Source organism: Streptomyces sp. NPDC053426, from assembly GCF_055585405.1.
This window is the reverse complement of record NZ_JBVJKE010000003.1, coordinates 114,344-170,562: the sequence shown is the minus strand read 5'-3', so window position 1 is coordinate 170,562 and position 56,219 is coordinate 114,344. Positions and strand designations below refer to the sequence as shown.

The window sequence follows — 56,219 nt, the reverse complement described above, 5'->3', positions numbered from 1 at the left end:
CCAGAGCGGTCAGGTACGGACTGAGGTCGTCCGGCGACTCGCGCCGCGCGCCCAGGGGGTCGTCCGCGAGCATGCCGACGATCGCGGGGACGTCGTCGGCGACCGCGGCCCGTATCTCCAGATCATCCATGCCGGCACCCTACGCGGGCACCGGCGCCTTCAGCGTCTCCACGGCCCGGACCAGGGGAGCGAGGTCGGGGTTCTCCGCCGCCGTGTCGAGGGCCTCGCGCAGGGCCGTGTCGTTGGTCGGCCGCGCCTCGTCCAGCAGCTTGAGGCCGGCCTCGGTGACGTTGGTGTAGATGCCCCGGCGGTCGGTGGGGCACAGATAGCGCTCCAGCAGTCCGCGGTCCTCGAGTCGGGTGACCAGGCGCGTGGTGGCGCTCTGGCTGAGCACGACCGCGTCGGCGACCTGCTTCATCTGCAGATGGCCCCCGTCGCCGTCGTGCTGCCGGCTCAGTACGTCGAGCAGGGAGTACTCCCGCACGCTCAGATCGTGCCGGGCCTGAAGGGCGCGCTCGATGTGGGCCTCGATCCTCCCGTGCAGCAGGGAGAGTGCGCACCAGCCCTGAGCGAGGGCGGTGAGCGCGGGGTCCGTGGCTGTCATGGGCGTTTCCTCCGTCCAGGAGCTGCTGACACCAGGGTAGAGCAAGCCCGCAATATACGGCGCTTGCAAATAGTCGGCGTCTGCAACTATTGTCTGAGCAAGCAAAGCGCTCCTGCAATCGTCTGGGAAGGTCTGTCCCCCTCATGCCTCTCGCGCTTCTGGCCCTCGCGATCGGGGCCTTCGGAATCGGCACCACGGAGTTCGTGATCATGGGCTTGCTGCCCGAGGTCGCGGGTGACTTCGGTGTCTCCATCCCCACCGCCGGCTATCTGGTGACCGGCTACGCGCTGGGCGTCATGCTCGGCGCCCCGCTGATGACCGTGCTCGGCACCCGGATCTCCCGCAAGCGGATGCTGATGCTGCTGATGGGACTGTTCATCGCGGGGAACCTGCTGTCCGCGCTGGCCCCGTCCTTCGGCCTCATGCTGACCGGGCGGGTGGTCGCCTCACTGGCCCACGGCGCCTTCTTCGGTATCGGCTCGGTGGTCGCGGCCGACCTGGTCGCCCCGGACAAGAAGGCCGGAGCCATCGCCCTGATGTTCACCGGACTGACCGTCGCCAATGTCGTCGGCGTTCCGCTGGGCACGCTCGTCGGCCAGTCCATCGGCTGGCGGGTCACCTTCGGCATCGTCGCCGCCCTCGGCGTCGTCGGCCTGGCCGGCATCGCCAGGCTCGTCCCGGACATGCCCAAGGCCGAAGGCGTGCGGCTGCGTCACGAACTGGCCGCACTGAAGAATGTCCAGATCCTGCTCGCCATGGCGATGACCGTCCTCGGGTTCGGTGGCGTCTTCGCGGCCATCACCTACATCGCGCCGATGATGACACACGTCACCGGCTTCGCCGACGGCTCCGTGACCTGGCTGCTGGTCCTCTTCGGCCTCGGCATGGTCGGCGGCAACCTCATCGGCGGCAGGTACGCGGACCGCGCCCTGATGCCCATGCTGTACCTCTCCCTGGGCGCCCTCGCCGTCGTCCTCGCGCTCTTCACCCTGACCGCGCACAACAAGATCGCCGCCGCCGTCACCATCGCCCTCATCGGCGCCCTGGGATTCGCCACGGTGCCGCCCCTGCAGAAGCGGGTCCTCGACCAGGCGCACGGCGCCCCCACCCTGGCCTCGGCCCTGAACATCGGCGCCTTCAACCTCGGCAACGCGCTGTCCGCCTGGCTCGGCGGCCTCGTGATCGGGGCCGGCCTCGGCTACACCGCACCCAACTGGGTCGGCGCCGTTCTCGCCGCGAGTGCCCTGGTGCTGGCGTTCGTCTCGGCCGCTCTCGAGCGCCGCGACACCCGACCCGGCACCGTACTCGCCGGTCCGGTGCCCACCGAGCGGCGGACCGCCGTCCCCCACTGACCCACAGGACCGGCAGGCGCGGGGCCAGGGCCGTCCCCGCGTCCGCCGACTCCTCACTCCGGCACTGCCGACATCACCGCACCACAAGGAGAACCACCTCATGAGCACCACCACCGCCGTCGCCCCGCTCACCACCGCGGAAGCCGAATCCCTGGTCGTCGCCGCACGCCAGGCCGCCGAGGCGGCCGGTGTCACGGTCAGCGTCACCGTCCTCGACGCGGGCGGGCACCTGCTCGCCTTCCGCCGGGACGACCGCGCCGTGCTGATCTCCGGGGAGACCAGCACCCGCAAGGCGTACACCGCGCTCCAGCTGAACGCGCCGACCGCCGACCTCGTGGACGCCGTGCAGCCCGGGGGCCTCTTCCACACCCTGCCCACCGCACTCGACCGGCCGCTGCTGTTCATCGCCGGGGGCGTGCCCGTCCGGCGCGACGGCCGGCTGATCGGCGCGATCGGTGTCGGCGGTGGCGCACCGGAGCAGGACCATGCCTTCGCCACGGCCGCCGTGGAGGCCCTCGTCTGACGACGACGCCCACCGCATGTGACGACGCCGGCCCCGAAATTCGGGGCCGGCGTCGTCACATGCGGTGGATGTCAGGCCGCAGCGACCGTCACCGGGGCGAACCGTCGGCTCCAGTCCCCGGGCAGCTCCGTGATCCCGTACGTCATGACGGCGTTCGACGCGACGGACGCCAGCCCGTGCGCCTTCGCCCAGTTCAGCAGTTCTTCGTGCCGCACATCGATGTCGGTGCGCAGCGGCCGGTCGGTGCGGGCGGCGAGCGAAGCGAGCAGTGCCTCGGCCGTCGTCGTGTCACGGGCGATGAGCGGCCCCACGACATGGGTGTCCATGTTGGGCCAGGCGGCCGCGTAACCGATGATCCGCCCGCCCTCCTCGGCGACGCGCAGCTGATCGGCGAAGGCGGGCAGGCGGGTGACGATGTGCGTCCGGTCGGCACCGAACACCTCCTCGTCGAGCCGGACGACCGAGGGGAGGTCCTCCGCGGTCGCGGCCCGGGTGGCGATCTCCGCCCGGTCACCGGTGGGGACGAAACGGCCGCGCAGCATCTCGGCACGGCCGGTGACCTTGAAACCGAGTTCCTCGTAGAGCGGCCGGCCATAGGGAGTCGCGTGCAGGGTGAGGGGCGTGGTGCCCATCGTGGAGACGATGTGACGCATGAGCCGGCGTCCCACGCCCCGGCGGGCATGCCGTTCGGCGACCAGGACCATGCCGACGGCCGCGAGAGCGGGCTGTTCCCGTGCTCCGTACTCGGTGACGACACAGGCGGCCACCAGGCCGCCGTCGGGATCGTCGATGCCGTAGCCCTTCCCGGCCGCGAGGAGGAGGCCCCACTTGTGCTCCTCCCGTGGCCACCCCCGGTCCTCGGACAAGTCGGCGCAGGCGGTGAGGTCGCGGAGCGTCAGACGGCGGATGGGCAGAGAGGCAAGGGAAGGTGTCGGCACGCAGGTCAGGCTGTCCGACAGGGGGCTTCGGCGTCCACCCGTTTCGGAAGACTCGTGCGAGCTTTTGGCCATGCCGTGATCACGGGCGGAGCGCGGACACGGGCACGGCATGTTTCACGTGAAACGTATGAGAACGGCACGTGGCCGGTTCCTCCTCCCGGAGACGAAGGGGGCAGGAGCCGTTAACCTCGTCGCTCATGGCGAGGCTGCATCTCTTCGATCTCGACGGCACCCTGCTCCACGGCACCTCGGCTCCCGTGGAGATCTCGCGGCAACTGGGGCTGGAGGCCGAAGCGGTGGCCCTCGACCGGGCGATCTCGTCCGGCCTGATCGGGCCACCGGAGTACGCCACACAGGTGCACACGCTCTGGGCCGGCCTCACCGAGGCGCATGTGACGGCGGCGTTCGAAGCGGCCCCGTGGCTGGCCCGTATCCGCGAGGTCTGGGCGGAACTCACACGCAACGGTGACTACTGCGCCGTTGTCTCGCTGTCCCCGTCCTTCTTCGTGGAGCGGCTCACCGGCTGGGGTGCGCACGCGGCGTACGGCTCTCGCTTCCCCGCCGTGCCGTTCATGGAGCCCGTGGACCCGGCCGGCGTCCTCAACGCGGCGGCCAAGGTCCGGATCGCCGACCGTCTGTGCGCGGAGTTCGGGGTGACCCGCGCGGACTGCGTCGCCTATGGCGACTCGATGTCGGACAAGGACCTGTTCGGCGCGGTGCCGGTCTCCGTCGCGGTCAACGCGGACCGGCATCTGACCGGCCTCGCGACCCACTCCTACACGGGGCGGGACCTCTGGGAAGCCTACGAACTGGTGCGGGCCGCGTAAGGGACGGGCGTCACCCCAGGTCGGGGGCGTGCATGGCGCGTACGCCCTCGATGTTGCCGTCCAGGTAGTGCCGCAGCGACAGCGGTACCAGGTGGACGGAGGCGATCCCGACGCGGGTGAACGGCACGCGGACGATCTCGTACTCGCCGACGGGTTCGTCGACCTCCGGGCCGTGGCGCAGGGACGGGTCCATGGATTCCAGGCGGCATACGAAGAAGTGCTGCACCTTCACGCCGGTGGCGCCGCCGTCCTCGCCGATGTGCTCCACGGTGTCGACGAAACAGGGCACCACATCGGTGATCTTCGCGCCGAGCTCCTCGTACACCTCCCGGTGCAGGGCGTCCACGACGGTGGAGTCCTCCGGCTCCACTCCGCCGCCCGGGGTGAGCCAGTAGGGATCCATGCCGGGTTTGGTGCGCTTGATCAGAATCAGGTTCTCGCCGTCCAGCAGAACGGCTCGGGCGGTGCGCTTGACCACGGGTCGGACGGTCATGGAGGGAATGTGGCCCGGTTGGTTCCACGTGAAACATCGCGGGAGGGCAGCGGCCGGCTTCCCGGGGTGGGACACCGGACCGGCGGGTCAGCACCAGCCGGTGGCCGCCCGCTCCAGCCACTCGTGGGCCCGCGCGATGTGCGGCATCGCCAGTGTGCCGGTGCGGACCACCAGGAAGTACGTGCGCAGCGGGGGCACCGTCGGTTCGTGCAGGGCCACCACGTCACCCCGCCCGAGCGCGCCCGCGCACAGGTAGCGGGGCAGCACCGCCAGCCCGGCTCCCGCGGCGGCGCAGGCCAGCACCGCGCGTAGATCCGGGACGATGACGGTGCCCGGGGCGACGGGGCGGGAGTCGAAGACGGAGGCCCAGTAGCGGGCGACGAAGGGCAGCGACTCGTGCACCTCGACCACCGGGACGTGCTCCAGGACCGACGGACCCGTGCGGTGGAGCGTGCCGGAGCCGATCCGCTCGGCCCAGTGCGGGGCGGCGACCAGGACGTGCTCCTCGTCGCAGAGCGCGGTCGCCGAGAGCAGGGCGCCGCGTGGCCGGACCGTGCTGATGGCCAGATCATGATGTCCGGCGGCCAGCCCTTCGAGGACCTCCTCGGCGGTGCCGAAGGAGGCGCGCAGGGCGAAGCTCTGGCCGTCCTCGCCGGTCAGCTCCGTGAGCGCGGGCAGTGCCCGTTCGGCGGTGAACTCCAAAGGGCCGGCCAGATGCAGCGTCCGTAAGGAGGAGTCCTCCTCCAGGCCGGACTCGGCTATCTCCACCAGGGCGTCGAGATGCGGCGCCGCCTTGTGGGCGAGCTCGTCCCCGATGGTCGTCGGTGTCACACCGCGCGCCTGCCGAAGGAACAGGGGCCGCCCCAACTGCCGTTCCAGCGTCCGTATCTGCGAGGTGACGGCCGGCTGGGAGAGGCCGAGCAGGGCGGCGGCGCGGGTGAAGGAACCGGCCCGGTGCACGGTCACGAAGGTCCGCAGCAAGGCCAGATCCACGCCACACCCTCCCTCGCCGGACCGGCTCCGGGCCCGGACGTCCAACTATAAATAAGTCGATAGGTCGCTGTCGCTACTGTGATTGGACACTGACACTGAGTCAACTAGCCTTGGTCGCGCGGTTCTTCGCGCGCGGAACCGAGGACGGTCCGAGCCACGAGGGGGGAGGCTCGGACCGTCCGCCGCAGTGTGCCGGGCTCCTGCCGGCCCGGCAGGTCAGCCGGCTGACGCGTCCAGGGCGCGCAGTACGTCCGCGACCAGGTCCTCCGGGTCCTCGGCGCCCACGGAGAAGCGGATGAAGCCCTCCGGCACCGCGTCCCCGCCCCAGCGCCCGCGCCGCTCCGCCGTGGACCGTACGCCGCCGAAGCTCGTCGCGTCGTCCACGAGCCGCAGCGCGTCGAGGAAACGGTCCGCCCGCGCGCGCGTGGGCAGGGTGAAGGACACCACGCACCCGTAGCGCCGCATCTGCTGCGAGGCGATCTTGTGCGAGGGGTCGTCGGACAGCCCCGGATAACGCAGCCCCGTGACCTCGGGCCGCTCCCGCAGCGCCCGGGCGAGCGTCAGCGCGGTGGCGTTCTGCCGGTCGACGCGCAGCTGGAGCGTGGCGATCGAGCGGTGCGCGAGCCAGGCCTCCATGGGCCCCGGAATGGCGCCGACGATCTTGCGCCAGCGGCGCACGGCGGTCATGGCCTCGGCGTTCCGGCCGGTGACGTACCCCAGGAGCACGTCGCCGTGCCCGGTGAGCTGCTTGGTGCCGCTGGCCACCGCGAAGTCCGCGCCGAGCTCCAGCGGGCGCTGGCCGAGCGGCGTCGCGAGGGTGTTGTCCACGGCGACCAGGGCACCGCGCGCGTGCGCCGCCTCGGCCAGCCGTCGTACGTCGCACACGTCGAGCCCCGGATTCGAGGGCGTCTCGATCCACAGCAGCTTCGCGCCGTCGAGGACCTCGAGCTGGGCGTCGCCGCCCGTCGGCGCGGTCCGCACCTCGATGCCGTACGTCTCCAGCTGCTCCCGCACCAGGGGCAGGGCCTGGTAGCCGTCGTTCGGCAGGACGACCGCGTCCCCGGCGCGCAGCTGGGAGAAGAGCACCGAGGAGATCGCGGCCATGCCCGAGGCGAACACCAGGGCCTCGACGTCGTCCCGGCCGGGCGCCTCCAGCTCGCCGATGGCCCGCTCCAGCAGCGTCCAGGTCGGGTTCTCGTCCCGGCCGTAGGTGTACGGGCCGGTGGGGTCGCCCGGCAGATGGAAGTGGGCGGCGAACACCGGCCCGGGCAGGGTCGGCTCGTGCTTGACCGGCTCGGGCAGCCCGGCCCGCACCGCGCGGGTGCCGTCGCCCGCCCCGTCCGGCAGCGCCTGCCCGTGGCCCGCGCCCGTCGTCGAATCGTTCATGCCGCTCGTCCTTCCACCTGCTCACGTACCGCGGCGAGCAGTCCGGTGCTCGCCGCCTCCACCATCTCAAGACACGCGTCGAATCCGTCCGCGCCCCCGTAGTAGGGGTCCGGCACGTCGAGGTCGTCGCCGGCGTCGGGATCGTAGGAGCGCAGCAGACACACCTTGTCCGCGTCCCGTTGCGTGGGCGCGAGGCGGCGCAGTGCCCCGAGGTGGCCGGAGTCGAGCGCGATGACGGCATCGAGGCGGGCGAACCAGGACGGGTCGAACCGCCGGGCCGTGTGGCCGGCGTCGTAGCCGTTCTCCCGCAGCACGGTCACCGTGCGGGGATCGGCGCCCTCGCCCTCGTGCCAGCCGTCCGTACCGGCGCTGTCCACCTCGACCAGACCGTCGAGTCCGGCCTCCGCCACCCGCGCGCGGAAGACGGACTCGGCCATCGGGGAGCGGCAGATGTTGCCGGTGCAGACGAAGCAGACGCGGTAGGTCATCGGCTTCAGTCCCCGTCGGGCAGGACGACGTGGAGCGCCCAGGAGACGACGGAGATGATCAGACCGCCCAGGACGGCCGTCCAGAAGCCCTCCACGTGGAAACTCAGGTCGAGCTGGTCGGCGAGCCAGGAGGTGAGCATCAGCATCAGCGCGTTCACCACCAGGGTGAACAGCCCGAGCGTCAGGATGAGCAGGGGGAGACTCAGCAGCTTCACCACCGGCTTGACCAGGAAGTTCACCAGTCCGAAGATCAGCGCGACCAGGAGCAGCGTGCCGATCTCCTTGCCCGTGCTGTCACCGGTCAGGGTGATGTCGTCGAGCAGCCACACCGCGACCGCCAGGGCGCCCGCGTTGGCGATCGTCTTGACTAGGAAATTCATCATGTGTCTGATCGTGGCAGACACGATCGGACCAGGGCAGTGAGGCAGGGGCGGGACAGGCGATGAAGGCATTCCGGCTGGACGAACTGGAGGCGGAGCGCGCCGCCAACGACGGGGCATACCTGCAGTTTCTGCGCGAGCGGAACATGTCGGTCGGCCTCTACGCCCTGGACGCGGGCGCCCAAGACCCGCAGCAGCCGCACGGCCAGGACGAGGTGTACTTCGTCGTCAGCGGCCGCGCGGCGATCACCGTCGGCATGGAGACCACTCAGGTGGCACGCGGCAGCGTCGTGTACGTACCGGCCGGAGTGGCCCACAAGTTCCACCACATCAGCGAGGACCTGAGGGTTCTGGTGGTGTTCTCTCCCCCGGAGAGCTGAGGAGCGCCGTCGGGGTTCCCTAGGGGGACGGTCAGGGGCGGACAAGGGATCCGAGGCCCCCGCCGGAGCACCCGCCGCCCTAGCATCGAGTGCAGGACATCATCGACACGACCCGGCACCCGGCGGGCGGAGAGGTAAGGACGAGGGCGATGCGAGAGATCTTCGCGGGACTGCCGTGGTGGGTGAAGTGGGTCGCGGTGCCGGTCATCGCCCTGGTCGTGTTCGGCGGGCTGATAGCGAGCGTGGTCGGCTTCGTGGTCAATCTGCTCTTCAAGGCGCTGGTCTTCGTGGCGCTGGTCGGCGGACTGATCTACGTCGTACGGAAGTTCACCTCGAGTTCCTCGTCGCGCAGCGACTGGTGAACCGAGGGGTACCGGTGAAGCGGTAACAGGAATCACCGGTTCCCTCGGGCGGGGGAAGTTTCTCCGGCGGGCCGTCCGCACGCGGTGACAGCCCGTTAGAGTCCGGAACTCGACGCGGGGACGATCCCCGCGAGCGGCGACCCCCACCCGTGTTCCCCGCACGGGCTGCCCCCTCGCGTTTCGGGAGTGACCCTTGGCCACGACTGGCACCGGCTCCGCGCAGCTGACCGCGGTCCCCCCGCAGCCCCGCTCGCCGGCGCCCCCCGCACCGCCGCCCACCACCCTCATCGGCTCCGTCCAGCGAGCCATGCGCCTGCTGGAGACCGTCGCAGGGCACGGCTACGGGGCTCCCGCCAAACAACTGGCCCGTGAGACCGGGCTGGCGCTCCCCACCACGTACCACCTGCTGCGCACCCTGGTGCACGAGGGCTATTTGCGCCGTGACAAGGGGCTGTTCTTCCTGGGGGAGGCGGCGGAACGGCTGAGCAGCAGCGGGGCGGAGCAGAAACGTCGCAGCACGGTGGCCGACACCCTCGCCCGCTGGCGGGACGCGATCGGCGCACCCGTGTACTACGCCGTGTACCGCGAGGGCGAGATCGACGTCGTCTGCGTCTCCGACACCCCCGCCCATCCCGCGGTCGAGGAGTGGGCCGACTTCCGGGAGACCGGGCACGCCCACGCGATCGGCCAGTGCCTGCTCTCCCAGCTCGACGAGGAGGCGCGCCGCGACCACCTCGACCGCCATCCCGTGCGGCCCCTCACGCCGTACACCGTGCGCGACGACCACAGCCTGCTGAGGCGCCTGGAGCGGACGCGGCGGATGGATCCGGTGATGGAGCGTCAGGGGTACGTGCTGGGCACGGTGTGCGCGGCGGTCCCCCTCACCGTCGGCAGCACGGCCGCGTCGGTGGCCATCTCGCTGCCCGCACACCAGGCCGACCGGCTCGTCCCCGCGGCGCAGCGACTGCAGGCCGAGATGGGGCGTCTCGTCGGGTCGCTCACGCTGTCTATCAGTATCTGAAAACTCACTCCTTGTGATCTGCTGTGTACGTTCAGCAAGATTCCCTCTGGTGTCAGGGTCCATGCCCGGCCAGTCCGTGGCGAATGACGGGGTAGGCGATGCGCGAATCCGTACAGGCAGAGGTCATGATGAGCTTTCTCGTGTCGGAGGAGCTGTCCTTCCGCATCCCGGTGGAGCTCCGCTACGACACCTGTGATCCCTACGCCGTACGGCTGACCTTCCATTTGCCGGGGGACGCCCCCGTGACCTGGGCGTTCGGCCGGGAACTGCTGATCGACGGCGTCGGCCGGCCGTGCGGGGAGGGCGACGTACGCGTCTCGCCGGTGGACCCCGACGCGCTGGGCGAGGTGCTGATCCGGCTTCAGGTCGGCAGCGACCAGGCGCTGTTCCGTTCGTCGACGGCGCCGCTCGTGGCCTTCCTGGACCGCACCGACAAGCTGGTGCCACTGGGCCAGGAGGGGGCGCTCGCCGACTTCGACGCCCACCTCGACGACGCGCTGGACCGGATCCTGGCGGAGCAGAGCGCCGGCTGAAGCGTTACGCCAGTCGGGTGGACCGGTGGCGGAACGCTTCAGCGCGCTCCGCCCGCCACACGGGGCGTCAGCGCTTACGGCGCCTGCCCCGCCCGCCGCGCCCCGTGGCCGGCCGCGCGTCCGGCGCCTGCCCGGCCCTCTGCGTCCGCGCCGGTCCGTGTCCCTGCGCCCCCGCCTGAGCCGCCGGGCGGTCGGCCGAGACCACCAGTGCGGCCAGCGCCGTGGTCACCGGCACCGAGGCGACCAGGCCGATCGAGCCGATCAGGGTGCGCACGATCTCCTCCGCGACCAGCTCGCTGTTGGCGATCGTCCCCATGCTGCTCTGCGCGATGGAGAACAGCAGCAGCAGCGGCAGCGCGGCACCCGCGTAGGCGAGGACCAGCGTGTTGACCACGGACGCGATGTGATCGCGGCCGATGCGGATGCCCGCGCGGTACAGCCCGCGCCAGCCCGTCGACGGGTTGGCCTCGTGCAGCTCCCAGACCGCGGACGTCTGGGTGACCGTCACGTCGTCGAGGACACCGAGTGAACCGATGATGACGCCGGCCAGCAGCAGACCGCTCATGTCGATCTCGGGATACAGCCCGTGGATCAGACCGGTGTTGTCGTCGGTGTCGCCGGTCAGCGCGGCCCACCCGATGAACACCGAGCCCAGGACGCCGATCAGCAGCAGCGAGATCAGTGTGCCGAGCACCGCCACCGACGTACGCGCCGACAGCCCGTGACACAGGTACAGCGCGATCAGCATGATCACGCTCGCCCCCACCACGGCCACGACCAGCGGGTTCGACCCCTGCAGGATCGCGGGCAGGATGAAGAAGTTGAGCACCAGGAAGCTGATCGCCAGCGCGACCAGCGCCATGACGCCGCGCAGCCGCCCCACGGCCACGACGGCGAGCGCGAAGATGCCCGCGAGCAGCGCCAACGGGAAGCGCCGGTTCACATCGGTGACCGAGTACTGGAGGTCCTCGGGAGCGGAGGGCTCGTAGGCCACCACGACCTTCTGGCCCTCGCTGAGCTGCCGGGACTGGTCCGGCTGCACGATCTCGTCGAACGTACGGCCCTTGTCGTCACCGGTGTCGACCCGGATCGTCGCCCTCTTGCAGGTGCCGTCCGCCTGCTGCTGGGCGGAGGAGCCCTCGGCGGTGGAGGTGTCGCCGGTCGGGACGCCTCCGGAGGCGTTGACGGACTGGCAGCTCAGCTCGACCACCTTGGTGACCGTGGCGTGCTGAGTCTGCCGGTCGAAGCCGACACCGGTGCGCTCGTGCGCCGGGGCACCGCCCGGCCACAGCACGGTGAGTCCGATCAGCACCGCCGCCGCGAACGGGATGAGGATCGCCGCGATGACCTTGCGCAGGTGCTGGGAGACGGGCGCCGCCGGGCCGTGACCGTGGCTGTGTCCGTGCCCGTGTGCGTGGCCGCCGCCGTCTCCGGCGCCGGGCGCGCGCGACGGTTCGGGCGGTGGAAACGGAGGAGGTTGAGTGGGGGTCACCGCCCGATCATCGCAAGAACGGGAGGGGGCCCTCTGTTCACCGCGCCAGAAATGACGCTAGCGTGGAGTCGCTTTTGTACACGCGGGAGCTCGGAGCACCGGGCTGAGAGGGCGCTGACCTCCGTCACAGCGACGTTTCACATGAAACATCACCGCAGGTGAGTGATGTTTCACACGGAACGTCGGCAGACGGAAACCGCTGCGTCGACCGCCGAACCTGTTACCGGGTAATGCCGGCGTAGGGAGTAGGTCTCATGACCAACAAGGACGCACGCACGCCTGCCTCCACGCAGAACCCGACGGAGACGTCGGCGAACGGGGAGGCCGGGAAGTCCATCGGCTGGCACAAGGCGTACGTCGAGGGCACACGCCCCGACCTGCGGGTGCCGGTCCGTCAGGTGCACCTCACCAACGGGCAGTCGGTCACGCTGTACGACACATCGGGCCCGTACACCGATCCGCTCGTCGACACCGACGTCCGCCGGGGCCTGGCTCCGCTGCGGGAGAACTGGATCATCTCCCGCGGTGACACGGAGGAGTACGCGGGCCGTCCCGTCCGTCCCGAGGACGACGGGATCAAGCACACCTCTCCGCGCGGGGGCCTGCGGAACCTGGACGCGGTCTTCCCCGGCAGGCCGCGCCTGCCGCGCCGGGGCCGGGAAGGCCAGGCGGTCACGCAGCTGGCGTACGCGCGCCGCGGCGAGATCACGCCCGAGATGGAGTACGTGGCGATCCGGGAGAACGTCGCGCCCGAGGTGGTCCGCGAGGAGATCGCGGCGGGCCGGGCGGTGCTGCCGGCCAACGTCAACCACCCGGAGATCGAGCCGATGATCATCGGCAAGCGGTTCCTGGTGAAGGTCAACGCCAACATCGGCAACTCGGCGGTGACGTCCTCCATCGAGGAGGAGGTCGAGAAGATGACCTGGGCGACCCGCTGGGGCGCCGACACGGTCATGGACCTCTCCACCGGCCGGAACATCCACACCACCCGCGAGTGGGTGCTGCGCAACTCCCCCGTCCCCATCGGCACCGTGCCGCTCTACCAGGCCCTGGAGAAGGTCGACGGCCGCGCCGAGGAACTGACCTGGGAGATCTACAAGGACACGGTCGTCGAACAGGCCGAGCAGGGCGTGGACTACATGACGGTCCACGCGGGCGTGCGCCTGGCGTACGTGCCGCTCACCGCGAACCGCAAGACGGGCATCGTCTCGCGCGGCGGCTCGATCATGGCCGCGTGGTGCCTGGCGCACCACAAGGAGTCGTTCCTGTACGAGAACTTCGAGGAGCTCTGCGAGATCCTCGCCGCGTACGACGTCACGTACTCGCTCGGCGACGGCCTGCGGCCCGGGTCCATCGCGGACGCCAACGACGAGGCGCAGTTCGCGGAGTTGCGCACGCTCGGGGAACTCAACACGGTCGCCAAGCGTTTCAACGTTCAGACCATGATCGAGGGCCCGGGACATGTCCCGATGCACAAGATCAAGGAGAACATCGACCTCCAGCAGGAGATCTGCGATGAAGCCCCGTTCTATACGCTCGGCCCGCTGACCACGGACGTCGCGCCCGCGTACGACCACATCACGTCCGGCATCGGCGCCGCGATGATCGCCTGGTGGGGCACGGCCATGCTCTGCTACGTCACGCCCAAGGAGCACCTGGGCCTGCCCAACCGTGACGACGTCAAGACCGGCGTCATCACCTACAAGATCGCCGCCCACGCCGCCGACCTCGCCAAGGGCCACCCGGGCGCCCAGGAATGGGACGACGCGCTGTCCGACGCCCGCTTCGAGTTCCGGTGGGAGGACCAGTTCAACCTCGCCCTCGACCCGGACACGGCACGCGAGTTCCACGACGAGACCCTGCCGGCGGAACCCGCCAAGACGGCCCACTTCTGCTCGATGTGCGGCCCGAAATTCTGTTCGATGAAGATCTCCCAGGACATCCGTCGTGAGCACGGCGGAAGCCGGGACGAGATCGAGGAGGGGATGGCCCAGAAGTCGAAGGAGTTCGCGGAGGCGGGCAACCGCGTGTATCTGCCGATCGCGGACTGAGCGTTCACCGCGGACGGCGCGGGGGCGGTGCCCGTCGTGGCCACCGCTCCCGCGGGGCGGCGGGTGCGGTGGCCCCTCCCCTTCGCCGGGGCGGGTGGGCAGACTGGCCCCATGACAGCGAGTCCGATGAGCAAGGGGTCCAATCTTCCCGTCGATGCCCGCGTGGTGCGCGTTGAGCTCGCTTGGGCGGCCGGGGCCGGTGTGCCCGACATCGACGCCTCGGCGCTGCTCCTCACGGAGGCCGGGCGGGTGCGGGACGACGGGGACTTCGTCTTCTACAACCAGCCTCGTCACACGTCCGGCGCCGTGACGCATCTCGGGAAACAGCGCGGCGCGCGGGACACGACCGACACTGTGGAGGTGGACCTGGGGGCCGTGGAAGGGGTGGTCGAGCGGATCGTGCTGTGCGCGTCGGCGGACGGCGGGACGTTCGGGCAGGTGCCGGGACTGGTGCTCAGGCTGCTCGACGCCGGGGCGGGCACCGAGCTGGCCCGGTTCGACATGGCGGCGGGGACGGAGACCGCGTTCATCGGCGGCGAGTTGTACCGGCGGCAGGGGAAGTGGAAGTTCCGGGCGGTGGGGCAGGGGTACGCCTCCGGGCTCGCGGGCCTGGCCACGGACTTCGGCATCACCGTGGACGACGCGCCCCCGGCCTCGTCGGCCTCCCCCGTGGCCGCCACGCCTCCGGCCTCGTCGGCCTCCCCCGTGGCCGCCACGCCTCCGGCCCCGTCGGCCTCCCCCGCGGCCGCCACGCCTCCGGCCCCGTCCGCCTCTCCCGCGACCACCGCGGCCCCGGTTCCGTCGCCCCCGCCCGTTCCTCCCGCCGTGCCGGTCGCGCCCGCCCAGCAGCCCTCCGCGTCCCGTCCCCACCCCGGTGCCCCGCGGCTCACCAAGGGCGAGGAGAGGCTGCCCGTCGACATGCGCAAGCGGTTGTCGCTGCGCAAGGAGCAGGTGGCGGTCAGTCTGCGCAAGCACGGGGCCGCCGAGGTCACCGCGCGCGTCATCCTCGTACTCGACGCCTCCGGGTCCATGTCCTTCCTGTACTCCAAGGGGGTCGTGGCCGACGTCGTCGAGCGGATGGCGGCGGTCGCCGCGCAGCTGGACGACGACGGTGAGATGCAGGCCTGGACGTTCGCCTCGAACCCGGCCCGGCTGCCGGATCTGCGGCTGGGGGAGCTTCCCGAGTGGCTGCGGCTGCATGTGCGGGTGGGGGAGGTGGGCCTGTTCCGGCGCGGCCGGAAGAAGGGGCTGGAGCCCAGCCAGGTCGACATGCGGGACGTGGGCATCCAGAACGAGGAGCAGAAGGTCATCGCCGAGGTGCGGGCGTTCGTCCGGGACAATCCCGCGTCCGCTCCGACCCTCGTCCTGTTCTTCTCCGACGGTGGCGTCTACCGCAACAAGGAGATCGAGCGCGAGCTCCGTGAGGCGGTGGAGGAACCGGTCTTCTGGCAGTTCGTGGGGCTGGGCAAGTCCAACTACGGCGTGCTGGAGCGGTTCGACACGCTGCCGGGCCGCCGCGTCGACAACGTCGGGTTCTTCGCCGTCGACGACATCAGCACCGTGCCGGACGCGGAGCTGTACGACCGTCTGCTCTCCGAGTTCCCGCAGTGGATCACGGCCGCGGGACGGGCGGGGATCCTCTGAGCCCCGGCCCGGCCACCGGACCCGTCACCGGCCCCGCCCGCCCACTCGGCTCGCGCCTCCGTCACGGAGAGCGCAAGCCGGCGGACGGGCCGCCCGGCTACTCCGGCTGGTGCTCCGGTCCCCCGAAGTCCGGGCTCGAGTAGTCCGGACTGGAGTAGCTCGGCCGTGTGCCACGGGCCGCCCCCTCCTCCGGGCTGGAGAAACCCGGCCGGTCGTACCCCAGGTGCGGGATGCGGCCGGCCGGCGGAGGCGGCGCCGTGTGCTGCAGCGCGGTGGCCGTCGCCGGGTCGGTGAGCGCGTCCCGCAGGAACGGCAGGATCCCCCGCTCCAGCAGGGCCTCGCGCCAGGCGTCCCTGGCCAGGGCCACCTCCCCGTCGAGTTCGCCGTACGGCACGCCGGGCGCCGAGGGCTTGTTGCGCAGCGCGGTGAGCAGCAGGCCCACGGCGGCGACGAGGATGGCGACCGCCGTCACCGCGCCGAACACCCACCCCGTGGTGAGCATGGTCCGGGCGAACGCGGCGTCGGGGTCGAGCATCCGCAGGACGTAGCCGACGAGCAGGAAGATCGCGGCCGCGGTTCCGGCCAGGACGGGTGCCAGGACGGCGACGACGGCGGCGGCGCCGGCCCCGGTGGTCTCGGCGACCTCTCCCATGGTGGCGGCGAGCCCCATCGCGTTCGTGCCCGGCTCGGCGGAGCCGGACTCGCGGACGGACGGGGTGGACGACTCCGGTGGCCGGCGCCGTTCCTCGCGGACCTTCACGTAGTGCTGGTACTCGGTCGCCGCGGCCGTCGTGATGATCGCTGTGGCGTTGAGTGCCATCGTGCGCAGTTGTTCCGAGTTGAGCCGCTGTCCGATCGCGGCCAGTTCCGGGTGGTGTGGTGCGGAGCGCAGCGCCTCATCGAGAATCCGCTGGTATTCCTGGCGGTCCTCGCTCAGCAGGTGCTGCGGAACGCTGTTCATGTGCATCCCCCGATGCTCCGTAGGGCTTGGGGCTCGGCATGCTGACGAGCCGTCGGGCAGAAACGGAGGGGAGCCTGCTACGGATAAGCCGATGGTAGAGCGGTGACGGCGCGCGGTGACAGGGGGTTTACCGAAATTGGCACGTGCACCGGGCGGTTGCGGGACGCACGGTCACGCCCCGCCGAACCGTCAGACGCCCAGCGGCAGTTGCTGGACCAGCAGTTTTCCGGCCATGGTGACCCCGCCGTCCATCGCGATGGCGAGTCCGTCGGCGTAGACATGAGGTCCGGTGACCACGGGGCCGCTGTCGTCCTCGCCGTCCTCGGAACCGACCTGGCCCGTCAGATACGGGATCGGACTGTGGCCGTGAACGACCCGGGTGCCGCCGTACGTATCCAGCAGGGAGCGCACCGCGTCGGCGCCGCCCTCGTCGCGGAAGGAGAACCGCTTGGTGAACTTGCGGAACAGGTCCCAGACCTCGTCGGCGTCGTTGCGGGTGAGCGCCTCGCGGACGGTGTCGTTGACCTCTTCGATGGAGCGGCCGTAGTCGAGGTAGGCGGTGGTGTCGGAGTGCAGCAGCAGATGGCCGTCGACCTCCTCGACGGCGTCGAGGCGGGACATCCACTGCAGGTGGTGGTCCTGGAGGCGGTCCATGTCGGTCTTCTGCCCGCCGTTGAGCAGCCAGGCCGCCTGGAAGGTGGCGGTGCCCGCGCCGGAGTTGACGGGGGTGTCGCCGAACCGCTTGGCGCCGAGCAGCAGCAGTTCGTGGTTGCCCATGAGGGCCTTGCAGTAGCCGCCGGCGGCGGCGGCCTCGGCGGACAGCCGCATCACGAGGTCGATGACGCCGATGCCGTCCGGGCCGCGGTCGGTGAAGTCGCCGAGGAACCACAGCCGCGCGGTGCCGGCGCACCACTGGCCCGCCGAGTCGAGCAGGCCCTGCTCCTGGAGGGCGGCCACCAGCTCGTCGAGGTAGCCGTGGACGTCACCGACCACGTACAGCGGTCCCTGGCCGGTGACGGGCTGCGGGGCGGGGACGGACGCGGGGTCGACGGTCACCTGAACAGTGTCACCCCGATTGATGACGGGGAGGTCCCGCTGGGTGGGCGTGTATCCCTCCGGGTAGGTCTCCTCGGAGGGCGGGACGACGTCGCCGGGGTGCGTGCTCTGGGCGTACGGACCGGTCTCGTGGACGTACGCGGGTACCCGGAAGTCGCGCAACGTCGCCGTCCGCTCCACCTCGGGTCCCTGACCGGCCCCCTGAGTCATCGACCCCTCCACCATCGCGCCGCTTCTGCACCGCGTCGGACTGCCTGGTCGCAGCGGCCCGCGGTGTCGTGGGCCCATCATAGGAATGCGGATCGCGCCGTGTGATGACCCAGGGGTGGTGAATCAGAGCAAGACTCCGGTTCACCGCGGCTTTCGCCCCGTTTGAGCGGTTCTTCGTCCGTCCTGGACCCGCCCCTGCCACGCGCCTTCCGCCAGCGACCGGCCACCACCGTGTTCCGTGGGCCCGCCCATTTCGCCCGGAGGGCCCTTTCGTCCCACTCCTCCGGGGGGTGCCGCGAAACCGCCGCTTCCCCCCTCCGGAAGCGGAAGCTCCACGCTCCGACCGCGACACACCCCACCGGCGCCCCTGCCCCCCGACCACGCCTCTCGACCACCAGGCTCCCGCAGACGCCGATCCACGGGAGCGGGGTGTGGTGGTGCGGCGGAGGCCGCCGCTCACCCGGTCCCCACCCCGGTTCACCGCAGCAGCGCGGTACGGGCCCGACTGCGGCGGCCTCGCCGCACCACCACACCCCCGACCCCACGACGCACCCCACGCGGCCCCCCATGCGGCCCCACGACGCACCCCACGCGGCCCCCCATGCGGCCCCACGACGCACCCCACGCGGCCCCCCACGCGACCCCCACGCGGGCCCCCGCCTCACGACCCCTTCGGCGACCTAGGTGGACTGACCGTCGTACGGGGCGGACGCCGCTGCGAGGAGGTCCGCACGATCAGCTCGGTCGGTATGACCTGCTCCACCGGCTGGTCCGAGTCGACCCCCTCGATGGCGTCGATGAGCAGCTGGATCACCGCCGTGCCGATGCGGCGCGGTTTGAGGGAGAGCGTGGTGACGGGCGGCTCGGTGTTGGCGTAGACCGTGGACTCGCTGCAGCAGACGAGCAGCAGGTCGTCCGGGACGCGCAGGCCGTAGCGGCGGGCGGCGGCGAGCAGATCGGTGCCGTTCGGATCGAACAGGCCGTAGACGGCGTCGGGCCGGTCGGGGCGGGCGAGCAGCCGGTCGGCGGCGACGGCGCCCGCGCACGGATCGTGCGCCGGGTAGGCCTCGTAGACCGGGTCCTGGCCCACGCGCTCGCACCAGCGCAGGTACGCGGTGGTCGACAGGTGGGTGTACGTGTCGGTGGTGGTGCCGGTGAGCAGTCCGATGCGGCGGGCGCCGGCGTCGGCGAGATGGTCGAGGATGCCCGTCACGGCGGCCTCGTGGTCGTTGTCGACCCAGGCGGTGACCGGCAGCGAGCCGGCCGGGCGGCCGTCGGAGACGACCGGTAAGCCCTGGCGGACCAGTTCGCTGACGACCGGGTCCTGGTCGGAGGGGTCGATGACGACGGTGCCGTCCAGGGCGACGTTGGACCACACGTCGTGGCGTGAGGTCGCGGGCAGGATGACGAGGGCGTAGCCGCGGGCGAGCGCGGCGGAGGTGGCGGCGCGCGCCATCTCGGCGAAGTACGCGAACTCGGTGAAGGTGAAAGGTTCATCCCCGTACGTCGTCACGGTCAGGCCGATGAGTCCGGACTTCCCGGTGCGGAGCGTACGGGCGGCGGCCGAGGGGCGGTACCCCAGTCTGTCGGCCACCTCGCGGACGTGGCGCCGGGTGGCGTCCGGGAGCCTGCCCTTGCCGTTGAGGGCGTCGGAGACGGTCGTGATGGAGACTCCGGCGGCGGCGGCCACGTCCCTGATGCCCGCTCGTTCCGGCCGGCTGCTTCGGCGTGAGGTATCCGCGCGGCTCACCTGGTGCTTCCCTGCTGCTGTCATGGCGAGCCGATAGTAGGGCTCATGCGGTGGGGTAGGGCGGACGCATATGCACGCGTTGACAGGCACGTTTCTGCATGATCATTTAGAATCAATTGCCTTGGAAACAAAGGATGTTGAACGTTCCCATGCCAGGAGCTGACGTGTCGGCGCATGCGAGCCTGCCGTGGGTGCGATGTTGCGAAGAGGTCTCAACTCACCTGCACGGGGGACGCGCGCCACGGCGCAAGCCACCGGCGCATAGATATATGTACAGCGCGCCCCTGGCCCGCACGCCATTCGTACACCTTCGGGTTACGTTGCCCTTGTTGCCGCTGTGACGTACGAGGCAGGCGTGAGCATCAGCCGCTCCTCTACGCAGCGACGCCGAATCCTCTTAAGGTGAGCAGTATTGGATGTCGGCGGACACGGGTGCCGCCGGTCTTCGCGAGGAGGACTGCGGTGAGCGAGACGAGCCCCAAACTGCGCGCCGAGCTGGAGGGGATCCCCACGTACAAGCCGGGCAAGCCGGCGGCGGCCGACGGACCGGTGGCGTACAAGCTGTCCTCCAACGAGAACCCCTATCCGCCGCTGCCGGGCGTGATGGAAACCGTGGCGGCCGCGGCCTCCTCCTTCAACCGCTACCCGGACATGGCCTGTACGGCCCTGATGGCCGAGCTGTCCGAGCGCTTCGGCGTCCCGGCGTCCCACGTGGCCACGGGCACCGGCTCGGTCGGTGTCGCCCAGCAGCTGCTGCAGGCCACCTCGGGCCCCGGCGACGAGGTGATCTACGCCTGGCGGTCCTTCGAGGCGTACCCGATCATCACGCAGATCAGCGGTGCCACCTCGGTCAAGGTGCCGCTGACCCCGGGCGATGTGCACGACCTGGACGCGATGGCCGAGGCGATCACCGACCGGACCCGGCTGATCTTCGTCTGCAACCCCAACAACCCGACCGGAACGGTCGTACGGCGGGCCGAGCTGGAGCGCTTCCTCGACCGGGTGCCGAGCGATGTCCTGGTGGTGCTCGACGAGGCCTACCGCGAGTTCATCCGGGACACCGAGGTGCCGGACGGCGTCGAGATCTACCGTGAGCGGCCCAACGTCTGCGTCCTGCGGACCTTCTCCAAGGCGTACGGCCTGGCGGGGCTGCGCGTCGGCTTCGCCATCGCCCACGAGCCGGTGGCGGCGGCGCTGCGCAAGACGGCGGTGCCGTTCGGGGTGAGCCAGATCGCGCAGGACGCGGCGATCGCCTCGCTGCGCGCCGAGGACGAGCTGATCGGCCGGGTCGGCTCGCTGGTCTGTGAGCGCAACCGCGTGATGGACGCGCTGCGGGACCAGGGCTGGACGGTGCCCGAGACGCAGGCCAACTTCGTCTGGCTGCGGCTGGGGGAGCGCACGGTGCCGTTCGCGCAGGCGTGCGAGCAGGCGGGTGTGGTCGTCCGGCCGTTCCCCGGGGAGGGCGTGCGGGTCACGGTCGGCGAGACCGAGGCGAACGACATCTTCCTGAAGGTGACGGAAGGCTTCCGCAGGCAGCTCTGACCAGCGCGTACGCCCAGGCGGTCGGTGGCTTGCCCACCGGCCGCCTTCGTGTGTGCCGGAAGTGCGCGCAGAGGGGTTGACGTCACAGGGGACCCCCCTTCCCGGTCAGAAAAGCAGTAGGTCATAATTGCTTGTGAATGTGAACGCGTTCACAAGCGCATCCCGTTTTCTTCCGAGATGTCGGGGACGAACGGGATCAAGCTGGCCGCCGCGACCACGGCGAAGTAAGGAGCGACGACGTGGATCTGGCTCTGGCGCCGGAGACCCTGGCGCGATGGCAGTTCGGTATCACCACCGTCTACCACTTCCTCTTCGTTCCCCTGACGATCTCGCTCGCCGCCCTCACCGCGGGGCTGCAGACCGCCTGGGTGCGCACGGAGAAGGAGAAGTACCTCAAGGCGACGAAGTTCTGGGGCAAGCTCTTCCTGATCAACATCGCGATGGGTGTGGTCACCGGCATCGTGCAGGAGTTCCAGTTCGGCATGAACTGGTCCGACTACTCGCGGTTCGTCGGTGACGTCTTCGGTGCCCCGCTCGCCTTCGAGGCCCTGATCGCCTTCTTCTTCGAGTCCACCTTCATCGGCCTGTGGATCTTCGGCTGGGACAAGCTGCCGAAGAGGATCCACCTGGCCTGCATCTGGATGGTCTCGATCGGCACCCTGCTGTCGGCGTACTTCATCCTCGCCGCCAACTCCTGGATGCAGCACCCGGTCGGCTACCGGATCAACGAGGAGAAGGGCCGCGCCGAACTCACCGACTTCTGGCTGGTGCTCACCCAGAACACCACCCTCAACCAGGTCTTCCACAGCTTCTCGGCGGCCTTCCTGACCGGCGGCGCCTTCATGGTGGGCATCGCCGCCTTCCACCTGATGCGGGGGAAGCACATCCCCGTGATGCGGACCTCGCTCCGGCTCGGCCTGGTCACCCTGGCCGTCGGCGGCCTGTTCACCGCGATCAGCGGCGACACCCTCGGCAAGGTCATGTACGAGCAGCAGCCGATGAAGATGGCCGCCGCCGAGGCCCTGTGGGACGGCGAGGAACCGGCACCGTTCTCCGTGTTCGCCTACGGCGACGTCGACAAGGGCCACAACAAGGTCGCCCTGGAGATCCCCGGCCTGCTGTCCTTCCTCGCCCACAGCGACTTCGAGTCGTACGTGCCCGGCATCAACGACACCAACGAGGCCCTCCAGGAGAAGTTCGGCCCCGGCGACTACAAGCCCATCGTCCCGGTCGCCTACTGGGGCTTCCGCTGGATGATCGGCTTCGGCATGGCCTCCTTCTCGCTCGGCCTCCTCGGCCTGTGGCTCACCCGCAAGAAGTTCCTGCTGCCGGCCGCCCACCGCACCGGGGAGGACGAGGTCCCGCGCCTGGTGCTGCTGAAGCAGCCGCTCGGCTCCCGGCTCACCCGGCTGTACTGGCTCCTGGCGCTGTGGACCATGGCGTTCCCGCTGATCGCCAACGCCTGGGGCTGGATCTTCACCGAGATGGGCCGGCAGCCCTGGGTGGTCTACGGAGTGATGCGGACCGAGGACGCGGTCTCCCCCGGTGTGTCCACGGCCGAGGTCATCACCTCGATGTCCGTCTTCACCCTGCTCTACGCCGTCCTGGCCGTCATCGAGGTCAGGCTGCTCGCCAAGTACGTCAAGGCGGGCCCGCCCGAGCTCGGCGAGTCCGACCTCAACCCGCCCACGAAGCTCGGCGGCGACCACCGTGACGCCGACCGGCCGATGGCCTTCTCGTACTAGGCAGAGGGAGCCGCACCGTCATGGAACTGCACGACGTCTGGTTCGTCCTGATCGCCGTCCTGTGGACCGGCTACTTCTTCCTGGAGGGCTTCGACTTCGGGGTCGGCATCCTCACCCGGCTGCTCGCCCGCGACCGCGCCGAGAAGCGAGTGCTGATCAACACCATCGGCCCCGTCTGGGACGGCAACGAGGTGTGGCTGCTCACGGCCGGCGGCGCGACCTTCGCCGCCTTCCCCGAGTGGTACGCCACCCTCTTCTCCGGCTTCTACCTGCCCCTGCTGCTCATCCTGGTCTGCCTGATCGTCCGCGGTGTCGCCTTCGAGTACCGGGCGAAGCGGCCGGAGGAGAACTGGCAGCGCAACTGGGAGACGGCGATCTTCTGGACCTCGCTGCTCCCGGCCTTCCTGTGGGGCGTGGCCTTCGGGAACATCGTGCACGGCGTGAAGATCGACGCCGAGTTCGAGTACGTGGGGAACGTCTGGGACCTGCTCAACCCGTACGCGCTGCTGGGCGGCCTGGTCACCCTGACGCTGTTCACCTTCCACGGGACGGTGTTCACGGCGCTGAAGACGGTCGGTGAGATCCGGGAGCGGGCACGGAGGCTGGCCCTGCGCGTCGGTCTCGTCACGGCCGTACTGGCGTCGGCCTTCCTGCTGTGGACACAGGCCGACCGCGGTGACGGCACCAGCCTGGCCGCGCTGGTCGTGGCGGTCGCCGCGCTGGTCGCCGCCCTGCTGGCGAACCAGGCGGGCCGCGAAGGATGGTCGTTCACCCTGTCCGGTGTCACCATCGTGGCGGCCGTGGCGATGCTCTTCCTGACGCTGTTCCCGAACGTCATGCCGTCCACGCTGGACGCCGACTGGAGCCTGACCGTCACCAACGCCTCCTCCAGCCCCTACACCCTGAAGATCATGACCTGGCTCGCGGTGATCGCCACGCCGGTGGTGCTGCTCTACCAGGGCTGGACGTACTGGGTGTTCCGCAAGCGGATCGGCACCCAGCACATCGCCGATCCCGTGCACTGAGGTGTGTTTCACGTGAAACCGATCGACCCGCGCCTGCTCCGGTACGCCCGCGCCACCCGTGGCTTCCTGGCGGCGGTCGTCGGCCTGGGCGCCCTCGGGGCGGTGCTGGTCATCGCCCAGGCCATGCTCATCGCCGAGATCGTGGTGGGCGCGTTCCAGGACGGACTGTCCGCCGGGGAACTCGGCACTCCCCTGCTGCTTCTCGTCGTCGTCGCACTCGGCCGCGGTCTGGTCGGCTGGCTGACCGAGCTGGCCGCGCACCGGGCGAGCGCCGCGGTGAAGTCGGAGCTGCGGGGCCGGCTGCTGGAGCGGGCGACGGCGCTGGGACCGGGATGGCTGGACGGGCAGCGCACCGGATCACTGGTCGCCCTGGCCACCCGTGGGGTCGACGCCCTCGACGGCTACTTCTCGCGCTACCTCCCCCAGCTGGGACTCGCGGTGGTCGTCCCGGTGGCGGTGCTGGCGCGGATCGTCACCGAGGAGTGGGTCTCGGCGGCGATCATCGTGGGCACCCTGCCGCTCATCCCGGTCTTCATGGTGCTGATCGGCTGGGCCACCCAGTCCCGGATGGACCGTCAGTGGCTGGTGCTGTCCCGGCTGTCGGGCCACTTCCTGGACGTCGTCGCCGGACTGCCGACGCTGAAGGTCTTCGGACGGGCCAAGGCGCAGGCGGAGTCGATCCGCCGGATCACCGCCGAGTACCGGCGGGCGACCATGCGGACGCTGCGGATCGCCTTCATCTCCTCCTTCGCGCTGGAACTGCTCGCCACGCTGTCGGTGGCGCTGGTCGCCGTGACGATCGGCATGCGGCTCGTCCACGGCGAGCTGGACCTCTACACCGGTCTGCTCGTCCTGACCCTGGCGCCCGAGGCCTATCTGCCGCTGCGGCAGGTCGGCGCCCAGTACCACGCGGCGGCGGAAGGGCTGGGGGCGGCCGAGGACATCTTCTCGGTACTGGAGACGCCCGTGCCCGCGCCGGGGACGGCAGCGGTGCCGACGGGCGCCCTCGCCTTCGAGGGCGTGACGGTCCGCCACCCCGGCCGGTCCACGGACGCGGTGACGGACGTGTCCTTCACCGTCGCCCCCGGGGAGACGGTCGCGCTCGTCGGACCGAGCGGCGCAGGCAAGTCGACCCTGCTGAACGTGCTGCTCGGGTTCGTCCGCCCCACCGGGGGCCGGGCGCTGATCGGGGGAGCCGACCTCGCCGGACTCGACCTCGCCGAGTGGCACGGCCGCGTCGCCTGGGTGCCGCAACGACCGCACCTGTACGCCGGGACGATCGCCGAGAACGTACGGCTGGCCCGCCCCGACGCGGACGACGACGCCGTGCGGCGCGCCCTGCGGGACGCCGGGGCGCTGGAGTTCGTGGACGCGCTGCCCGACGGCGCCGGCACCGTGCTCGGCGAGGACGGAACGGGACTGTCGGCCGGGCAGCGGCAGCGGCTCGCGCTGGCCCGTGCCTTCCTCGCGGACCGGCCCGTCCTGCTCCTCGACGAGCCGACGGCGGCGCTGGACGGCGCCACCGAGGCCGATGTCGTGGCGGCGGTGCGGCGGCTGGCTGCCGGACGGACGGTGCTGCTCGTGGTGCACCGGCCGGCGCTGCTGGCCGTCGCGGACCGGGTGGTGCGGCTCGCCGAACCGGCTCCCGCGGGCGTCCACGGGGAGCCCGTACGCCGGGCGGCCGGTCCCGCGTCGGCCGCACAGGCCGCCTTCGCGCCGGTCGGCGGGCCCGCCGGGCCCGAGGCGGACACGGCCCCGGGCGGTGTCCTCGCCCGCGTCCGTGCCCTGTCCGGCGCCCGGCGGGGGAGGATCACCCTCGCGCTGCTGCTCGGCACCCTCGCCCTGGGCAGCGCCGTCGGGCTCATGGCGACCTCCGGGTGGCTCATCTCCCGGGCCTCCCAGCAGCCGCCCGTGCTGTATCTGATGATGGCCGTGACCGCGACCCGCGCCTTCGGCATCGGCCGGGCCGTGTTCCGCTACGCCGAGCGGCTCGTGTCGCACGACGCCGTGCTGCGCATGCTGGCCGACACCCGGGTCGCGGTGTACCGGCGCCTGGAGCGGCTGGCGCCCGCCGGGCTGCGCGGCACCCGCCGGGGCGACCTGCTCTCCCGGCTGGTCTCCGACGTGGACGCGCTCCAGGACTACTGGCTGCGCTGGCTGCTGCCGGCCGGCGCGGCCGTCGCCGTCTCCGCCCTGTCCGTCGGCTTCACCGCCTGGCTGCTGCCCGAGGCCGGGGCCGTGCTCGCGGCCGGGCTGCTCGCGGCGGGCGCCGGCGTGCCCCTGCTGACCGGTGCCGTGGCCCGGCGCGCGGAGCGCAGGCTGGCACCGGCGCGGGGCGCCCTCGCGACCCGCGTGACCGATCTGCTCACCGGCACCGCGGAGCTGACCGTCGCCGGTGCCCTGCCCGCGCGGGCCGCCGAGACGCGCCGGGCCGACGGCAGGCTCACCCGGATCGCCTCGCGCGCCGCCACCGCCACCGCGCTCGGCGACGGGCTCACCGCGATGGTCTCCGGACTGACCGTCACGGCCGCCGCCCTCGTCGGCGTCCAGGCCGTGGCCGCCGGCCGACTGGACGGTGTGGCCCTCGCCGTCGTCGTCCTCACCCCGCTGGCCGCGTTCGAGGCCGTCCTCGGGATGCCGCTCGCCGTGCAGTACCGGCAGCGGGTGCGCCGCAGCGCCGAGCGCGTGTACGAGGTCCTGGACGCCCCGGTCCCCGTACGGGAGCCGCGGGCGCCCCGGCAGGCGCCCGCGTCGCCGTTCCCGCTCGTGGTCAAGGGGCTGGCCGCCCGGCACCCCGGGCAGGACCGGGACGCGCTCGCCGGGGTGGACCTGACGCTGGAACGGGGCCGCCGGATCGCGGTGGTCGGCCCGTCCGGCTCCGGGAAGACGACCCTCGCGCAGGCCCTGCTGCGGTTCCTGGACCCGGAGGCGGGCGCCTACACCCTGGCCGGGGTGGACGCGTACGCCCTGGACGGCGACGACGTACGGCGGCTGGTCGGACTGTGCGCGCAGGACGCGCACCTCTTCAACAGCTCGGTACGGGAGAACCTGCTGCTCGCCAGGAAGGACGCGACCGAGGACGAGCTGCGCGACGCTCTTGGCCGGGCCCGGCTGCTGGAGTGGGCCGACGGCCTGCCCGACGGGCTCGACACGCTCGTCGGCGAGCACGGGGCGCGGCTGTCCGGCGGGCAGCGGCAGCGGCTGGCGCTCGCCCGGGCGCTGCTCGCGGACTTCCCCGTACTGGTGCTGGACGAACCCGCCGAACACCTCGACCTGCCGACCGCCGACGCGCTCACCGCCGACCTGCTGGCCGCCACCGAGGGCCGTACGACGCTGCTCATCACCCACCGGCTGGCCGGTCTGGAGGCGGTGGACGAGGTGGTCGTGCTGGACGAGGGACGGGTGGTGCAGCGCGGTCCGTACGCCGAACTGGTGGCCGCGCCGGGCCCGTTGCGGGCGATGGCCCGCAGGGAGGAGCAGGCCGGACTCCTGGTGGCGGCACACTAGCCCGGCGGACGCCTTCCGTTTGACGCCGCGTCAAGCGTGGAGGGGAAGACGGCTGTTCGGCGGTACCGCTGGTCCGTACGGGTCCAGGGGTCCCCCAGGTGTACGACATGAACAGGACCGTGCGCCGGGGCGGGGGCCAGGATCGCAGTCATGCGCTTCACCCGCCGCCATCCGCTGCTCACCGCCGTGCTGCTGTGCGCGCTCGCCGTGCTCGCCGCCCGGCCCGCCGACGGTGACGGCTCCCACGCCCCCGGTCACGGCTCCGCGTCCGGCGTCAGCGCGGAGGTGGCGCGGCTGTACGAGGAAGCGGCGGCGGCGACGGAGCGGTACGAGGCCGGCCGGCGCGAGGCCGAGAAGCAGCGGGCCGAGGGGCAGCGGCTGGAGGAGCGGCTCGACCGGGAGCGGCGGGAGATGGCCGTGCTGCACGAGGACCTGGGCCGGATCGCGAGCTCCCAGTACCGGGACGGCGGCGGGCTGCCGCTCACCGCGCACATGCTGCTCGCCGACGACCCCGAGGAGCTGATGCGCGGTCAGCGGGTGGTGCGGCAGGCGGAGGTGTCGCTCGACAAGGCGATCGGCAGGAGCGAACGGGCCGAGGCCCGGCTCGCCCGCGACGAGGCGAAGGCCGCGGCGGCGTGGAAGGAGCTGGAGGAGCGGAACACGGAACTCGCCGCCCTGCGGCAGGGCATCGAGCGGAAGCTCGAGGCGGCGCGGTGGAAGCTCCAGGGCCAGGCGGACGCCTCCGTCGCGGCCGGCGCCTGCCGCGGCGCGGTCCGCCTCGACCAGCCCCGGACGCGGTTCACCACCAGCTGGGTGGCGCCGGTGGAGACGTACGAACTGTCCGCCTCCTACGGCAGCGGCGGCGCCCGGTGGGCGAACCGGCACACCGGGCAGGACTTCGCGGTGCCGATCGGCACGCCGGTGCGGGCCGCGGGCGCCGGGGAGGTGGCGAAGGTGTCCTGCGGGGGCGCCTTCGGCATCGAGATCGTGGTCCGGCACGCGGGCGGCTACTACACGCAGTACGCCCATCTCGCGGCCGTCGCCGTCGACCAGGGGGAGCGGGTCACGCCCGGACAGTGGATCGGCCAGTCCGGCACCAGCGGCAACTCCACGGGCCCGCATCTGCACTTCGAGGTGCGGGTCACGCCGGAGACGGGGTCGGCGGTGGACCCCGTGCCGTGGCTGGCGCGGCACGGGGTGTCGCTCTGAGCTACGGGTGCTCGTTCAGCAGTCGCTCGATCACCACGGCCACCCCGTCGTCGTTGTTGGCGACCGTGCGGCCCGAGGCGGCGGCGATCACGTCCGGGTGGGCGTTGCCCATCGCGTAGGAACGGCCGGCCCAGGTCAGCATCTCGACGTCGTTCGGCATGTCACCGAAGGCGACGACCTCCTCGTGCGAGATGCCGCGCTCGGCACAGCACAGGGCGAGCGTGCTGGCCTTGGACACCCCGGGGCCGCTGATCTCCAGCAGGGCGCTGGGGCTGGAACGGGTGACGTTGGCACGGTCGCCGACGGCGAGCCGGGCCAGGGTCAGGAAGGCGTCGGGGTCGAGCTCGGGGTGGTGGGCGAGGATCTTGAGCACCGGCTCGCCGGCGGTGTGGGAGTCCGGTGCCAGCAGCTCCTCGGCGGGAGCGAGCGTGTCCGGGACCTCCATGTGCAGCTTCGGGTACGCCGGCTCCTGGTTGAAGCCGAAGGTCTGCTCCACGGCGTACACCGTGCCCGGCGCCGCCTCGCGCAGCAGCCGTACGGCGTCCAGCGCGTTCTTCCGGGGCAGCTCGCGCACCTTCACGAAGCGGTGCGCGCCGGGGCCGCCGTGCAGGTCGACGACGGCCGCGCCGTTGCCGCAGATGGCGAGGCCGTGGCCGTGGACGTGGTCGCTGACGACGTCCATCCAGCGGGCCGGGCGGCCGGTGACGAAGAAGACCTCGATGCCCGCCTCCTCGGCGGCGGCGAGCGCGGCGACGGTGCGCGGCGACACCGACTTGTCGTCGCGCAGCAGGGTGCCGTCGAGGTCGGTGGCGATGAGCCGCGGTCGGGTGGGGGCTGCCTGGGTCTCGGGCTGTCGGGTCGCTGAGGTCACCCGGCCATTGTCCCGCATATGCCCGCACGACCGTGCGGGAGTCCGCACATCTGAGTGGTTACCGCCGTCACCAGCGGTCCTTCCCGCGCCCGGGGGCGGCGGAGGTCACCGGAGCTGCGCCGGCGCCTCCATGGCGATCCGTTCGAAGACCTTCTGGTCCGCGGCGAAGTCCGAGTCGGGGATGGGCCAGTGGATCACGATCTCGGTGAATCCCAGCTCGGCGTGGCGGCCCGCGAAGTCGACGAAGGCGTCCAGGGACTCCAGCGGACGGCCCCGGTCCGGGGTGAATCCGGTGAGCAGGATCTTGTCCAGTCCGGTCACGTCCCGGCCGAGCTCGGCGCAGGCGTCGGCCAGCTTCTCCGCCTGGCCGCGAATGGCTTGAACCGACTGTTCGGGCGTGCCGTTCTCGTACAGCCGGGGATCGCCCGTGGTCACCCAGGCCTGCCCGTGGCGTGCCGCGAGCCGCAGCCCGCGCGGTCCGGTGGCCGCCACGGCGAACGGCAGCCGGGGCCGCTGCACACAGCCCGGGATGTTGCGCGCCTCGTGCGCCGCGTAGAAGTCGCCCTCGTACGACACCGACTCCTCGGTGAGCAGCCGGTCGAGCAGGGGCACGAACTCGGCGAAGCGATCGGCGCGCTCGCGGGGTGTCCAGGGCTCCTGGCCGAGCGCCGTGGCGTCGAAGCCGGTGCCGCCCGCGCCGATCCCGAGCGTGACGCGCCCGCCGGAGACGTCGTCGAGGGAGATGAGCTCCTTGGCGAGGGTCACCGGGTGCCGGAAGTTCGGCGAGGTCACCAGCGTGCCCAGCCGCATCCGGTCGGTCACGGCCGCGGCGGCGGTCAGGGTGGGAACGGCGCCGAACCAGGGGCCGTCCCGGAAGGTGCGCCAGGACAGGTGGTCGTAGGTGTACCCCGTGTGAAAGCCGAGCTCCTCGGCACGCACCCACGCCGAACGGCTGCCCTCGTGCCAGCGGCGGTACGGGAGGATCACGGTGCTCAGGCGCAGAGTCATGCCACCGAGCCTATGCGGCGAGCCGTGTTTCACGTGAAACGATCACGCCGTCCGTGTTCCGTCACCGCACCCGTGCGCTCAGCCAGGGGGTGAGGAGGATCAGGGGGACGAGCTCCTTGTGCGTCCGGTCCCCCGGCAGCGGCACGATCAGCCAGTAACCCGGCGGGAAGCGCCGCGCCCTGACGTACGCCAGTCCGTCGAACAGCGAGCGCAGGAAGGCCGGCACGTCGTCCCGGGGGATGTCGGGGCACTCCACGCCCTCGACGTCGATCAGCGCGTCGTCCTCGGGGTAGAGCCGCACACTCACCCGGGGCAGGCCACCGAACTCGATGTAGGCCTCGTGGGGGAGGGAACCGTCGGTGTCGGTGGTGACGCCGACGCCCGCCGCGGTGCGGCGCGAGGTCTGGTCCGCGCCGATGTCATGGGTGACCTCGATCTCGCGTTCGTAGAGGTGGGCGAGTCCCCGGAGCGCGGTGACGGCGGCCTCGGTGCCGGGCAGGTGGTCCATGCCGTCGATCATGCGGCCTCAGTGGCCGGCGGGGAAACGCAGATACCGGCTCGGTACGGCCCGGGTCAGCCACACGCCGTTGGCACTCATGTGGAAGACATGGCCGTCGCGGTGCATGGCGGCCGCGTCCACGGACAGGACGACCGGGCGGCCCCGGCGGGCGCCGACGCGGGTCGCCGTCTCGCGGTCGGCGGAGAGGTGCACGTCGTGCCGGTTCATGGGCCGCAGCCCCTCGGCGCGGATCGCCTCCAGGTTCCGGGCGACGGTGCCGTGGTACAGGTACGGCGGTGGGACGGCCGGTGCCAGCCCGAGATCGACCTCGACGCTGTGGCCCTGACTGGCGCGGATCCGGGTGCCCTCGACGGCGAAGCGCCGCTTGTCGTTGACGGCGACGACGTGGTCCAGTTCCTCCCGGGTGAACCGGAAGCCGTGCGCGGACGCCGCGGCGATCAGCGCCTCGATCTCGACCCAACCGCCCTCGTCCAGGGCGAGCCCGATCCTCTCGGGCTGATGGCGCAGATGCTTGGAGAGGTACTTCGACACCTTCACGGTGCGTCTTTCATCCATCCGTTCAGACTGCCGGGAGAGACACGCATCACGCGATCGATTTAGCTCCGGAGGTTTGATCCACAGCCAAGTGCGGTTATCCACAGGGGAATTGACGTCAGCTGTGGACAACCGGCCTCACATCGGCGGCTTCACCCGCGCGACTCTCCGCAGCGCCCCCGGCATCCACCGCGACAGCGCGTACGCGGTCCGCGCCTCCGGGGTGACCGGCACCACCGCCTCGTCACGCGCCACCGCCCGCAGGATCGCGGCGGCGACCTTCTCCGGCGGGTAGTTCCGCAGCCCGTACAGACGTGCCGCCCGCTTCCGCAGCCGCCGCTCCTCCTCGGCGTCCACACCCGCGAAGCGCGCGGTGGAGGTGATGGAGGTGTTCACGAACCCGGGGCACACCGCCGTCACGCCGATGTCCCGGCCCGCCAGCTCCGCCCGCAGGCACTCGCTCAGCATCAGCACCGCCGCCTTGGACGTGCTGTAGGCGGGCAGCGCCCTGGACGGCTGGAACGCCGCCGCCGAGGCGACGTTGACGATGTGGCCGCCCTGGCCGCGCTCGGCCATCCGCCGCCCGAAGAGCCGACAGCCGTGGATCACTCCCCACAGGTTGACGTCGAGGACCCTCCTCCAGTCCTCCGGGGAGGTGTCGAAGAAGGAGCCGCCCAGACCGATCCCGGCGTTGTTCACCAGGACGTCCACCACGCCGTACTCGGCGGTGACCCGCTCGGCGAGCTTCTCCATGGCCTGCTCGTCGGACACGTCCGCCGTCTCCGCCCAGGCCGCCGCCGCGCCGCGACCGCGGGCCTCCCCGGCGGTACGGGCCGCGGCCTCCGCGTCCCGGTCGACCGCCAGCACGCGCGCGCCCGCCTCCGCGAACGCGAGCGCGGTCGCCCGCCCGATGCCGCTGCCCGCCCCCGTGACCAGGACCAGCTGCCCGCCGAAGCGGTCGGCGTACCGGCCCGGAGCCACCACCTCCGGCCGGCCGTCCTCCACGGACGCCACGAACCCGCCGATCCACGTCGCCAGCAGGTCGGGACGGGTGCGCGGAATCCAGTGCCGGGCCGGCAGCGTCCGCCGCACCAGCCGCGGCGCCCACCGCTCCAGGTCCTCGTGGAGCCGCTCCGAGAGGAACGCGTCCCCCAGCGGCGTGATGAGCTGCACGGGCGCGTGCGCGTGGGCGTCGGCGCGCGGGCTGCGCAGCCGGGGCCGCACGTTGTCCCGGTAGAGCCAGGCCCCGTGGGCCGCGTCCGACGGCAGGGACGGGGTCGGATAGCCGCCGCCACCGGGCACCTTCTCGACGCGCTCCAGGATCCGCGGCCAGTACCTGCCGAGCGGGCCGCGCCAGGCGAGTTCGGGCAGCACGGGCGTGTGCAGCAGGTACACGTACCAGGACTTGGCGCCCTGGCCCAGCAACTGGCCGACCCGGCGCGGGGTGGGCCGCTTCAGCCGGCGGTTGATCCAGTGCCCGAAGTGGTCGAGCGACGGCCCCGACATCGACGTGAAGGAGGCGATCCGACCCGCGGTGCGCCCGACCGTGACGAACTCCCACGACTGCACCGAACCCCAGTCGTGCCCCACCAGATGCACCGGCCGGTCCGGGCTGACCGCGTCGGCGACGGCCAGGAAGTCGTCGGTCAGCTTCTCCAGGGTGAACCCGCCGCGCAGCGGACGCGGCGCCGTGGACCGGCCGTGGCCCCGGACGTCGTACGCCACGACGTGGAAACGCTCGGCGAGCCGGGGCGCGACCTCCGACCACACCTCCTTGCTGTCCGGGTAGCCGTGCACCAGGACGACCGTCGGCCGCCCGCGCTCACCCAGCTCGGCCACGCACAGCTCGACCCCGCCCGTACGCACCCGGCGCTCCCGCGCACCCCTCAGTCCCGTCACACCGGCGAATGTGGCAGTTGTCGCAGGGCCCGTCAACGGCGCCCCGGAGTCTGTGCATAACTCTCAGGCACGGCTTCCCCTACGGGCCCGTACGACTCCAGACGGACACCAAGACGGCTCTGCGGTCTGACGACCGGAGTGGTACGGGTCACTAGTGTCATGGACGTGACTGTGATCGCGACCGAAAGCCTGAGCAAGCGGTTCCCCCGGGTGACCGCTCTTGACCGGCTCTCCGTGGACGTCGGGCCCGGTGTGACCGGACTCGTCGGAGCCAATGGAGCCGGCAAGTCCACACTGATCAAGATCCTGCTGGGTCTGTCCCCCGCCACCGAGGGCCGCGCCGAAGTGCTCGGACTCGATGTCGCCACCGAGGGCGCCGCCATCCGCGAACGGGTCGGCTACATGCCGGAGCACGACTGTCTGCCGCCGGACGTCTCGGCCACCGAGTTCGTCGTCCACATGGCGCGCATGTCCGGACTGCCGCCCACCGCCGCGCGGGAGCGCACCGCGGACACCCTGCGCCACGTCGGCCTCTACGAGGAGCGCTACCGCCCCATCGGCGGCTACTCCACCGGCATGAAGCAGCGGGTGAAGCTCGCACAGGCCCTCGTGCACGACCCCCAGCTGGTCTTCCTGGACGAGCCCACCAACGGCCTCGACCCGGTCGGCCGCGACGAGATGCTCGGCCTGATCCGCCGCATCCACACCGACTTCGGCATCTCGGTCCTGGTCACCTCGCACCTGCTGGGCGAACTGGAGCGCACCTGCGACCACGTCGTGGTCGTCGACGGCGGCAAGCTGCTGCGCTCCAGCTCCACCACGGACTTCACCCAGAACACCACGACCCTCGCGATTGAGGTCACCGACACCGACGAGCACCCGGACGGCACCCGCGCGGTGCGCGACGCGCTCCACGCGCGCGGGGTGACCGTCGAGGACGGCAGCGGACTGCCGGGCGCCGGACACATCCTGCTGCTCACCGCGCAGGGCGAGGACACCTACGACCTGGTCCGGGACGTCATCGCGGACCTCGGCCTCGGCCTGGTGCGCATGGAACAGCGACGGCACCACATCTCCGAGGTCTTCAAGGACGACGCGGACAGCGGCGCGCAGCGGAAGGAGGCGGTCGGCCATGGCAACTGAGCAGCCCACGCGGACACCGGCCACCGCATCGGGTGACACCCGTATCCACAACATCGGCTACCGCTCCTACGACGGCCCCCGCCTCGGCCGCTCCTACGCGCGGCTCTCGCTGTACTCGCAGTCCCTGCGCGGCGCCTACGGCCTCGGCCGCTCGGTGAAGTCCAAGGTGCTGCCGATGCTGCTGTTCGTGGTGATGTGCGTGCCCGCCGCCATCATGGTCGCCGTCGCCGTCGCCACCAAGGCGAACGACCTGCCCGTCGACTACACGCGCTACGCGATCATCATGCAGGCCGTCATCAGCCTGTACGTCGCCTCGCAGGCACCCCAGTCCGTCTCGCGCGACCTGCGCTTCAAGACCGTACCGCTGTACTTCTCGCGGCCCATCGAGACCACCGACTACGTACGCGCCAAGTTCGCCGCGCTGGCGTCGGCCCTCTTCATCCTCACCGCCGCCCCCCTGCTGGTGCTGTACATCGGCGCGCTGCTGGCCAAGCTCGACTTCACCGACCAGACCAAGGGATTCGCGCAGGGACTCGTCTCCGTGGCACTGCTCTCACTGCTCTTCGCCGGCATCGGCCTGGTCATCGCGTCGGTCACCCCGCGCCGCGGCTTCGGCATCGCGGCCGTCATCGCCGTACTGACCATCTCCTACGGCGCGGTCTCCACGCTCCAGGCGATCGCGGAGGTCCAGAGCAGCGGCGACACCGCCATCGCCTGGATCGGCCTGTTCTCGCCGATCACCCTCATCGACGGCGTGCAGTCCGCCTTCCTGGGCGCGACCTCCGCCTTCCCCGGCGGGGTGGGCCCGAGCAACGCCGAGGGCGTCGTCTACGTCCTGTTCACCCTCGGCCTGATCGCCGCCAGCTACGGCCTCCTGATGCGCCGCTACAAGAAGGTGGGCCTGTGACCACGCTCAGCATCGACCACGTCTCCCGCTGGTTCGGCAACGTGGTCGCCGTCAACGACATCACCATGACCATCGGCCCCGGCGTCACCGGCCTGCTCGGCCCCAACGGCGCCGGGAAGTCCACCCTCATCAACATGATGGGCGGCTTCCTCGCCCCCTCCACCGGCACCGTCACCCTCGACGGACAGCAGGTGTGGCGCAACGAGTCCATCTACAAACACATCGGCATCGTCCCCGAACGCGAGGCGATGTACGACTTCCTCACCGGCCGCGAATTCGTCCTCGCCAACGCCGAACTCCACGGCCTGGGAGCCAAGGCGGCACAGAAGGCGCTCGCCACGGTCGAGATGGAGTACGCGCAGGACCGCAAGATCGCCACCTACTCCAAGGGCATGCGGCAGCGCGTGAAGATGGCGTCCGCGCTGGTCCACCAGCCGTCGCTGCTCCTCCTCGACGAGCCCTTCAACGGCATGGACCCGCGCCAGCGCATGCAGCTCATGGACCTGCTGCGGCGGATGGGCGACGAGGGCCGCACCGTGCTGTTCTCCTCCCACATCCTCGAAGAAGTCGAACAGCTCGCCTGGCACATCGAGGTCGTCGTCGCCGGCCGGCACGCGGCCAGCGGTGACTTCCGCAGGATCCGCCGCCTGATGACGGACCGCCCGCACCGCTACCTGGTGCGCTCCAGCGACGACCGCGCCCTCGCGGCCGCGCTGATCGCCGACCCGTCGACGTCCGGCATCGAGGTCGACATGGCGGAGGGCGCCCTGCGCGTCCAGGCCGTCGACTTCGGCCGCTTCACCGCCCTGCTGCCGAAGGTCGCGCGCGAGCACGGCATCCGGCTGCTCACGGTCTCGCCGTCCGACGAGTCCCTCGAGTCCGTCTTCTCGTACCTGGTCGCGGCGTAGGAGGCCCCTGATGTACGACCCCACAGTCGCCCGGCTCACCTACCGGGCCCTGCTCGGCCGCCGCCGGGCCCTCATCCTGGGCGCCCTGCCCCTGCTGCTGATCGCGATCTCCCTGGCGGTGCGCGCCCTCGCCGGTGCCGACGACCAGACCGCCGCCGACGTCCTCGGCGGGCTCGCGCTCGCCACCATGGTGCCGATCATCGGTGTCATCGCCGGAACCGGAGCCATCGGTCCCGAGATCGACGACGGATCGGTGGTGTACCTGCTGTCCAAACCGATCAAGCGGCCGACCATCATCTACACCAAGCTGATCGTCGCGATCGCCGTCACCATGGTGTTCTCGGCGGTGCCGACCCTGATCGCGGGTTTCGTCCTGAACGGCAACGGCCAGCAGGTCGCCGTCGCCTACACGGTGGCCGCGCTGGTCGCCTCCATCGCGTACGCGGCGCTCTTCCTGCTGCTCGGCACGGTCTCGCGGCACGCGGTGGTGTTCGGACTGGTCTACGCGCTGGTCTGGGAGGCGCTGTTCGGCTCCCTGGTGCCCGGCGCGCGCACGCTGAGCGTCCAGCAGTGGTCGCTGGCGGTGGCGCAGAAGGTCTCCGGGGGCGACCTGGTCACCTCGGACGTGGGGCTGACGACCGCGACGGTGCTGCTGGCCGCGGTCACCGTGCTGGCCACCTGGTACGCCGGGCAGAAGCTGCGGTCGCTGACGCTCGCCGGCGAGGAGTGAGGACCCCTCGCCGGTTTATTCGCTGGCGTCCGACTTGCCCGGCGGGCAGAGTGGTCGTGTCCGCATCGCCGGGAAAGTCCGGCGTCATCTGCTGGGAGAGGAGCGGGACGGTGCCCATGCACGGCACGTCCCGCTCCTGTCAGGGCAGCCCGTGGCGGACTCCGGAGCCGTCCCTACCGCTCCGTCGAGTCCGCCCGTACGGGGAGCTGCCCGGGGCGGCCGCTTCGAGCACGCGCATCTCTGGCGCGTGGGCCGCCCTTCCCGACTTCCGCCTCTTCGGAGGCGGTGCTCCGAGTCGTGGCTGGGCACGGGTGGGCGCGGGCGGCACGACTGCCCGCAGTCAGGGCAGGAGGCGTTCCAGGACCGCCGCGATGCCGTCCTCCTCGTTGGAGGCGGTCACCTCGTCGGCCACCGCCTTCAGTTCCTCGTGGGCGTTGGCCATGGCTACGCCGTGGGCGGACCAGGCGAACATCGGGACGTCGTTGGGCATGTCGCCGAAGGCGATCGTCTCCGCGGCCTTCATGCCCAGCCTGCGCGCCGCCAGTGACAGCCCCGTGGCCTTGGACAGGCCGAGCGGGAGCAGTTCGACGATGCCCTCGCCCGCCATGGTGACGGTGACGAACCCGCCCGCCGCGCGGGTGGCCGCGTCGGCGAGCTCGTCCGAGGACAGCGTCGGATGCTGGATGTACAGCTTGTTCAGGGGCGCCGTCCACAGGTCCGACGCGTCCGTGAACGGGGTCGCGGGCAGGGCGCCCACGACCTCGTAACCGGGACCGACCAGCACCTCGCCGTCCAGACCGTCGCGGCTCGCCGCCAGGTACAGCGGGCCGACCTCCGCCTCGATCTTGGCCAGCGCCACTCCGGCGAGCTGCCGGTCCAGGGTCACCGACGTCAGCAGGCGGTGCGCCCCGGCGTCGTACACCTGGGCGCCCTGGGCGCAGACGGCGAGGCCCTCGTAGCCGAGGTCGTCGAGTATGGGACGGGTCCAGGGGGCCGCGCGGCCGGTGACGACGATGTGCGCGGCGCCCGCCGCGGTGGCCGCGGCGAGCGCGTCACGGGTGCGGCGGGAGACCGAGTGGTCGCCCCGCAGCAGCGTGCCGTCGAGGTCGGTGGCGATGAGCCGGTACGGAAAGGGCGCGGGGGCAGTGCTCACTTGGTGACCGGCTCCAGGATCTCCCGGCCACCCAGGTACGGACGCAGCACCTCCGGCACGCGCACGGAACCGTCCGCCTGCTGGTGGTTCTCCAGGATCGCCACGATCGTGCGCGGTACGGCGCACAGCGTGCCGTTGAGCGTGGCCAGCGGGCGCACCTTCTTGTCCTCACGGACGCGGATCGACAGCCGGCGCGACTGGAACTCGGTGCAGTCCGAGGTCGAGGTCAGCTCGCGGTACTTGCCCTGGGTCGGGATCCACGCCTCGCAGTCGTACTTGCGCGCGGCCGAGGAGCCCAGGTCGCCCGAGGCGACGTCGATCACGCGGAACGGCAGCTCCAGCGAGGTCAGCCACTGCTTCTCCCACTCCAGCAGCCGCTGGTGCTCCGCCTGGGAGTCCTCCGGCGCGACGTACGAGAACATCTCGACCTTGTCGAACTGGTGCACGCGGAAGATGCCCCGGGTGTCCTTGCCGTGCGAGCCGGCCTCGCGGCGGAAGCAGGGCGAGAAGCCCGCGTACCGCAGCGGCAGCCGGTCGGCGTCGATGATCTCGTCCATGTGGTACGCGGCCAGCGCCACCTCGGACGTGCCGACCAGGTAGAGGTCGTCCTTGTCCAGGTGGTAGACGTCCTGGGCCGCCTGGCCGAGGAAGCCGGTGCCCGCCATCGACTGGGGGCGCACCAGCGCGGGGGTCAGCATCGGCGTGAAGCCGGCGGCCGTGGCCTGCGCCATCGCGGCGTTCACCAGGGCGAGCTCGAGCAGCGCGCCGACGCCGGTCAGGAAGTAGAAGCGGGAGCCCGACACCTTGGCGCCGCGCTCGACGTCGATGGCGCCGAGGAGCTGGCCGAGCTCCAGGTGGTCCTTGGGCGCGAAGCCCTCGGCGTCGAAGTCACGGATGTCGCCGTGCGTCTCCAGCGTGACGAAGTCCTCCTCGCCGCCGACGGGCACGTCGGGGTGGACGAGGTTGCTCAGCCTGAGCAGCAGGTCCTGGGTCTCGTTCGCGGCGGTGTCGCGGTCGGCGTCGGCCGCCTTGACGTCGGCGGCGAGCTGGCCGGCCCGCTTCAGCAGCTCGGCCTTCTCGTCGCCGGCCGCCTTGGGGATGAGCTTGCCGAGCGACTTCTGCTCGGCGCGCAGCTCGTCGAAGCGGACGCCGGACGACCTGCGCCGCTCGTCGGCAGACAGGAGGGCGTCGACGAGCGCGACGTCCTCTCCACGGGCGCGCTGCGAAGCGCGCACACGGTCGGGGTCCTCACGAAGCAGGCGAAGGTCAATCACGCGGTCAAGGCTACCGGTGCGGGGTGACGCCTCACGACTCACTATTGCGGTGCGGTGACGCGCGTTCCGTTATGAGGGAATTGTGCGCAATGTTCCGCATGGTCAATGAATGGGGCGCTCCCCCTGGAACGGGTCGGTTCGCGGGACGCCGGTTGACCGGGATTCCTTGCGCGGCAGGGAACTTGGGCTTCGGTTGTCCACAGGTATCCACACTCCCGGGGAGTTATCCACAGGGTGTGGGGAAGATCTGTGGACTTCGGAATTGATCGCTCCGAAACGTCTGATCAAAGCCGAGGATTCCCAGGACAAACTCCCTTCCTCCCCACTTTTGAGTGGAAAAGGCTCACCCCAAAGGGTTGACCAAAGGAAAAGGGTGGACGAAGGAGGATGTGCGGGGTGATGAACGAGGTCATGCGCTGTGGGGCGATTTGTCGACTGAGTGGGGCTTCGGTGTCGACTTGTCCCCAGATGGAGAAGCGGACCTGTGGATAACTCCTGTGGACAACGAAAATCAGCAGGTAGGACCGGCCGGTCCTGTCAGAACCGGCCGTCCTGGCACCGCGCGACCCAGTCCGCCGCCCCCGCGAACTCCTCGTCCGACGTCCCGGGGAACGGCGGGCGCACCTCCCCGGGACGCACGTCCGCACGCGGGTACGAGCCGAGGAAACGCACCTGCAGACAGATCCGCTTGAGCCCCGTCAGCGCCTCGGCCATCCGGCGGTCCGAGATGTGCCCCTCGGCGTCGATGCAGAAGCAGTAATTGCCGATCCCCGCACCGGTCGGCCGGGACTGGAGCAGCATCAGGTTGATGCCACGGGAGGCGAACTCCCCCAGCAGATCGCGCAGAGCGCCGGGGTGGTCGTCGCGCTGCCACAGCACGACGGACGTCTTGTCGGCGCCCGTGGGCGCGGCGGGCCGGGCCGGACGGCCCACCAGCACGAACCTGGTCTGGGCGTTCTCCGCGTCGTGGATCCCCGTCTCCAGCGCCTCCAGGCCGTACCGGGCGGCGGCGAACTCACCGGCGAAGGCGGCGTCGTACCGGCCCTCCTGGACCAGTCGCGCACCGTCCGCGTTGGAGGCGGCCGATTCCCAGACGGCGTCCGGGAGGTGCGTCTTGAGCCAGTTGCGGACCTGCGGCTGGGCGGCCGGGTGGGCGGTGACCGTCTTGATGTCCGACAGCTTGGTGCCCGGACGGACGAGCAGCGCGAAGGTGATCGACAGCAGCACCTCGCGGTAGATCATCAGCGGGGTGCCCGCGACCAGTTCGTCGAGGGTGGTGGTGATGCCGCCCTCGACGGAGTTCTCGATGGGGACGAACGCGGCCTCGGCCTCGCCGACGCGCACCGCGTCGAGCGCGGACTGCACGGACACGTACGGGATCAGCTCACGGGTGGCCGCCTCGGGAAGCGTGCGCAGGGCGACTTCGGTGAAGGTGCCCTCTGGGCCGAGATACGCATAGCTCGCTGGCATGACCTCACCCTAATGGGCCCCGGCCGTCGGCAGCCCCGCCAGAGCTCTCAGGGGTGACACGGGACGGTTCTCACCCCTCCAGCAGCCGCTGCCCCACATACTCGCCCTCCGCCGCGCCGCCCGGCACCGCGAACAGCCCGCTCGCCTCGTGGCGGACGAACGGCGTCAGGGCGTCGCCCCGGTCGAGCTTGCGCTGCACCGGCACGAAGCCGCGCAGCGGATCGGCCTGCCAGCAGATGAACAGCAGTCCCGCGTCCGGCGCCCCGTCCGCGTCGATGCCGTCGTGGTACGAGAACGGGCGGCGGAGCATGGCGGCGCCGCCGTTCTGGTCGGGCCGGGTGATCCTCGCGTGGGCGTTGAACGGGACGACCAGGTTGCCCCGGGAATCCGTCTTTTCCAGGTCCATCTCGGACGTCTCGGTGCCTCCGGACAGCGGTGCCCCGTCGGACTTGCGGCGCCCGATGACGCTCTCCTGCTCCTTGAGCGGCAGTTTCTCCCAGTCGTCCAGCAGCATGCGGATACGGCGTACGACGACGTAGGAGCCGTTCGCCATCCAGGCCGGCTCGCCCTCCCCGGGGACGAAGATCCGCTCGTCGAAGTCGGACTCGGCGGGCTTGGGGTTGCGGGTGCCGTCGACCTGGCCCATCAGGTTGCGGGCGGTCATGGGACGGTCGGTGGCGCCGGGTGAGCGGTTGAAGCCGTTCATCTGCCAGCGCACCTTCGCCGCGGAGCCCGCGTCCTTCTGGACGGCGCGCAGGGCGTGGAAGGCCACGAGGGCGTCGTCGGCGCCGACCTGTACCCACAGGTCGCCGTTGCTGCGGGCCTTGTCGAGGTGGTCGGAGGAGAAGTCGGGCAGCGGGTCCAGGGCGACCGGGCGCTGCTTCTCCAGGCCGGTGCGGGCGAAGAAGCTGTGGCCGAAGCCGAAGGTGAGGGTCAGTGAGGAGGGGCCGGCGTCACGGGCCACGCCGGTGTCGTCCTGCGCGCTGGCCTCGCCCGCCATCAGCCGGCGCGCGGTGTCCGACCAGCGGCGCAGCAGGGCGGCAGCCTCCTTGCGTCCTGCCCCGGGGGCGAGGTCGAAGGCGATGAGGTGGCCGCGGGCCTGGAGCGGCTGGGTGATGCCGGGCTGATGTTTCACGTGAAACTCGACCCGGCTGTCGCCCACCGACGTCAGCGGGGTGGCTCCGGCGGGTGCCGTCGCGTATCCCGCGGCCCCGCCCGCCGCCCCGAGGACGAGCCCGGTGGCGCCGGCCGTGCCGAGCAGTCGGCGCCGGGAGATGCCGTTCCCTGTGGTCCGGTCCCGGGGCTCCTCCTGGGGTGCTCCGGGGGTCCGGGCCTGGGGAAGGGTCTGGTCAGCCATGGTGGTTCAGCCGATCTTCGTGTTCTTCGAGACGGTCACCTGGTCGATGTCGGAGGTCCGCACGGTCACCTCGACCTTCCAGTCGCCCGTCATGGGGATCTGTACTCCGCTCGCCGACCAGTGTCCGGTGGTGATGTGGTCGGGGACGACGGGCAGCGGCCCGATGTCCTTGGCGGAGAGGGTGAAGGCGACCTTCACCTCGGGGATGTCGAAGGCCTGGCCGTCCGGGCCCTCCACGTAGACGTGCATGTCGTTGTCGCCGACCCGGGCGGGGTCGAGGTCGATCGTGACGACGCCCTTGCCGTTCTCGCCGCCGGTGTCGAAGGGCATGTTCAGCGTCACCGCGCCGGTGCCCTGGCCGGTCGAGGCGGACGACGAGGACGAGGCGGAGGTGGCCGCCGCGGCCTCCTGCTCGGTGCGTCCCGGTTCGGTCTGCGTCAGCACGGTGGTGACGGCGAGCAGGACGACGGCGATGCCCGCCTCGGCGAGTACGGAGCGGCGCAGACCGAAGCGGTTGGGGTCGGCGTCACGCAGCCGTTTTTGCCGGGCGCTCTCCATCGCGGCCCGCTGGCGGGCGAGCTGAGCGGCCCGGACGTCGTCGCCCTTTTCGGATCCGGCTTCGTCCTTCCCGGACTCGCCGTTCCCGGCTTCGTCCTTCCCGGCTCCGGTGGCTTTGCCTGCCCCTGCCGGCTGCTTCTCCTTCTCCTTCTCCCTTTCCTCTTCCTCCTCGCGCGCCGCCGGGGCCGGTGCCTTTGCCAGCCGTGCCGTCCAGCGCCGTGAGATCGAGGCGATCGCGACCATCACCACCACGAGCCCGATCTTGGCGAGCAGCAGTTGCCCGTACCGGGTGTCGGTCAGCGCCGACCAGGAGCCGAGCTGTCGCCAGCTCTGGTAGACGCCGGTGACGACCAGCGTCACCACGCTGCCGAAGGCGAGCCGCGAGAACCGCTGGACGGCGTCCCGGTCGACCGGGGTGTCGGCGGGCGCCCGGTAGAGGGCGACGAGCAGGGTGGTGAGTCCGCCGAGCCAGGCGGCGACGGCCAGCAGGTGGAGCACGTCGACGGGCATGGCGATGCCCGGCTGGAGTCCCTGGGAGGCGTGCTCGGACATGGCCCAGCTCGCGGCGAGCCCGGCCGCCACGACCGTCCCGCCGATCGCCAGCCCGAAGGTCAGGTCCCGCTTCTCCTCGGCCTCCCGCTTGTCATAGGCGCCGAACAGCACCGCGATGAACAGGGCCGCCGCGGCGAGCAGCAGCAGCCGGGAGACCAGTGCCGCGCCGGTCTTCGTCTGGAGCACGTCTCCGAGCAGCGACAGGTCGAAGACGTCGCCGACCTTCCCGGAGGTGGTGTAGGAGCCGCGCAGGAGCAGCAGTGCGAGTGTGGCCGCGGTGAGCGCCAGCCATCCGGAGACGACCAGCCGCTGTACCGCCCGCACCCCGGCGCCGCGTCCCCAGCAGGCGAGCACGAAGGCGGCCCCGCCGGCCATGACGACGAAGCCGGCGTACGACACGTAGCGGCCGATGCCGTACAGCCGGCCGACCAGGCCGTCGTCGGAGGCCTGTGCGGAGGCGGAGACGGAGGTCTCGGAGGGGGCGCCGATGGAGAAGGTGAAGGCACCGGCGACGGGATGGCTGTCCGCGGACACCACCTGGTAGGCCACGGTGTACGTGCCGTCGGGCAGCCCGCTGAGCAGCCGCACGGTGTACGTCGTGCCGCTGAGGTTGGCCGGGTCGCCCTTGTCGACCCGCTTGCCCTTGGGGTCGAGGACGCGCACGGCGTCGTCGCTCACCGCGATCTGCTCGGAGAAGGTGAGCGAGACCTGGGTGGGCGCCGTGTCGACCACCGCCCCCTGCCCGGGATCGCTGCCGGTCAGCGCGGCGTGCGCGGAGGCGGGAGCGGCTCCGGCGAGGAGCGCGCCGGTGACCGCCAGGAGCAGCAGCACCAGGATCCGCACGCGGGGGGCGATGGTCTGGGTCACAGGGGTGTCTCCCTCAGTGTCCGGTCTTCGGGGTGTAGGTGGCGGGCTTCACCGGTATCTCGACCGTGACGGGGTCCGACTCGGCGAAGCGCAGCTCGACGGAGACCTTCTGACCCTGCTTCGGCTTCCGCTTGAGCTGCTCGAACATCAGATGGCTGCCGCCGCTCTCCAGCACCAGGCTGCCGTGGGCCGGGATGTCGAGGGCCTCGGTCTCCTGCATGGCCCCGTCGACGGTCTCGTGCACGGTGACCTGGCCGGCGATGTCGCTGCTGACCGAGGTCAGCCGGTCCGCGGAGTCGCCGTCGTTGGTGATGGTGAGGAAGCCGGCGGCCATGTCGGAGACCGGCTGCGGCATGTACGCGGAGCCGACGGACAGCTCCGCCGCGCCGTCGTCCGAGCCGCCGCAGCCGGTCAGGGTCAGGGCCAGTGCCCCGGCGACGACCATGGCCGCGGCTGCCGGGCGCCTCACGGGTTCTCGCCCTTGATGATCTTGGGGAGGTCCTTGGTGTAGTCCTCGACGGTGGCGTCCTCGCCGTAGAGGACGTAACCGCCGTCGGTCTTCGGCGAGAAGGCGACGACCTGGGTGCCGTGGTCGGAGACGGTCTTGCCGTTGTCGTCCTTGCGCGGCGGGTCGATCGAGATGCCGAGGGTGCGGGCGCCGGCCTGGATGGTGTCGAAGTCGCCGGTCAGGCCGACGACCTGGGAGTCGATGCCCTTGAGCCACTTGCCCAGCGCGGCGGAGGTGTCACGCTCCGGGTCGGTGGTGACGAACACGATCCGCAGCTCGTCCTGCTGCTCCTGGGGGAGCTGCTTCTTGGCCACGGCGAGGTTGCTCATCGTCAGCGGGCAGACGTCGGGGCAGTGCGTGTAGCCGAAGTAGATCAGCGTGGGCCGGCCCGCGGTCTGCTCGCGGAGGTCGTACTCCTCGCCGTTGGTGTCGGTGAGGACGAGGTCCGGCTTCTCGAACGGCTTGTCGAGGACGGTGGCCGCCTTCTGGGCGCCGGCCTCCTCGGACACCACGGCGACGGGGTCACCGCTGTCGTTGTCACCGCTCCCGCAGGCGGAGAGGGTGAGGGAGGCGACGGCGAGCAGGGCCGCGGCCGCGAAGGTCTTCTTGCGCATGGATGGTCCTGAGAGGTGAGTGCTCCGGCGCGCACCGGGAGGTCACGTGGGCCGTGAGCGACCCGGTGCGCGCCGTCCAGATGAGGAATGGGGTCAGACGGTGGTGCGCCGACGGCCGGCGAGGACGCCGTAGGCGACGCCCGCGGCGCCGACCACGATGCCGACGACGCCCAGGACGCGGGCGGTGGTGTCCGTACCGCCGGAGTCGCCCTCGTCGCCGGAGGCGGAGGTCTGGGCGGAGGCGTTCTCGGCCGCCGCGGTGTCGCCGGAGGCCTTGTCGTCGTCCGCGGCGCCGTGCGAGTGGCCGTCCTCGGAGGCCTCGGACAGGGTGAGCACGGGAGCCGGGTGCTCGGGCTCCTCCTGGCCCTCCTGCGGTACCTCGATCCAGCGGACGACCTCCTTGTTGGAGTACGTCTGCAGGGCCTTGAAGACGAGTTCGTCGGCGTCCTCGGGCAGCGTGCCGACGGACACCGGGAACTTCTGGAAGAAGCCGGGCTCGATGCCGTCGCCCTTGGCGGTCCAGGTGACCTTGGAGACGGCTTCGTTGATCTTCTTGCCGTGCATCTCCAGCGGCTTGTCCAGCTTGGACGTGGTGACCTCGACGTCCCAGCCCTCGACCGGCTGCGGCATCACGGACGCCAGCGGGTGGTCCGTGGGGAAGGTGACCTCGAGCTTGGTGGTCGAGGCGTCGTCCCGCTCGTTGGGGACCTTGAAGCCGACGACCGCGTAGTCGCCCTTCGCGGCCTCACCCTCCGGCTGGACGCTGACGTGCGCGAAGCAGGGGGTGGACACGGCGAGGACGGCGGCGCCGGCGACGGCACCGGCGGCGGCGATACGGGAAGCCTTCATGGCAGAAGCACTCCGCTTCGGTTGAGGTTTCACTGACGGTGAGGGATGTGCCGCGCGTACGGCCGGACGGGCCTGTCGGGCAGGACGGCCGGGCGCACACGGAAACGGCCGCACGCGCGCGTGCCGCACGCCGGCGCCCCTCTCCTCGGCTCCTCGGCCGGAAACCCGGAGTGGTGGTCGCCTCGCGTCAGGCGGCGAGAGCGAGTGCGGTGCCGGCGGCCGGCGGGCCCCGGCGGATCACCGTGTGGTGCAGCCCGGCGGAACGGGGCGGAAGCGGGGCGAGCAGTGCGGTGCGCGCCATGCGCGGGGCCTCTTCCGGGGTTCCCGGGAGCCCGGCGCGCAGGGCACGCACCAGGGCGAGCGCCGCGCGGAGGGACCGTACGAGGGCGCCCTCGGCGACACCGTGCGCCGACAGTTCGGCCAGCCGCAGCAGGGCCAGGTCACCGCGGCGCAGCAGCCATCCCGCGGCCAGCGCCGTGAGGACGTGGCCGAGCAGCATCGGCAGTGACGGCAGCAGGGACGCCGGGACGTCCGCGGCGGTCTGCGCGTGGGTGGCGGCCCCGGCACGGTGGACCCGCGCGTCGATGAGGATGCGCTCGGCCTGTGCGGGGCTGAGCCCCGCCGCGGCGGTCCCGCACAGCAGCCGCGCGGCCCGCTCGACCAGCGCGGCGTCGGAGAGCGCGGACGACGAACCCGTGGCGGACGTGCCGTGCTGCCCCAGTCCGAACAGCGTGTGCAGGGCCGTCTGGCCGCACGTCAGCAGTACCGCGGTCCCCGGCAGTGACCGGGTGCGTCCGGTGAGCGGCGCGGCGAGTGCGAGGGCCCCGAGGAAGCCCGCGCCCAGCGTCCACAGCGGTACGGCGCTGCGGGAGGCGAGCGTGTGCCCCGCTCCGGCCAGCACGACGCAGACCGCGGCGAACACCGCGGCCCGCAGGATCCGGAGGCCTCGTCCGGAGCGTGTCGTACGCGGGTGGGGGGCAGACATGGCGCGCTCATCATCGCACCGGCCCACCGGCCGCCGTACGGCAGGTCCGCAAGATGAGGTACGACCGGAAGGTCACCTCTGTTACGACACGCCCCGCATACACCGATCGGATCCACGACACACCCGCCATATGGGCGGTGTCACGTCAACTTCACGCTTACCGGCGAGCACTCAGGGCAATACGTAACGGTATGTCGAGCCGCAGCCAGGAGGCTGGAGCATGAGCATCTGGTGGTCACTCCATCTGCGGCGCGACGCCGCCAGCGTGCCGCTCGCCCGGCGCCTGCTGCTCGGCACCATGGAGACCGCGGGTGTCGACCCCGACATCTCCTACGACTTGTCAGTCGCCCTCAGCGAGGCCTGCGCGAACGCGGTCGAGCACGGCGGGGACACCGCGCGGGACGGCGCCTCGGAGGCGTTCCGGGTGACCGCCTACCTCGACGGCGAGAAGTGCCGCATCGAGGTCGCCGACGCGGGCCCCGGCTTCCCCGGCGCGACCGGGAGCCGCCCCCGCCCGCCGGCCCGTCCCGCGCCGTCCGACGCGGAGCACGGACGGGGTCTGTGCCTCATCCGGGAGCTCGCCGACCACGTCCACATCGGCAACAAGCCGGGCCGGGGCGGCGCGGTGGTGAGCTTCGACAAGATCCTCAAGTGGCGCGAGGACGCCCCGCTCGTCGCGGTGTAGCGAGTCGCGGGGCGGCAGCGGAAACGGGAAGGAACGGGAACGGCCGGGCACGCGCGCGTGCCCGGCCGTCGTGCCGTACGTCAGCCCTTCAGGGCCGCCATCCACGCCTCGACCTCGTCCGACCGCCGGGGCAGCCCGTCGGACAGGTTCCGGTTGCCGTCCGCCGTGACGAGGATGTCGTCCTCGATGCGGACGCCGATGCCGCGGTACTCCTCGGGCACGGTCAGGTCGTCGGCCTGGAAGTACAGGCCCGGCTCGACGGTGAGCACCATGCCGGGCTCCAGCGTGCCGTCGACGTACGTCTCGGTCCGCGCGGCGGCGCAGTCGTGGACGTCCATGCCGAGCATGTGACCGGTGCCGTGCAGCGTCCAGCGGCGCTGCAGCCCCAGCTCCAGCACCCGCTCCACCGGGCCCTCGACCAGGCCCCACTCGACGAGCCGTTCGGCCAGCACGCGCTGGGCGGCGTCGTGGAAGTCGCGGTACTTGGCGCCCGGCTTCACCGCCGCGATACCGGCCTCCTGGGCGTCGTACACGGCGTCGTAGATCTTCTTCTGCAGCTCGCTGTACGTCCCGCTGATCGGCAGCGTGCGCGTGACGTCGGCCGTGTAGTACGTGTGCGTCTCCACGCCCGCGTCGAGCAGCAGCAGGTCGCCGGAGCGGACCGGGCCGTCGTTGCGCACCCAGTGCAGCGTGCAGGCGTGCGGCCCGGCGGCGCAGATGGAGCCGTAGCCGACGTCGTTGCCCTCCACGCGGGCGCGCAGGAAGAACGTTCCCTCGATGTAGCGCTCGGACGTCGCCTCGGCCTTGTCGAGGACCTTCACGACGTCCTCGAAGCCGCGCACGGTGGAGTCGACGGCCTTCTGCAGCTCGCCGATCTCGAAGTCGTCCTTGACCAGCCGCGCCTCGGAGAGGAAGACGCGCAGCTCCTCGTCGCGCTCGGCGGTGACCTTGTCGGTCAGCGCCGCCTCGATCCCGGCGTCGTACCCGCGCACGACCCGCACCGGGCCGGTGGCCTCGCGCAGCGCGCCGGCCAGCTCGCGGACGTCGGAGGCGGGGATGCCGTACAGCTTCTCGGCCTCGGTGAGGGAGTGGCGGCGGCCGACCCACAGCTCGCCCTGCCCGTCCAGCCAGAACTCGCCGTTCTCGCGGTTGGAACGGGGCAGGAGGTAGATCGTCTCCTTGTGGCCGTCGGCCGTGGGCTCCAGGACGAGGACGCCGTCCTCCGTCTGGTTGCCCGTGAGGTAGGCGTACTCGACCGACGCGCGGAAGGAGTACTCCGTGTCGTTCGAACGCGTCTTCAGGTTGCCCGCGGGGACGACCAGACGCTCACCCGGGAAACGGGCGGAGAGCGCCGCGCGGCGGGCGGCGGTCTCGGCGGCCTGGGGGATCGGCCGCAGATCATGCAGCTCGGTGTCGGCCCAGCCGCTCCGCATGCTCTCGGCCAGCTCGTCGGACACGCCCGGGTACAGGCCGTTCTTGCGCTGCTTGACGGGCTCTTCCTCGGTGGTCTCCGGGGTCTCCGGCAGCTCCTCGGCCACGGTCATCCTCCTTGATACGGCACTGGACCACCCCCCATCGTACGGTCGGGCGGAAACGGCCGAATGGGGCACGGGCCGGTAGCGGAGAGGGACGGGACGGCTACTCGAACCGCGCCGCCAGCAGCACCACGTCCTCCCTGGAGTCCGCCGTGTCCGCGCCCTCGGGCAGCACCGCGCGCAGGACGTGGTCGGCGACGGCGCCGGGGTCGCGGCGCAGGGCCTTCGGCACCCCCGCCGCCGCCGTGTGCAGCCGCGCGAAGGCGCGGTCGGTCGGGTCGCCGGTGCGGTGCAGCAGTCCGTCGGTGTAGAGCAGCACCGTCTCCCCCGGCTCCGCCTGGACCTCCACGCTCGGCGCCTCCCAGCAGGCGAGCATGCCCAGCGGCGCGGAGACCGACGTCTCGACGAACTCGGTGCGGCGCTCGCCGAGCAGCAGCGGCGGGCTGTGCCCGGCGCCGGCCAGGGTGATCCGGCGCAGCGCGGGTTCGCAGTAGCCGAACAGGGCGGTGGCCGACCGGGCGGGCTCGGTGAGCCGCAGCAGCAGCTCCAGGTCGGACAGGACGGCGACCGGGTCCTCGCCCTCCATCACGGCGTACGCGCGCAGCGACGCCCGCAGCCGGCCCATCGCCGCGACCGCACTGGGTCCCGACCCGGTGACGGACCCGACGGCGAGACCGAGGGCCGCGTCCGGCAGCGGCAGCGCGTCGTACCAGTCGCCGCCCCCGCGCGGGGAGGTGCGGTGCCGCGCGGCGAGCTGGACGCCGGCGACCCGGGGGAGACGGGAAGGCAGCAGTTCCTCGGCCATCGTGGCCATGCACGCGCGTGTGTGCTCGAGTTCGAGGAGCCGGGCCAGGTGCTCGGCGGCGTGGCGGACGTACAGGCCCACGAGGTGGTGCTGCCGCTCCGACGGCTCGGCCGGCTCGTCGTAGAGCCACACCGCGGCGCCCAGGCGCCCGGCGGTCCCGGTGGCGAGGGGGAGGGTGAAGCTGGCGGCGTAGCCGAGGCGGGCGGCGACCTCGCGGTGCCGGGGGTCGAGGCCCTTCTCGGCGAACAGGTCGGGTTCGGCGATGCCGTCGTCGGCGCCGGGCAGCCCGTCGAGGATCCTGCCGTACGGCAGTGCGCCGCGCGGCACCGTCTCCATGTGGCCGAGATCCGCGCGGGCCAGTCCCAGGCCGATGGTGGTGGCCGGGCCGAGGCCGTCGGCGGGTTCCAGGGCGACGAGCCCGCGCCGCGCGCCCACCAGGGCGGCTCCCGCGCGCAGCAGCTCCTGGAGCGCCTCGTCGAGCGTGCTCGCGCGGGCCAGGCGTTCGGTGAGTTCGTGGAGGGTCGTGAGGTCGGAGACCCAGCCGGCGAGCCGGTCCTGGAGCAGCGCGCCCGGCGCGTTCTGGGGGTTTGCCGGGGGAGCCGGGGAGGTACCCGCGGTGACGGACGCGACAGTGTGTGCGGGTGAGGGAACCGTTGAATCGATTCCGGCCACTTTCGGAGGGTGCGGAGCGTTCATGGTGTCCGGCTTTCCGACCGGTACGTACTGCTCAAAAGCATCGCAAACCCCCATGTCATTCTGCGTCGCCGGCAGTGTCTCCACATGTACACGTACTCGTGAGGAGATGTCCAGCATTGTCCTGCTGGGATTCCTGGTGTCCGCGGGACTGGAGAGAACTCCCCGCAGACCCCTTGCCGAAATATGAAGTTGGCTTGAAACTGCCTCAGGGGGAGGCGTATTGCGGTCGACTGGCCTTGCTCGACGGAGCGTCACAACGGTCGTGATGGGTACGTACTCGGTGAAGGCCGGGGGTGGTCGGGAACCGCTCGGGAACCTGGCGACGGACCCGGGCGTCTTAACCATCGACGACCGTGCCCCATCCTCCCGTGGCGGAGGCGGAGAGAACCACGCGCGACGGCAAACGCCAGACTTCGCCACCCCCACGCCACGCCCGTACCTCTGATAGACGCGGTACGGGTGGAACGGCCGCGGAGGCAGCCCATGCTCGGCCCATAGGGGTACCCCCTGCCCGGCGCGGGGGTGTGATGCGCCCATAGGTACGCACAGTGAAGTGATCGACACATGACGTGATCTGGACCACGGTGTTGCCAGGCGTGCAACGGAAAGGAACGAGCGCTCATGCGCGAGATCCTCGGAAGGCGACGCAGGCCCCTGTCCCGGCGCGGCGACGGAGGGCCCGATCTGATCGGCGCGGCCCTGACCTTCGCCACGGACTGGCAGTGGCCCGTACTCCCGGGCGTGGCGGCGGACCCGCAGGGCCGGTCCCGCTGCGCCTGCCCCGACCCCGAGTGCACGGTGCCGGGTGCCCACCCGTTCGACCCCGGCCTCCTCGCCGCCACCACCGACGCGCGCATGGTGCGCTGGTGGTGGGGGAACCGGCCGACGGCGCCGATCGTCCTCGCCACCGGGGGCAAGGCCCCCTGTGCGGTGTCCCTGCCCGCCCTGCCGGCCGCCCGCGCCCTCGCCGCGCTCGACCGCCGCGGCATGCGGCTCGGCCCGGTCGTCGCCTCGCCGGCCCGCTGGTCGATCCTGGTGAAGCCGTACTCCATGGAGCAGCTCGGCGAGCTGCTGTACGCCAAGGACTTCGTCCCCGGCTCCCTCCGCTTCCACGGCGAGGGCGGCTACCTCGCGCTGCCCCCGTCCGAGACCGCGCAGGGCGGCATCCGCTGGGAGCGCGCGCCGCTGCCCGGCTCCGCCTCGCCGTGGCTGCCCGATGTCGAGGCGGTGGTGGACGCCGTGGTCGACGCCCTCACCCGTACGGGTGTGAGCGCGCCCGAGATGTAGCGGGTGCGCGCACGGCATCCCGGCCGGGAAGCGGTCTTTCCCCCGGACCGGGGTGTCCGCGTGCCTCGCGGGCGCCGTGGCGACCTGCGCGGTGCGCGGTCGTGTGCTGCCGTGGCGGGGCCGGCCGGTACGGTCCGCCGCACGCGGGACGTCAAGGTGCCGCTGCCGCCGACGAGGGTCATCCGTCCGGGCCCGGGCCCGGGGACCACACCGGTTCCGTACGGCCCACCGCGCGCGGCGACGGCGTGATGCCTCCGGCGACGCCTGGAGCGCCGTACCCGGCCTCATGGGATCCGGCGACGGAGGTACCGCGCCGGGAACGCTCCGCCGCGCACGAGGCGCCGGGTCGGGGTGGTCGAGGCCGGCGTCGTAAGGGGACCGCAGCCGTTGTGCTTCGGAAGCAACTCGCTTATAGCGACGGGCAGTTGACGGACGACCGCGTTCCGTGAACGGCGGCCGACACGCAAAGACCCGGTTGCTGGCGACGGGGGATGCACCAGCAACCGGGCTACTGGAACGGTAACAAGAGATCGGCGGTTAGCAAATTCGATCTCGGCCTTTCCGGTCACCGACTGGCTTGTCCGTGCCGGGAGTTGCGCATGGGGCCGATGGGGCGTGAAGGAGCGGTTCCGCCGGCCGGGCGGACGGCGGAACCGGGGGCACGGGCGGGCCTCAGCTCAGCGTGACCTGGCGATTCGTCAGACCGCCGCGCGCGCGGCGCTCGTCGGCGGTCAGCGGCGCGTCCGTGGCCAGCGCGGCGGCGAGCCGCTCGGCGAACTCGGCCGCCGGCTTCTCCACGTCCTCGGCGCCGACCCCGCTGGGCAGGTCCCAGACCGGCACGGTGAGCCCGTGAGCGCGGAAGGAGCCCACGAGACGGGTGCCCTCACCGAGGGAGGAGCCACCCGCCGCGTGCAGCCGCGCGAGAGCGTCCAGAAGCTGCTCCTCCGGATGCGGCATGACCCACCGCAGATGGTTCTTCTCGGGCGTCTCGCACCAGTACGCGGAGTCCACGCCCGACAGCTTGACGGTCGGGATGGCCGCGGCGTTGGCCCGCTCCAGGGAGGCGGTGACGTCCGGCGTGGCGTTCTCCGGGTCCGGGACCCAGAACTCGAACCCGCTGTGCACGACCGGCTCGAAAGCGCCCTCGGGGTCGAGCAGTTCCTGCAGCCGGGGGCCGTCGGCGGGGGCGCGCCGGGCCTGCACCGGAGTGCCCGGGGCGGCGGTGAGCGCGCGCTGCAGGGTGTCGGCGAGGTCGCGGCTGATGTCGCCGGAGGAGGTGTCGTTCTGCAGACCGAGCAGGACCGAGCCGTCGTCGCGGCGCAGGGCGGGCCAGGCCATCGGCAGCACCGTGGCCAGCGTGACCGACGGGACGCCCTCGGGCAGACCGTCCTTGAGCGTCAGTTCGACGGTGGCGGCCGGCACCAGCTCGCGCAGCGCCACCCAGTCGCATTCGCCCGGCAGGCCCTCGAACGGGCGGTGCACCAGCTCGGTCGCCGCGTGCGCGGCGGCACGGCCGTGGCAGGCCTTGTAACGGCGGCCGCTGCCGCACGGGCAGGGCTCGCGGGCGCCGACGACCGGGATCTGCCCGTCCGTGAGCTGCGGGCGCTTGGCCTTCGTCTGGGGTCGCTTCTTGGCCATCGTGGGTGTCTCCCGGTTACGGCTCGTCTCGTACGGGCGCGAGCCTAGCCGTTCACGTCACGGCCGACGGGAACCTGTGGACGACGTGCCGACCTGTGGACACCGCGGGCACCGCGCCGGAGCGGCGCCGTCTCCCCGTCCGGGGCCGCCCTCAGTCCAGGTCGTCGAAGACGTCCGCGAAGTCCAGCCCGGGTATGCGGGAGACCGCGGGCGCCGTCACCCGTGCGGCGAAGTCCTCGCGCCGGTGCCCGGCTCCGGCGTCCGGGTCGTACACGTCGTCGTGGACGACGACCCACACCGTGACCTCGCCCGGCACCTCGTCGCGTACGCCCCAGTCGTCGGCCAGCGCGGTGATGATGTTCAGCCCCCGGCCGCCGTGCGCCGTGACCGACGGGGTGGCCGGAGCCGGGCGGGTCGGGCCGCCGCCGTCCGTGACCTCCACGACGAGCCGTCCGCACGGGTCCACCCGCCAGGCGGCGCGTACGTCACCGTCCCCGGCCAGGGCGTCACCGAGCGGCCGGCCGTGTTTGCACGCGTTGCTCAGCAGCTCGGAAAGAATCAGTACGGCGTCGTCGACGACCGGTTCCGCCACCCCGCCGTCACGCAGCTGCGCGCGCATACGGCGCCTCGCCTGCCCCACGCCCGCAGGGCCATGGGGCACGGCCATGCTCGACGACGTGGGCACCTCCTGTGCCACCACCAACGCCACCCCCGAGACCTCCTTCGCCCCACGCCACGGTGTGGATGCCCCATGGGCCCGAACCGGAAACCGGTCGATCCGTGAGCGGTGACGCACTCCAAGCGATCGAACACGCACCGAACGCGCCGGAGCACTCCCCGTAGCCGTGTGGCTGGATTTCGTCGCTGTGGCCGAGATGTGAGGATGCGCCGGGATCGGGCACGGGGTCAAGACTCGTGCGCACTGCTCCTGGGGCCGGTGGGGCGGGTGGTGCGCCGCGCGGTCAGCGGCCGAGCTGGTCGAGCACCGCGCGGGGGCGGTTGGTGATGATGGCGTCCACACCGAGACGCACGCAGAGGTCCACGTCCTCCGGCTCGTTCACGGTCCACACGTGCACCTGGTGCCCGGACTGCTTCAGGCGCTCGATGAACACGGGGTGGCTGCGCACGATGCGGATCGAGGGCCCCGCGATCCGCACGCCGGTGGGCAGGCGCCCGTCGCGCAGCCGCGGCGAGACGAACTGCATCAGATGGACCGTGGGCAGCGTCGGCGAGGCGGCGCGCACGCGGTGCAGCGACCGCGCGGAGAAGCTCATCACGCGCACCGGGGAGTCCTCCGCGGCGGCGGGCGCGTCGAGACCGAACCGCTTGAGCAGGAGCAGCAGCCGCTCCTCCACCTGTCCCGCCCACCGCGTGGGGTGTTTGGTCTCGATCGCCAGCTCGACCCGGCGCCCGGCGTCGGAGACCAGCTCCAGCAGCCGCTCCAGGGTGAGGACGGAGGTGGCCTCCCGGTCCTCCGGGCGGTGCTCCCAGTCGGGCTCCTCGACGCGCGGCCCCCCGAAGGCGTCGCGGCTCTTCCAGGAGCCGAAGTCCAGGGCGGCCAGATCGGAGAGCTCGAGCGCCGACACCGCACCGCGCCCGTTGGACGTACGGTTGACGCGACGGTCGTGAACGCACACGAGGTGGCCGTCGGCGGTCAGGCGCACATCGCATTCGAGCGCGTCCGCACCGTCCTCGATCGCTTTGCGATACGCGGCCAGGGTGTGCTCGGGGGCGTCCTCGGAGGCCCCGCGGTGCGCGACGACTTGGGTCAGGTGCTGCCGTGCGTGGGTCACCGCGTCATGGTGCCACCGTGCACGGGTAGGCGGGTGCCCGGAGTGGGGTGAACGGTGTCGCCGTCCGGTCGGAGGCATCGAGTGGCGCGCCTTACGTGAGTAATGCCCTATATAAAGAATGGCCCCGGACCCACAGGAACGGCTTATGGTGCCCTGACGGCCCGTGGGAAAAGCTGACGTCATACAAAGAGACATGCACAGCTGCATCGCGCCGGACTCGTGGACGGGCGTGAACGAGCGTGAACGAGCGTGACCGAGTGCGACCGACAACAACAGCCGTGGATCGAGGAGAGAAGCTGTGAGCACCGAGAACGAGGGCACCGCGGTACCCCCGGCGCCGTCCGCACCGCCGCCCGCGCCGGTGGATGCTCCCGCTGCTCCGGCGCACCAGGGGCACCCGGCCCCGGGAGCGGCTCCGGACCCGGCCCCGCCCGCACCGCCGCAGGCACCCGCGCAGCACGTGGACCAGGGATACGGATCCGGCCCCCAGGCCCCGGCGAGCGAAACCAGTTGGGACCCGCACGGCGCCCACGGAGGCCAGGACCCCACCCCTCCCTCCTCCGCCCCTGACGCCTCCTGGCCCCCGCCCCCGCCGCCGTCC

The 56,219-nt window shown here is 71.6% G+C and carries 52 protein-coding genes (2 of these 52 running past the window's edge); 21 read left to right on the top strand and 31 right to left on the bottom strand.

Annotated elements, in window-relative coordinates:
* Together ACZ62B_RS07720 and ACZ62B_RS07715 are read right to left on the bottom strand one after the other, a co-directional pair.
* Window positions 1-130, bottom strand: the start of a protein-coding gene (locus tag ACZ62B_RS07720) for a GNAT family N-acetyltransferase (RefSeq protein WP_344569802.1). The gene continues 323 nt to the left of window position 1, outside the view; only the first 130 of its 453 coding nucleotides appear in the window; it begins with the start codon at window positions 128-130; its stop codon lies beyond the left edge, outside the window.
* 9 nt (window positions 131-139) lie between these two features.
* Entirely contained in the window at window positions 140-604 is a 465-nt protein-coding gene (locus ACZ62B_RS07715) for a MarR family winged helix-turn-helix transcriptional regulator (protein WP_344569804.1), read from the bottom strand.
* Window positions 605-747: 143 nt separating this feature from the next.
* Between ACZ62B_RS07715 and ACZ62B_RS07710 the strand changes: the two genes are divergently transcribed.
* On the top strand, window positions 748-1,956 hold the full coding sequence (locus ACZ62B_RS07710; protein ID WP_468721212.1) for an MFS transporter: 1,209 nt from the start codon (window positions 748-750) through the stop codon (window positions 1,954-1,956).
* Between the two features lie 100 nt (window positions 1,957-2,056).
* Window positions 2,057-2,479 carry a GlcG/HbpS family heme-binding protein gene (locus ACZ62B_RS07705; protein ID WP_344569806.1) on the top strand — a complete coding sequence of 141 codons (423 nt, stop codon included), beginning with the start codon at window positions 2,057-2,059 and terminating at the stop codon, window positions 2,477-2,479.
* A 71-nt stretch (window positions 2,480-2,550) separates the two neighbouring features.
* On the opposite strand, the gene ACZ62B_RS07700 is transcribed toward ACZ62B_RS07705, so the two are convergent.
* Complete coding sequence (locus ACZ62B_RS07700; RefSeq protein ID WP_469689419.1) at window positions 2,551-3,417, bottom strand: GNAT family N-acetyltransferase; 867 nt, start codon at window positions 3,415-3,417, stop codon at window positions 2,551-2,553.
* A 197-nt stretch (window positions 3,418-3,614) separates the two neighbouring features.
* Between ACZ62B_RS07700 and ACZ62B_RS07695 the strand changes: the two genes are divergently transcribed.
* A complete protein-coding gene (locus ACZ62B_RS07695; protein ID WP_468721207.1) occupies window positions 3,615-4,244 on the top strand; it encodes an HAD family hydrolase in 630 nt (209 codons plus the stop codon).
* Between the two features lie 10 nt (window positions 4,245-4,254).
* Here ACZ62B_RS07695 and ACZ62B_RS07690 read toward each other — a convergent pair whose 3' ends face one another.
* The 5 genes from ACZ62B_RS07690 to ACZ62B_RS07670 form a co-directional block, all read right to left on the bottom strand.
* Window positions 4,255-4,737 carry an NUDIX hydrolase gene (locus ACZ62B_RS07690; protein WP_344569811.1) on the bottom strand — a complete coding sequence of 161 codons (483 nt, stop codon included), beginning with the start codon at window positions 4,735-4,737 and terminating at the stop codon, window positions 4,255-4,257.
* An 87-nt stretch (window positions 4,738-4,824) separates the two neighbouring features.
* A complete protein-coding gene (locus ACZ62B_RS07685) occupies window positions 4,825-5,730 on the bottom strand; it encodes a LysR family transcriptional regulator (protein ID WP_468887395.1) in 906 nt (301 codons plus the stop codon).
* A gap of 216 nt (window positions 5,731-5,946) precedes the next feature.
* Window positions 5,947-7,116: a cystathionine gamma-lyase gene (locus ACZ62B_RS07680; RefSeq protein ID WP_344569815.1), complete on the bottom strand. Its 1,170-nt coding sequence runs from the start codon at window positions 7,114-7,116 to the stop codon at window positions 5,947-5,949.
* The gene (locus tag ACZ62B_RS07675) at window positions 7,113-7,604 is read right to left on the bottom strand and encodes a low molecular weight protein-tyrosine-phosphatase (protein WP_469689418.1); all 492 of its coding nucleotides are present in this window, start codon (window positions 7,602-7,604) and stop codon (window positions 7,113-7,115) included. Before ACZ62B_RS07675 ends, ACZ62B_RS07680 begins: the two co-directional genes overlap by 4 nt.
* Window positions 7,605-7,609: 5 nt before the next feature.
* Complete coding sequence (locus ACZ62B_RS07670) at window positions 7,610-7,987, bottom strand: phage holin family protein (RefSeq protein WP_344569818.1); 378 nt, start codon at window positions 7,985-7,987, stop codon at window positions 7,610-7,612.
* A gap of 59 nt (window positions 7,988-8,046) precedes the next feature.
* Between ACZ62B_RS07670 and ACZ62B_RS07665 the strand changes: the two genes are divergently transcribed.
* The 4 genes from ACZ62B_RS07665 to ACZ62B_RS07650 all read left to right on the top strand — a co-directional run bounded on the left by ACZ62B_RS07665 (window position 8,047) and on the right by ACZ62B_RS07650 (window position 10,280).
* Window positions 8,047-8,364 (top strand): cupin domain-containing protein, encoded by a 318-nt coding sequence (locus ACZ62B_RS07665; protein WP_030820180.1) that lies wholly within the window; start codon window positions 8,047-8,049, stop codon window positions 8,362-8,364.
* A 149-nt stretch (window positions 8,365-8,513) separates the two neighbouring features.
* Window positions 8,514-8,726 (top strand): DUF5326 family protein, encoded by a 213-nt coding sequence (locus ACZ62B_RS07660; protein ID WP_344569821.1) that lies wholly within the window; start codon window positions 8,514-8,516, stop codon window positions 8,724-8,726.
* Between the two features lie 307 nt (window positions 8,727-9,033).
* Window positions 9,034-9,747: an IclR family transcriptional regulator gene (locus ACZ62B_RS07655; protein ID WP_382055246.1), complete on the top strand. Its 714-nt coding sequence runs from the start codon at window positions 9,034-9,036 to the stop codon at window positions 9,745-9,747.
* Window positions 9,748-9,845: 98 nt separating this feature from the next.
* Window positions 9,846-10,280, top strand: a complete 435-nt coding sequence (locus ACZ62B_RS07650) for an SsgA family sporulation/cell division regulator (protein ID WP_030857138.1) — start codon at window positions 9,846-9,848, stop codon at window positions 10,278-10,280.
* Between the two features lie 67 nt (window positions 10,281-10,347).
* On the opposite strand, the gene ACZ62B_RS07645 is transcribed toward ACZ62B_RS07650, so the two are convergent.
* On the bottom strand, window positions 10,348-11,772 hold the full coding sequence (locus tag ACZ62B_RS07645; protein ID WP_469689417.1) for a YibE/F family protein: 1,425 nt from the start codon (window positions 11,770-11,772) through the stop codon (window positions 10,348-10,350).
* Between the two features lie 254 nt (window positions 11,773-12,026).
* Between ACZ62B_RS07645 and thiC the strand changes: the two genes are divergently transcribed.
* Both thiC and ACZ62B_RS07635 read left to right on the top strand, forming a co-directional pair.
* On the top strand, window positions 12,027-13,823 hold the full coding sequence (thiC, locus tag ACZ62B_RS07640; RefSeq protein WP_468721195.1) for a phosphomethylpyrimidine synthase ThiC: 1,797 nt from the start codon (window positions 12,027-12,029) through the stop codon (window positions 13,821-13,823).
* Between the two features lie 111 nt (window positions 13,824-13,934).
* A complete protein-coding gene (locus ACZ62B_RS07635; protein ID WP_469689416.1) occupies window positions 13,935-15,467 on the top strand; it encodes a VWA domain-containing protein in 1,533 nt (510 codons plus the stop codon).
* 97 nt (window positions 15,468-15,564) lie between these two features.
* On the opposite strand, the gene ACZ62B_RS07630 is transcribed toward ACZ62B_RS07635, so the two are convergent.
* The 3 genes from ACZ62B_RS07630 to ACZ62B_RS07620 form a co-directional block, all read right to left on the bottom strand.
* Window positions 15,565-16,434 (bottom strand): hypothetical protein, encoded by an 870-nt coding sequence (locus tag ACZ62B_RS07630; protein WP_344569833.1) that lies wholly within the window; start codon window positions 16,432-16,434, stop codon window positions 15,565-15,567.
* 183 nt (window positions 16,435-16,617) lie between these two features.
* Window positions 16,618-17,709: a metallophosphoesterase gene (locus tag ACZ62B_RS07625; RefSeq protein WP_344569835.1), complete on the bottom strand. Its 1,092-nt coding sequence runs from the start codon at window positions 17,707-17,709 to the stop codon at window positions 16,618-16,620.
* Window positions 17,710-18,355: 646 nt separating this feature from the next.
* The gene (locus ACZ62B_RS07620) at window positions 18,356-19,468 is read right to left on the bottom strand and encodes a LacI family DNA-binding transcriptional regulator (RefSeq protein ID WP_073933363.1); all 1,113 of its coding nucleotides are present in this window, start codon (window positions 19,466-19,468) and stop codon (window positions 18,356-18,358) included.
* A gap of 438 nt (window positions 19,469-19,906) precedes the next feature.
* On the opposite strand from ACZ62B_RS07620, the gene hisC reads away from it, so the two are divergent.
* The 5 genes from hisC (at window position 19,907) to ACZ62B_RS07595 (ending at window position 28,472) form a co-directional block, all read left to right on the top strand.
* Window positions 19,907-20,986 (top strand): histidinol-phosphate transaminase, encoded by a 1,080-nt coding sequence (hisC, locus tag ACZ62B_RS07615; protein ID WP_344569838.1) that lies wholly within the window; start codon window positions 19,907-19,909, stop codon window positions 20,984-20,986.
* A 239-nt stretch (window positions 20,987-21,225) separates the two neighbouring features.
* Window positions 21,226-22,731, top strand: a complete 1,506-nt coding sequence (locus tag ACZ62B_RS07610) for a cytochrome ubiquinol oxidase subunit I (protein ID WP_344569839.1) — start codon at window positions 21,226-21,228, stop codon at window positions 22,729-22,731.
* Between the two features lie 20 nt (window positions 22,732-22,751).
* A complete protein-coding gene (gene cydB, locus ACZ62B_RS07605; protein WP_344569840.1) occupies window positions 22,752-23,756 on the top strand; it encodes a cytochrome d ubiquinol oxidase subunit II in 1,005 nt (334 codons plus the stop codon).
* 12 nt (window positions 23,757-23,768) lie between these two features.
* Entirely contained in the window at window positions 23,769-27,263 is a 3,495-nt protein-coding gene (cydD, locus tag ACZ62B_RS07600) for a thiol reductant ABC exporter subunit CydD (protein WP_469689415.1), read from the top strand.
* A 150-nt stretch (window positions 27,264-27,413) separates the two neighbouring features.
* On the top strand, window positions 27,414-28,472 hold the full coding sequence (locus ACZ62B_RS07595; RefSeq protein ID WP_469689414.1) for a M23 family metallopeptidase: 1,059 nt from the start codon (window positions 27,414-27,416) through the stop codon (window positions 28,470-28,472).
* 1 nt (window position 28,473) lies between these two features.
* Here ACZ62B_RS07595 and ACZ62B_RS07590 read toward each other — a convergent pair whose 3' ends face one another.
* From ACZ62B_RS07590 to ACZ62B_RS07570, 5 genes are all read right to left on the bottom strand, one after another.
* Window positions 28,474-29,361 carry a Cof-type HAD-IIB family hydrolase gene (locus ACZ62B_RS07590; RefSeq protein WP_344569846.1) on the bottom strand — a complete coding sequence of 296 codons (888 nt, stop codon included), beginning with the start codon at window positions 29,359-29,361 and terminating at the stop codon, window positions 28,474-28,476.
* 87 nt (window positions 29,362-29,448) lie between these two features.
* Window positions 29,449-30,351, bottom strand: coding sequence for an LLM class flavin-dependent oxidoreductase (locus ACZ62B_RS07585; protein WP_344569848.1), 903 nt, complete (start codon window positions 30,349-30,351; stop codon window positions 29,449-29,451).
* Window positions 30,352-30,412: 61 nt separating this feature from the next.
* Window positions 30,413-30,871 carry a hypothetical protein gene (locus ACZ62B_RS07580; protein ID WP_469689413.1) on the bottom strand — a complete coding sequence of 153 codons (459 nt, stop codon included), beginning with the start codon at window positions 30,869-30,871 and terminating at the stop codon, window positions 30,413-30,415.
* A 6-nt stretch (window positions 30,872-30,877) separates the two neighbouring features.
* A complete protein-coding gene (locus ACZ62B_RS07575) occupies window positions 30,878-31,426 on the bottom strand; it encodes an RNA 2'-phosphotransferase (RefSeq protein WP_468883838.1) in 549 nt (182 codons plus the stop codon).
* A gap of 117 nt (window positions 31,427-31,543) precedes the next feature.
* Window positions 31,544-33,304, bottom strand: coding sequence for an SDR family oxidoreductase (locus ACZ62B_RS07570; RefSeq protein WP_469689412.1), 1,761 nt, complete (start codon window positions 33,302-33,304; stop codon window positions 31,544-31,546).
* Window positions 33,305-33,463: 159 nt separating this feature from the next.
* Between ACZ62B_RS07570 and ACZ62B_RS07565 the strand changes: the two genes are divergently transcribed.
* Genes ACZ62B_RS07565 through ACZ62B_RS07550 form a run of 4 tightly spaced genes read left to right on the top strand, consistent with a single transcriptional unit; the run spans window position 33,464 to window position 36,992 of the window.
* Window positions 33,464-34,447: an ABC transporter ATP-binding protein gene (locus ACZ62B_RS07565; protein ID WP_344569856.1), complete on the top strand. Its 984-nt coding sequence runs from the start codon at window positions 33,464-33,466 to the stop codon at window positions 34,445-34,447.
* The gene (locus ACZ62B_RS07560) at window positions 34,437-35,354 is read left to right on the top strand and encodes an ABC transporter permease (RefSeq protein WP_344569858.1); all 918 of its coding nucleotides are present in this window, start codon (window positions 34,437-34,439) and stop codon (window positions 35,352-35,354) included. Before ACZ62B_RS07565 ends, ACZ62B_RS07560 begins: the two co-directional genes overlap by 11 nt.
* Window positions 35,351-36,262, top strand: a complete 912-nt coding sequence (locus ACZ62B_RS07555; protein ID WP_344569860.1) for an ABC transporter ATP-binding protein — start codon at window positions 35,351-35,353, stop codon at window positions 36,260-36,262. The genes ACZ62B_RS07560 and ACZ62B_RS07555 overlap by 4 nt, the downstream gene beginning before the upstream one ends.
* Before the next feature lie 10 nt (window positions 36,263-36,272).
* The gene (locus ACZ62B_RS07550) at window positions 36,273-36,992 is read left to right on the top strand and encodes an ABC transporter permease (protein WP_344569862.1); all 720 of its coding nucleotides are present in this window, start codon (window positions 36,273-36,275) and stop codon (window positions 36,990-36,992) included.
* A gap of 340 nt (window positions 36,993-37,332) precedes the next feature.
* Here ACZ62B_RS07550 and ACZ62B_RS07545 read toward each other — a convergent pair whose 3' ends face one another.
* The 9 genes from ACZ62B_RS07545 to ACZ62B_RS07505 all read right to left on the bottom strand — a co-directional run bounded on the left by ACZ62B_RS07545 (window position 37,333) and on the right by ACZ62B_RS07505 (window position 47,179).
* Complete coding sequence (locus ACZ62B_RS07545) at window positions 37,333-38,145, bottom strand: HAD family hydrolase (RefSeq protein WP_469689411.1); 813 nt, start codon at window positions 38,143-38,145, stop codon at window positions 37,333-37,335.
* On the bottom strand, window positions 38,142-39,419 hold the full coding sequence (serS, locus tag ACZ62B_RS07540; RefSeq protein ID WP_344569866.1) for a serine--tRNA ligase: 1,278 nt from the start codon (window positions 39,417-39,419) through the stop codon (window positions 38,142-38,144). The genes ACZ62B_RS07545 and serS overlap by 4 nt, the downstream gene beginning before the upstream one ends.
* Window positions 39,420-39,956: 537 nt before the next feature.
* Entirely contained in the window at window positions 39,957-40,889 is a 933-nt protein-coding gene (gene pheA / locus ACZ62B_RS07535; protein ID WP_344569868.1) for a prephenate dehydratase, read from the bottom strand.
* Between the two features lie 70 nt (window positions 40,890-40,959).
* Window positions 40,960-42,246, bottom strand: a complete 1,287-nt coding sequence (gene efeB, locus ACZ62B_RS07530; RefSeq protein ID WP_344569872.1) for an iron uptake transporter deferrochelatase/peroxidase subunit — start codon at window positions 42,244-42,246, stop codon at window positions 40,960-40,962.
* 6 nt (window positions 42,247-42,252) lie between these two features.
* Window positions 42,253-44,223 (bottom strand): copper resistance CopC/CopD family protein, encoded by a 1,971-nt coding sequence (locus tag ACZ62B_RS07525; RefSeq protein ID WP_468883847.1) that lies wholly within the window; start codon window positions 44,221-44,223, stop codon window positions 42,253-42,255.
* A 13-nt stretch (window positions 44,224-44,236) separates the two neighbouring features.
* A complete protein-coding gene (locus ACZ62B_RS07520; protein WP_468721166.1) occupies window positions 44,237-44,692 on the bottom strand; it encodes a copper chaperone PCu(A)C in 456 nt (151 codons plus the stop codon).
* A complete protein-coding gene (locus tag ACZ62B_RS07515) occupies window positions 44,689-45,345 on the bottom strand; it encodes an SCO family protein (protein ID WP_344569878.1) in 657 nt (218 codons plus the stop codon). The genes ACZ62B_RS07520 and ACZ62B_RS07515 overlap by 4 nt, the downstream gene beginning before the upstream one ends.
* Before the next feature lie 93 nt (window positions 45,346-45,438).
* A complete protein-coding gene (locus tag ACZ62B_RS07510; protein ID WP_344569880.1) occupies window positions 45,439-46,194 on the bottom strand; it encodes a YcnI family copper-binding membrane protein in 756 nt (251 codons plus the stop codon).
* Window positions 46,195-46,381: 187 nt separating this feature from the next.
* Window positions 46,382-47,179 (bottom strand): hypothetical protein, encoded by a 798-nt coding sequence (locus tag ACZ62B_RS07505; protein WP_469689410.1) that lies wholly within the window; start codon window positions 47,177-47,179, stop codon window positions 46,382-46,384.
* A 220-nt stretch (window positions 47,180-47,399) separates the two neighbouring features.
* Here ACZ62B_RS07505 and ACZ62B_RS07500 point away from each other — a divergent pair, with 220 nt between their 5' ends.
* The gene (locus ACZ62B_RS07500; protein WP_344569884.1) at window positions 47,400-47,864 is read left to right on the top strand and encodes an ATP-binding protein; all 465 of its coding nucleotides are present in this window, start codon (window positions 47,400-47,402) and stop codon (window positions 47,862-47,864) included.
* Window positions 47,865-47,944: 80 nt separating this feature from the next.
* Here the strand turns inward: ACZ62B_RS07500 and ACZ62B_RS07495 are convergent, their stop codons facing one another.
* Window positions 47,945-49,408, bottom strand: a complete 1,464-nt coding sequence (locus ACZ62B_RS07495) for an aminopeptidase P family protein (protein WP_344569886.1) — start codon at window positions 49,406-49,408, stop codon at window positions 47,945-47,947.
* 94 nt (window positions 49,409-49,502) lie between these two features.
* A complete protein-coding gene (locus ACZ62B_RS07490) occupies window positions 49,503-51,017 on the bottom strand; it encodes a PP2C family protein-serine/threonine phosphatase (protein WP_469689409.1) in 1,515 nt (504 codons plus the stop codon).
* A gap of 504 nt (window positions 51,018-51,521) precedes the next feature.
* On the opposite strand from ACZ62B_RS07490, the gene ACZ62B_RS07485 reads away from it, so the two are divergent.
* Complete coding sequence (locus ACZ62B_RS07485) at window positions 51,522-52,187, top strand: bifunctional DNA primase/polymerase (RefSeq protein ID WP_344569890.1); 666 nt, start codon at window positions 51,522-51,524, stop codon at window positions 52,185-52,187.
* Window positions 52,188-52,859: 672 nt separating this feature from the next.
* Here the strand turns inward: ACZ62B_RS07485 and ACZ62B_RS07480 are convergent.
* The 3 genes from ACZ62B_RS07480 to ACZ62B_RS07470 all read right to left on the bottom strand — a co-directional run bounded on the left by ACZ62B_RS07480 (window position 52,860) and on the right by ACZ62B_RS07470 (window position 55,618).
* Window positions 52,860-53,825: a DUF5926 family protein gene (locus ACZ62B_RS07480; protein WP_468887364.1), complete on the bottom strand. Its 966-nt coding sequence runs from the start codon at window positions 53,823-53,825 to the stop codon at window positions 52,860-52,862.
* 151 nt (window positions 53,826-53,976) lie between these two features.
* Complete coding sequence (locus ACZ62B_RS07475) at window positions 53,977-54,621, bottom strand: ATP-binding protein (RefSeq protein WP_344569894.1); 645 nt, start codon at window positions 54,619-54,621, stop codon at window positions 53,977-53,979.
* Between the two features lie 166 nt (window positions 54,622-54,787).
* Entirely contained in the window at window positions 54,788-55,618 is an 831-nt protein-coding gene (locus ACZ62B_RS07470) for a glycerophosphodiester phosphodiesterase (RefSeq protein ID WP_344569896.1), read from the bottom strand.
* 298 nt (window positions 55,619-55,916) lie between these two features.
* Between ACZ62B_RS07470 and ACZ62B_RS07465 the strand changes: the two genes are divergently transcribed.
* Window positions 55,917-56,219, top strand: the 5' portion of a protein-coding gene (locus ACZ62B_RS07465) for a S1C family serine protease (protein ID WP_469689408.1). It continues 1,206 nt past the right edge of the window; the window shows 303 of its 1,509 coding nt (coding positions 1-303); the start codon lies at window positions 55,917-55,919; the stop codon falls past the right edge of the window.

Bases quoted from the DNA above. Each gene is read 5' to 3' on its own strand.
- ACZ62B_RS07715 (WP_344569804.1), bottom strand. From the start codon at position 604: ATGACAGCCACGGACCCCGCGCTCACCGCCCTCGCTCAGGGCTGGTGC.
- ACZ62B_RS07710 (WP_468721212.1), top strand. From the start codon at position 748: ATGCCTCTCGCGCTTCTGGCCCTCGCGATCGGGGCCTTCGGAATCGGC.
- ACZ62B_RS07705 (WP_344569806.1), top strand. From the start codon at position 2,057: ATGAGCACCACCACCGCCGTCGCCCCGCTCACCACCGCGGAAGCCGAA.
- ACZ62B_RS07695 (WP_468721207.1), top strand. From the start codon at position 3,615: ATGGCGAGGCTGCATCTCTTCGATCTCGACGGCACCCTGCTCCACGGC.
- ACZ62B_RS07690 (WP_344569811.1), bottom strand. From the start codon at position 4,737: ATGACCGTCCGACCCGTGGTCAAGCGCACCGCCCGAGCCGTTCTGCTG.
- ACZ62B_RS07680 (WP_344569815.1), bottom strand. From the start codon at position 7,116: ATGAACGATTCGACGACGGGCGCGGGCCACGGGCAGGCGCTGCCGGAC.
- ACZ62B_RS07675 (WP_469689418.1), bottom strand. From the start codon at position 7,604: ATGACCTACCGCGTCTGCTTCGTCTGCACCGGCAACATCTGCCGCTCC.
- ACZ62B_RS07670 (WP_344569818.1), bottom strand. From the start codon at position 7,987: ATGATGAATTTCCTAGTCAAGACGATCGCCAACGCGGGCGCCCTGGCG.
- ACZ62B_RS07665 (WP_030820180.1), top strand. From the start codon at position 8,047: ATGAAGGCATTCCGGCTGGACGAACTGGAGGCGGAGCGCGCCGCCAAC.
- ACZ62B_RS07660 (WP_344569821.1), top strand. From the start codon at position 8,514: ATGCGAGAGATCTTCGCGGGACTGCCGTGGTGGGTGAAGTGGGTCGCG.
- ACZ62B_RS07655 (WP_382055246.1), top strand. From the start codon at position 9,034: ATGCGCCTGCTGGAGACCGTCGCAGGGCACGGCTACGGGGCTCCCGCC.
- ACZ62B_RS07650 (WP_030857138.1), top strand. From the start codon at position 9,846: ATGCGCGAATCCGTACAGGCAGAGGTCATGATGAGCTTTCTCGTGTCG.
- thiC (WP_468721195.1), top strand. From the start codon at position 12,027: ATGACCAACAAGGACGCACGCACGCCTGCCTCCACGCAGAACCCGACG.
- ACZ62B_RS07635 (WP_469689416.1), top strand. From the start codon at position 13,935: ATGACAGCGAGTCCGATGAGCAAGGGGTCCAATCTTCCCGTCGATGCC.
- ACZ62B_RS07630 (WP_344569833.1), bottom strand. From the start codon at position 16,434: ATGCACATGAACAGCGTTCCGCAGCACCTGCTGAGCGAGGACCGCCAG.
- ACZ62B_RS07625 (WP_344569835.1), bottom strand. From the start codon at position 17,709: ATGGTGGAGGGGTCGATGACTCAGGGGGCCGGTCAGGGACCCGAGGTG.
- ACZ62B_RS07620 (WP_073933363.1), bottom strand. From the start codon at position 19,468: ATGACAGCAGCAGGGAAGCACCAGGTGAGCCGCGCGGATACCTCACGC.
- cydB (WP_344569840.1), top strand. From the start codon at position 22,752: ATGGAACTGCACGACGTCTGGTTCGTCCTGATCGCCGTCCTGTGGACC.
- ACZ62B_RS07595 (WP_469689414.1), top strand. From the start codon at position 27,414: ATGCGCTTCACCCGCCGCCATCCGCTGCTCACCGCCGTGCTGCTGTGC.
- ACZ62B_RS07590 (WP_344569846.1), bottom strand. From the start codon at position 29,361: ATGCGGGACAATGGCCGGGTGACCTCAGCGACCCGACAGCCCGAGACC.
- ACZ62B_RS07585 (WP_344569848.1), bottom strand. From the start codon at position 30,351: ATGACTCTGCGCCTGAGCACCGTGATCCTCCCGTACCGCCGCTGGCAC.
- ACZ62B_RS07580 (WP_469689413.1), bottom strand. From the start codon at position 30,871: ATGATCGACGGCATGGACCACCTGCCCGGCACCGAGGCCGCCGTCACC.
- ACZ62B_RS07575 (WP_468883838.1), bottom strand. From the start codon at position 31,426: ATGGATGAAAGACGCACCGTGAAGGTGTCGAAGTACCTCTCCAAGCAT.
- ACZ62B_RS07565 (WP_344569856.1), top strand. From the start codon at position 33,464: ATGGACGTGACTGTGATCGCGACCGAAAGCCTGAGCAAGCGGTTCCCC.
- ACZ62B_RS07560 (WP_344569858.1), top strand. From the start codon at position 34,437: ATGGCAACTGAGCAGCCCACGCGGACACCGGCCACCGCATCGGGTGAC.
- ACZ62B_RS07550 (WP_344569862.1), top strand. From the start codon at position 36,273: ATGTACGACCCCACAGTCGCCCGGCTCACCTACCGGGCCCTGCTCGGC.
- pheA (WP_344569868.1), bottom strand. From the start codon at position 40,889: ATGCCAGCGAGCTATGCGTATCTCGGCCCAGAGGGCACCTTCACCGAA.
- efeB (WP_344569872.1), bottom strand. From the start codon at position 42,246: ATGGCTGACCAGACCCTTCCCCAGGCCCGGACCCCCGGAGCACCCCAG.
- ACZ62B_RS07515 (WP_344569878.1), bottom strand. From the start codon at position 45,345: ATGCGCAAGAAGACCTTCGCGGCCGCGGCCCTGCTCGCCGTCGCCTCC.
- ACZ62B_RS07510 (WP_344569880.1), bottom strand. From the start codon at position 46,194: ATGAAGGCTTCCCGTATCGCCGCCGCCGGTGCCGTCGCCGGCGCCGCC.
- ACZ62B_RS07505 (WP_469689410.1), bottom strand. From the start codon at position 47,179: ATGTCTGCCCCCCACCCGCGTACGACACGCTCCGGACGAGGCCTCCGG.
- ACZ62B_RS07500 (WP_344569884.1), top strand. From the start codon at position 47,400: ATGAGCATCTGGTGGTCACTCCATCTGCGGCGCGACGCCGCCAGCGTG.
- ACZ62B_RS07495 (WP_344569886.1), bottom strand. From the start codon at position 49,408: ATGACCGTGGCCGAGGAGCTGCCGGAGACCCCGGAGACCACCGAGGAA.
- ACZ62B_RS07490 (WP_469689409.1), bottom strand. From the start codon at position 51,017: ATGCTGGACATCTCCTCACGAGTACGTGTACATGTGGAGACACTGCCG.
- ACZ62B_RS07485 (WP_344569890.1), top strand. From the start codon at position 51,522: ATGCGCGAGATCCTCGGAAGGCGACGCAGGCCCCTGTCCCGGCGCGGC.
- ACZ62B_RS07480 (WP_468887364.1), bottom strand. From the start codon at position 53,825: ATGGCCAAGAAGCGACCCCAGACGAAGGCCAAGCGCCCGCAGCTCACG.